Source organism: Arthrospira sp. PCC 8006 (assembly GCF_046480465.1).
In the GTDB taxonomy this organism is placed as follows: Bacteria; Cyanobacteriota; Cyanobacteriia; order Cyanobacteriales; family Microcoleaceae; genus Limnospira; species Limnospira platensis.
The window spans coordinates 1-57,671 of sequence record NZ_PKGG01000002.1; the positions used below are offsets into that span (position 1 = coordinate 1).

Annotated in this window: 40 protein-coding genes and 1 riboswitch (1 of these 41 running past the window's edge); of the genes, 22 read left to right on the forward strand and 18 right to left on the reverse strand. The window is 44.2% G+C overall.

Annotation, left to right across the window (positions count from 1 at the left end; genetic code table 11):
* The 3 genes from B9T16_RS00455 to B9T16_RS00465 form a co-directional block, all read left to right on the forward strand.
* A partial coding sequence (locus B9T16_RS00455; protein ID WP_410243860.1) for a DUF1822 family protein occupies positions 1-618 on the forward strand: 618 nt, incomplete at its 5' end.
* A 104-nt stretch (positions 619-722) separates the two neighbouring features.
* The gene (locus tag B9T16_RS00460) at positions 723-3,605 is read left to right on the forward strand and encodes a CHAT domain-containing protein (protein ID WP_410243861.1); all 2,883 of its coding nucleotides are present in this window, start codon (positions 723-725) and stop codon (positions 3,603-3,605) included.
* 14 nt (positions 3,606-3,619) lie between these two features.
* Positions 3,620-6,685, forward strand: a complete 3,066-nt coding sequence (locus B9T16_RS00465) for a CHASE2 domain-containing protein (protein ID WP_410243862.1) — start codon at positions 3,620-3,622, stop codon at positions 6,683-6,685.
* A gap of 21 nt (positions 6,686-6,706) precedes the next feature.
* On the opposite strand, the gene B9T16_RS00470 is transcribed toward B9T16_RS00465, so the two are convergent.
* Positions 6,707-8,032 carry a serine/threonine-protein kinase gene (locus B9T16_RS00470; protein ID WP_172973449.1) on the reverse strand — a complete coding sequence of 442 codons (1,326 nt, stop codon included), beginning with the start codon at positions 8,030-8,032 and terminating at the stop codon, positions 6,707-6,709.
* 97 nt (positions 8,033-8,129) lie between these two features.
* Positions 8,130-8,255, reverse strand: coding sequence for a hypothetical protein (locus B9T16_RS00475; protein WP_286131378.1), 126 nt, complete (start codon positions 8,253-8,255; stop codon positions 8,130-8,132).
* A gap of 273 nt (positions 8,256-8,528) precedes the next feature.
* Between B9T16_RS00475 and B9T16_RS00480 the strand changes: the two genes are divergently transcribed.
* On the forward strand, positions 8,529-8,747 hold the full coding sequence (locus B9T16_RS00480) for a DUF4327 family protein (RefSeq protein WP_006618883.1): 219 nt from the start codon (positions 8,529-8,531) through the stop codon (positions 8,745-8,747).
* 14 nt (positions 8,748-8,761) lie between these two features.
* Here B9T16_RS00480 and B9T16_RS00485 read toward each other — a convergent pair whose 3' ends face one another.
* The 3 genes from B9T16_RS00485 to B9T16_RS00495 form a co-directional block, all read right to left on the reverse strand.
* Positions 8,762-10,015: a protein kinase domain-containing protein gene (locus tag B9T16_RS00485; protein WP_006618884.1), complete on the reverse strand. Its 1,254-nt coding sequence runs from the start codon at positions 10,013-10,015 to the stop codon at positions 8,762-8,764.
* 9 nt (positions 10,016-10,024) lie between these two features.
* A complete protein-coding gene (locus B9T16_RS00490) occupies positions 10,025-12,244 on the reverse strand; it encodes a serine/threonine phosphatase (RefSeq protein ID WP_410243863.1) in 2,220 nt (739 codons plus the stop codon).
* A gap of 119 nt (positions 12,245-12,363) precedes the next feature.
* Positions 12,364-14,391 (reverse strand): amylo-alpha-1,6-glucosidase, encoded by a 2,028-nt coding sequence (locus B9T16_RS00495; protein WP_410243864.1) that lies wholly within the window; start codon positions 14,389-14,391, stop codon positions 12,364-12,366.
* A gap of 312 nt (positions 14,392-14,703) precedes the next feature.
* On the opposite strand from B9T16_RS00495, the gene B9T16_RS00500 reads away from it, so the two are divergent.
* The gene (locus tag B9T16_RS00500; protein ID WP_410243865.1) at positions 14,704-18,291 is read left to right on the forward strand and encodes an EAL domain-containing protein; all 3,588 of its coding nucleotides are present in this window, start codon (positions 14,704-14,706) and stop codon (positions 18,289-18,291) included.
* A gap of 5 nt (positions 18,292-18,296) precedes the next feature.
* Here B9T16_RS00500 and B9T16_RS00505 read toward each other — a convergent pair whose 3' ends face one another.
* From B9T16_RS00505 to B9T16_RS00525, 5 genes are all read right to left on the reverse strand, one after another.
* On the reverse strand, positions 18,297-19,148 hold the full coding sequence (locus B9T16_RS00505) for an energy-coupling factor ABC transporter ATP-binding protein (RefSeq protein WP_410243866.1): 852 nt from the start codon (positions 19,146-19,148) through the stop codon (positions 18,297-18,299).
* Positions 19,132-19,935, reverse strand: a complete 804-nt coding sequence (cbiQ, locus tag B9T16_RS00510; protein WP_410243867.1) for a cobalt ECF transporter T component CbiQ — start codon at positions 19,933-19,935, stop codon at positions 19,132-19,134. Before cbiQ ends, B9T16_RS00505 begins: the two co-directional genes overlap by 17 nt.
* Positions 19,936-20,244 (reverse strand): energy-coupling factor ABC transporter substrate-binding protein, encoded by a 309-nt coding sequence (locus B9T16_RS00515; protein ID WP_410243868.1) that lies wholly within the window; start codon positions 20,242-20,244, stop codon positions 19,936-19,938.
* Between the two features lie 11 nt (positions 20,245-20,255).
* Entirely contained in the window at positions 20,256-21,011 is a 756-nt protein-coding gene (locus B9T16_RS00520; RefSeq protein WP_410243869.1) for an energy-coupling factor ABC transporter permease, read from the reverse strand.
* A gap of 19 nt (positions 21,012-21,030) precedes the next feature.
* Positions 21,031-21,192: riboswitch (cobalamin riboswitch) on the reverse strand.
* A 43-nt stretch (positions 21,193-21,235) separates the two neighbouring features.
* Positions 21,236-22,162, reverse strand: coding sequence for a glycosyltransferase family 2 protein (locus tag B9T16_RS00525; RefSeq protein ID WP_410243870.1), 927 nt, complete (start codon positions 22,160-22,162; stop codon positions 21,236-21,238).
* Positions 22,163-22,283: 121 nt separating this feature from the next.
* Here B9T16_RS00525 and B9T16_RS00530 point away from each other — a divergent pair, with 121 nt between their 5' ends.
* Positions 22,284-23,486 (forward strand): argininosuccinate synthase, encoded by a 1,203-nt coding sequence (locus B9T16_RS00530; RefSeq protein ID WP_410243871.1) that lies wholly within the window; start codon positions 22,284-22,286, stop codon positions 23,484-23,486.
* 474 nt (positions 23,487-23,960) lie between these two features.
* Here B9T16_RS00530 and B9T16_RS00535 read toward each other — a convergent pair whose 3' ends face one another.
* Together B9T16_RS00535 and B9T16_RS00540 are read right to left on the reverse strand one after the other, a co-directional pair.
* On the reverse strand, positions 23,961-24,980 hold the full coding sequence (locus tag B9T16_RS00535) for a long-chain acyl-[acyl-carrier-protein] reductase (RefSeq protein WP_410243872.1): 1,020 nt from the start codon (positions 24,978-24,980) through the stop codon (positions 23,961-23,963).
* 759 nt (positions 24,981-25,739) lie between these two features.
* The gene (locus tag B9T16_RS00540) at positions 25,740-26,435 is read right to left on the reverse strand and encodes an aldehyde oxygenase (deformylating) (protein ID WP_006617166.1); all 696 of its coding nucleotides are present in this window, start codon (positions 26,433-26,435) and stop codon (positions 25,740-25,742) included.
* 475 nt (positions 26,436-26,910) lie between these two features.
* Here B9T16_RS00540 and B9T16_RS00545 point away from each other — a divergent pair, with 475 nt between their 5' ends.
* The 13 genes from B9T16_RS00545 (at position 26,911) to B9T16_RS00605 (ending at position 41,721) form a co-directional block, all read left to right on the forward strand.
* Complete coding sequence (locus B9T16_RS00545; protein WP_006617167.1) at positions 26,911-27,726, forward strand: carbohydrate ABC transporter permease; 816 nt, start codon at positions 26,911-26,913, stop codon at positions 27,724-27,726.
* A gap of 91 nt (positions 27,727-27,817) precedes the next feature.
* Positions 27,818-28,615 (forward strand): DUF3153 domain-containing protein, encoded by a 798-nt coding sequence (locus B9T16_RS00550; RefSeq protein WP_006617168.1) that lies wholly within the window; start codon positions 27,818-27,820, stop codon positions 28,613-28,615.
* Positions 28,616-28,718: 103 nt separating this feature from the next.
* The gene (locus tag B9T16_RS00555; protein WP_006617169.1) at positions 28,719-29,852 is read left to right on the forward strand and encodes a glycosyltransferase; all 1,134 of its coding nucleotides are present in this window, start codon (positions 28,719-28,721) and stop codon (positions 29,850-29,852) included.
* Positions 29,853-29,980: 128 nt separating this feature from the next.
* A complete protein-coding gene (locus B9T16_RS00560) occupies positions 29,981-32,587 on the forward strand; it encodes an adenylate/guanylate cyclase domain-containing protein (protein WP_006617170.1) in 2,607 nt (868 codons plus the stop codon).
* 665 nt (positions 32,588-33,252) lie between these two features.
* Entirely contained in the window at positions 33,253-35,919 is a 2,667-nt protein-coding gene (gene adhE, locus B9T16_RS00565; RefSeq protein WP_006619687.1) for a bifunctional acetaldehyde-CoA/alcohol dehydrogenase, read from the forward strand.
* A 193-nt stretch (positions 35,920-36,112) separates the two neighbouring features.
* The gene (locus B9T16_RS00570; protein WP_410243873.1) at positions 36,113-37,573 is read left to right on the forward strand and encodes a cation:proton antiporter; all 1,461 of its coding nucleotides are present in this window, start codon (positions 36,113-36,115) and stop codon (positions 37,571-37,573) included.
* A 134-nt stretch (positions 37,574-37,707) separates the two neighbouring features.
* A complete protein-coding gene (locus tag B9T16_RS00575) occupies positions 37,708-38,046 on the forward strand; it encodes an NADH-quinone oxidoreductase subunit K (RefSeq protein WP_317269229.1) in 339 nt (112 codons plus the stop codon).
* Positions 38,043-39,503, forward strand: a complete 1,461-nt coding sequence (locus tag B9T16_RS00580) for a cation:proton antiporter (RefSeq protein WP_410243874.1) — start codon at positions 38,043-38,045, stop codon at positions 39,501-39,503. Before B9T16_RS00575 ends, B9T16_RS00580 begins: the two co-directional genes overlap by 4 nt.
* Positions 39,500-39,898: a cation:proton antiporter gene (locus tag B9T16_RS00585; protein WP_410243875.1), complete on the forward strand. Its 399-nt coding sequence runs from the start codon at positions 39,500-39,502 to the stop codon at positions 39,896-39,898. The genes B9T16_RS00580 and B9T16_RS00585 overlap by 4 nt, the downstream gene beginning before the upstream one ends.
* A complete protein-coding gene (locus tag B9T16_RS00590; protein ID WP_410243876.1) occupies positions 39,895-40,155 on the forward strand; it encodes a hypothetical protein in 261 nt (86 codons plus the stop codon). The genes B9T16_RS00585 and B9T16_RS00590 overlap by 4 nt, the downstream gene beginning before the upstream one ends.
* A gap of 3 nt (positions 40,156-40,158) precedes the next feature.
* Positions 40,159-40,440, forward strand: a complete 282-nt coding sequence (locus B9T16_RS00595; protein ID WP_006619693.1) for a monovalent cation/H(+) antiporter subunit G — start codon at positions 40,159-40,161, stop codon at positions 40,438-40,440.
* Complete coding sequence (locus tag B9T16_RS00600) at positions 40,430-41,059, forward strand: DUF4040 domain-containing protein (protein WP_006619694.1); 630 nt, start codon at positions 40,430-40,432, stop codon at positions 41,057-41,059. The genes B9T16_RS00595 and B9T16_RS00600 overlap by 11 nt, the downstream gene beginning before the upstream one ends.
* Entirely contained in the window at positions 41,059-41,721 is a 663-nt protein-coding gene (locus tag B9T16_RS00605) for a Na(+)/H(+) antiporter subunit B (RefSeq protein WP_006619695.1), read from the forward strand. The genes B9T16_RS00600 and B9T16_RS00605 overlap by 1 nt, the downstream gene beginning before the upstream one ends.
* A 6-nt stretch (positions 41,722-41,727) precedes the next feature.
* Here the strand turns inward: B9T16_RS00605 and B9T16_RS00610 are convergent, their stop codons facing one another.
* The 4 genes from B9T16_RS00610 to gghA form a co-directional block, all read right to left on the reverse strand.
* The gene (locus B9T16_RS00610) at positions 41,728-43,374 is read right to left on the reverse strand and encodes an ABC1 kinase family protein (RefSeq protein ID WP_410243877.1); all 1,647 of its coding nucleotides are present in this window, start codon (positions 43,372-43,374) and stop codon (positions 41,728-41,730) included.
* Between the two features lie 24 nt (positions 43,375-43,398).
* The gene (locus tag B9T16_RS00615) at positions 43,399-45,216 is read right to left on the reverse strand and encodes an SLBB domain-containing protein (RefSeq protein ID WP_410243878.1); all 1,818 of its coding nucleotides are present in this window, start codon (positions 45,214-45,216) and stop codon (positions 43,399-43,401) included.
* 135 nt (positions 45,217-45,351) lie between these two features.
* On the reverse strand, positions 45,352-45,567 hold the full coding sequence (locus B9T16_RS00620) for a hypothetical protein (RefSeq protein WP_043468592.1): 216 nt from the start codon (positions 45,565-45,567) through the stop codon (positions 45,352-45,354).
* A gap of 206 nt (positions 45,568-45,773) precedes the next feature.
* Positions 45,774-48,281 (reverse strand): glucosylglycerol hydrolase, encoded by a 2,508-nt coding sequence (gene gghA, locus B9T16_RS00625; RefSeq protein WP_410243879.1) that lies wholly within the window; start codon positions 48,279-48,281, stop codon positions 45,774-45,776.
* A 521-nt stretch (positions 48,282-48,802) separates the two neighbouring features.
* Here gghA and ggpS point away from each other — a divergent pair.
* From ggpS to B9T16_RS00640, 3 genes are all read left to right on the forward strand, one after another.
* On the forward strand, positions 48,803-50,311 hold the full coding sequence (ggpS, locus tag B9T16_RS00630; RefSeq protein ID WP_410243880.1) for a glucosylglycerol-phosphate synthase: 1,509 nt from the start codon (positions 48,803-48,805) through the stop codon (positions 50,309-50,311).
* Positions 50,312-50,424: 113 nt separating this feature from the next.
* Positions 50,425-52,119 carry a glycerol-3-phosphate dehydrogenase gene (glpD, locus tag B9T16_RS00635; RefSeq protein ID WP_152088586.1) on the forward strand — a complete coding sequence of 565 codons (1,695 nt, stop codon included), beginning with the start codon at positions 50,425-50,427 and terminating at the stop codon, positions 52,117-52,119.
* Positions 52,120-52,188: 69 nt separating this feature from the next.
* Entirely contained in the window at positions 52,189-53,136 is a 948-nt protein-coding gene (locus tag B9T16_RS00640) for an NAD(P)H-dependent glycerol-3-phosphate dehydrogenase (RefSeq protein WP_315669738.1), read from the forward strand.
* A gap of 6 nt (positions 53,137-53,142) precedes the next feature.
* On the opposite strand, the gene B9T16_RS00645 is transcribed toward B9T16_RS00640, so the two are convergent.
* Positions 53,143-54,390, reverse strand: coding sequence for a sensor histidine kinase (locus B9T16_RS00645; protein ID WP_410243881.1), 1,248 nt, complete (start codon positions 54,388-54,390; stop codon positions 53,143-53,145).
* Between the two features lie 66 nt (positions 54,391-54,456).
* A protein-coding gene (locus B9T16_RS00650; RefSeq protein ID WP_410243882.1) for a PAS domain-containing protein crosses the window boundary here: on the reverse strand, positions 54,457-57,671 show its 3' portion. The gene runs 514 nt beyond the window's last position; 3,215 of the gene's 3,729 nt are visible here — the last part of the coding sequence; its start codon lies beyond the right edge, outside the window — the gene reads right to left on this strand; its stop codon occupies positions 54,457-54,459.

A 57,671-nucleotide genomic window follows, 5' to 3' on the forward strand; every position in this document is an offset into this window, starting at 1 on the left:
GCCCGACCGGAGTGGCAGGATTTTCGGGGATTAAGGAGACCCAGACAGWTGGAATATAGGGGAAAAAGGGTCGATTTACGAGGAGAAACTAATCGGGAAAGAGTCGCCTATTGGGTTGATGTAATTTTAGGTAAAAATAGTGAGGAATTATGGAAAACCTCGGCTCAGTCTTTAAGGTCTACTACCCCTGGCAATCCGAGGGTGATTGAAGCGTTGGTGAATTTATTAGCAAAAACTACTGAGGAAGAAACTCGCTGGGCGGCGGCGGAAACTCTGTGGTTATTAGACCCGGAAAATCCGGCGGCGGGTATCCGAAAAGTCAAAGATTTGGGAATGGAAATTACAGGAGAATTGCTGAGTTTGATGGTGGCAGTCTTGCCGAAAGGGGGAAATCGTTTTGCGGTATTTTTACGGTTGTATGCTATGGGTGAACGGGAGTTTTTATCCCCTGGGGTACAGTTGAGAGTGTGGGATGAGATGGGTACGCTGTTCGATTCTGCCACGGCTAGAGAGAGAGATAATTATATTCAGATTAAGTTAAGCGGAAATCTTGGCGAATGGTTAAATGTGGAGGTAAAATGGGGGGAAAATAGCATTATGGAAGGGTTTTTAATCTGAGTAACCATCACGCCCTTCGGCTTGCTTAGGTGATTCCCCTTGATTAGGGAATAGGGAAGGGGGAATGCGTAATGGTAAATCGGTGAAGTTGAGGAGACGGACTGATGAAATTTTGGCAACTTACTTTTCTCGCCCTGGTGTCATTTTTCCTGACTTTTTATTGTGACACATCGATTTTGGCGCGGGTCAACAGTCCAGCCTTTAACGACCAATTTCCCATTGATTTTGTATCCCCCGCCTTAGGGCCAACTACTGAGGACCAAAGGCAGGAAGCCGATCGCTTTTTTAATCGAGGAATACATCACTTGGATCTCAGTGAATTTTCGGAGGCGATTCAACCTTACCAAAAATCTTTACAACTCTACAAACAAATTGACGATCGCCCCGGTATGGCTAAATCTCTCCATCATCTCGGAATTGCTTATCGGAATTTGAAAGATTATGATCAGGCGATTAAATACTATCAGCAGTCTGGGCAGATTTTTGATCAAATAGGCGATCGCAATGGTCTCGCTAATTCTTTTATGGGTCTGGGACTTGTTTATCGGACACTAGAAGAGCATGAGAAGGCGATAGAATCCTATCAGCAATCTTTGCAGATTTTTGAGAAAATGGGCGATGATCAGGGTGTCCTAAATTCCCTCAATAATCTGGGAATTGTTTATCAGAATTTAGGAAAGTATCACCAAGCTATTCAACCCTATCAGCAGTCTTTGCAGATTTTTGAGAAAATGGGCGATCGCCAGAATATGGCTAAATCTCTCCATAGTCTGGGAATTATTTATGGGATTCTGGGAGAGTATTACAAAGCCATAGAATCCTATCAGCAGTCTTTGCAGATTTTTGAGAAAATGGGCGATCGCAATGGTGTTGCACATTCTCTCCTGGGTCTGGGAATTGTTTATGGGAATTTGGGAGATGGTCACAAAGCTATTGAATACTATCAGCAATCTTTGGAGATGTTTGATAAAATCAGCGATCGCAATGGTGTTGCCAATTCTCTTCTGGGTCTGGGAATTGTTTATGGGAATTTAGGAAAGTATGATCAAGCTATTGAATACTATCAGCAATCTTGGCAGATTTTTAAACAAATAAGCGATCGCAATGGTGTTGCCAAATCCCTCCTGGGTCTGGGAATTGTTTATGGGAAGTTAGAAAAGTATGATCAAGCTATTGAATCCTATCAGCAATCTTTGCAGCTTTTTAAACAAATAGGCGATCGCAATGGTATCGCTACATCCTTGGGTAATCTGGGAGTTGTTTATCGGAGTCTCGGAAAGTATCACAAAGCCATAGAATCCTATCAGCAATCTTTGCAGATATCTCAAGAAATAGGCGATCGCAATAGAGAACGTCAAATCCTCAGTAATATCGGTTTACTACTTTCCACACAAGACCAACCCCAATTAGCCATTGTCTTCTACAAACAATCAGTCAATGTTACCGAAGACATCCGCCAAGGTCTCAGGAGACTGCCGACGGAATTGCAACAATTGTATCTGGAAACCGTGGCTGATACCTATCGCCGTTTGGCGGATTTACTCCTGCAATTTGATCGGATTATCGAAGCCCAACAGGTGCTGGAGTTACTCAAAGTTCAAGAACTAGAAGACTACTTAATAAACGTCCGGGGAGACCCCCAAAATCTTCAAATGTTACCCGATGAACGGCAAGCATGGAGTCAATACCAAGCCTTACAGCAAGAGGCGATCGCCATCAGTCGGGAGTTAGCGGAACTCGAAAAAATCCCCGTTAATCAGCGCCTACCGGCACAACAGCAACGCCTCCAAGAAATCCGGGAACAACAAGGAGAAACTCGCGGCATTTTCGACCAATTTTTATCTAGTCCAGAAGTAGAAAACCTGATTAAAAATATCAGCCAAAACCAACATAACATCAATATCAGGAATTATCCAAATTTGCAGAAACTCCTAGCAAATCTGCCAGAAAAATCTGTAATTCTCTATCCTTTAGTGCTAGATAATCGCCTAGAATTACTATTGGTCACTACCCAAACTGCTGCCCCCATACGTCAGCCAGTCAATGTCACAGCCAAGCAGTTAAATCAAGCCATTATAGATTATCGAACCGGACTCAAAAACCAAGATTCCGAAAGTTTTAAACATACGGCAAAAGTTCTCTATGATTACCTGATTAAACCCTTTGAAAAAGATTTGGTTAACCTCCAGGTGAAAACCTTAATTTATGCCCCAGACCGGGCTTTACGTTATCTTCCTCTCGCGGGACTCTATGACGGTCAACAGTGGTTAGTGGAAAAATACCGAATCAACAATATTACTGTCGCTTCCCTAACCCAATTTATCGTTACTCCCTCCAAGCCTCCCTCGGTCTTAGCGGGTGCTTTTGCTGACGTTGACACCGGCTATCAATTCCAAGTCGCACAGAGGCAGTTCGATTTTTACGGGTTGAAATTTGCCTACGATGAAATCAACAATATTGCGGGGATAATTCCTAAGACAAACCGACTCCTAGACCGGGACTTTAACCGTCAGCAAACCGAAGGTTATCTTGGAGATTATAATATCATTCATCTGGCTACCCATGCGGCTTTTATTCCGGGTCAGCCTATGGATTCCTTTATTTTATTTGGAGATGGCGATCGCGCTTCTATTAATGATATTAGAAGGTGGGATTTAAAGAATGTTGATTTAGCCGTCTTGAGTGCCTGTCAAACCGGACTGGGAGATTTATCGGGAAATGGGGAAGAAATCCTGGGTTTGGGATATATAATGCAGGAAGCTGGGGCTCAAGCCACCGTTGCCACTCTCTGGTTGATTGAGGATGCCAGCACTCAACAATTGATGAATGTCTTTTATCAAAAACTCTCGGAAGGTAACAGTAGGGCAGAGGCGCTGCGACAGGCGCAATTAGCTTTGATTAATCAACAAGTCCCCCACCCACAAAATCAAGATATTTCTGCACCCTATCACTGGGCAGGATTTATTATTATTGGAAATGGATTTTAATATCAGGAAATATTATGACTAAAATTATTACCCTAAAACTACATTCTGGTTCTCTCAAAATGGGATTTCATATCAGTTTAGAAATTGCCGAAGAAGGTAAACCTGCATACCTGCAAAAATCAGGTGATTTACCGGCAAATAATCAATTATATGATGAGATCCGCCTCCTTGAGATGGCTTTAAATTCCGCACCGCACCGCACCCGCCTGGAAACCACAAAAAACCAGGTCAAAAATGTTTCCGAACCCGATAATTGCGCTAAAGCCACCCAAAGGGTGATTCAACTTTTCAACCAATGGCTAACTTCTGAAACCTTTAATTCTGTGCGCGATGAGCTTTTAATTGCTATTGCTAAAACCAGGAAATCTATTCGCCTTCTCATCGCCACTGATGATATTGTTACCCAACGTTTACCCTGGCATGACTGGAAAATCAGCACAGACAATTCCCACCTGGAAATAGGGTTTTGTGGTCACTCCTATAAGCAAATTCAGCCCGCAATTAAGTTTAACAAAAAAGTCAAAATCCTGGCAATTATTGGCGATGATAGCGGCATTAACCCCGCCGATGATTTAAAGGTTTTGGCAAAATATGGGGCGGCAATTACACCTTTAATTAACAGCACCAAGTCAGAAGTAATCGCCCATATTGGCAAACCAGAAGGATGGGATATTTTGTTTTTTGCGGGTCATAGCCATACTGAGGAAAGCCGGGGAGTTCTCAAGATAAATGATTCGGAATATTTGACCATTGACGATGTAAAAAATTCCTTAAAAAGTGCCATATTTAAAGGTTTACAACTGGCAATTTTTAACTCCTGTGATGGCATCGGACTCGCCCGCGATTTGGCGAATTTAAATATTCCCCAGTCAATTTTTATGCGACAACCGATTCCCGACCTGGTAGCGACAATATTTTTGGAATACTTTTTAACAGATTATACAGGGGGAAATTCCTTATATTTATCGGTGCGAAATGCCAGGGAAAAATTAGAGGAATTCCAAGCAGATTTTCCGGGGGTTACTTCCTTCCCCGTCATCTATCAAAACCCGGCTGTTATCCCCCCAACTTGGCAACAACTGCGCTGGGGAAGGGGGAAACTACATCAGGTGATGCTGGCTATCGGGGTAATATTGGGGATTTTGCTAATGCGTTATTTGGGATTATTCGCAGGTTTGGAATTGCGAGCCTATGACCATTTTATGCTGATTCGCCCGCCGGAAGGCCAGGACGATCGCCTATTAATTATCACTGTTGATGAACCGGATATACAGTATCAAAACCAACAGGAAATGACCCGAGAAGGCTCCTTATCTGATGCGGCTTTCTCCCAAATTATCGCCAAAATTTTACCCCATCAACCCCGTGTTATTGGCTCTGATATTTATCACGATTTTCCGGTCGATCGCCATTATCCTGAAGTGGCGAGTTTTTTTAAAAATCACCCCAATTTTTTTGCCATTTGTCAAGATAGCGATCGCGATAATAATCATCTCGGTATCGCCCCGCCGCCGGAGGTTGCCCACACCCGCCTAGGATTCAGCAATGTCTTAGTAGATACAGATGGGATAATTCGCCGCCATCTTTGGTATATGAATCCCTCCCATGATACTCCTTGTCCTACTAACAAATCCTTCGCCTTACAAGTGGCTTTATCTTATTTAGAGGCGGAGGGAATACAGCCGGAAGTGACACCCCAAGGGTATTTAAAATTAGGCGGGGTTTATTTAACTGCTTTGGAGCGGAATTTGGGAGGATACCACCAACTAGATACCCGTGGCTATCAAATGCTGTTAAATTATCGGTCTGGTGCAATTGCTGATACCATCAGTTTGACACAACTTTTAACCGAATCTATTGACCCCAATTTGGTGAGCGATCGCATTATTTTAATTGGCAATATCGCCCCCAGCTACAAAGACTTTCACCGGACTCCCATCACCCCCAGCTTTCAAATCCATCACCAAACAGCCGGGGTTTTCATTCAAGCCCAAATGGTCAGTCAAATTATCAGTGCCGTCCAGGATAACCGTCCCCTCATACAACCTATTCCTCGATCCCTTGAAATTATCTGGATCTTGGCTTGGTCATCCCTGGGTGGCGTGGTCGGGTGGCGCGTCCCTGGGGGGATGAGATTTTACTTTACAGTTGGAGGAATTATAGTTATTATATATAGTATCTGTTTTGTGAGCTTTCTGGCAGGGTATTGGATACCTCTGATTCCCTCTGGATTGGGTTTTGCCCTGACGGCAATCATCCTCACCAACCGGGACTCAGCCACCTGGAAGCATAACCACCATATTTTAACGGCGAGGGAATGGGCGTTTTTCGCTCTCCCCCCCCCGCCATTGACCGTTTTTATGATTTTTTTAAATAGGATTTTTGTGGGGATTTTCGCCCTGCCGTTGGCATTAAATACCTCCGACCTCCAGCTTTCCGATAGTCGGGAAACCCAGCCTTATAGAGCATTCCCTGACTCTGAGTATATCAGAGAACCTCTCAATTTTCGACTCCCAGATCGCGGTAGACCAGGCGATCGCACCAGTCAAGCTGGAGGTCGGGGAAACTGTACCAAAGACACCCAAATCACCGCTTTAGTTCCTTCCCAAAATTGGGGCTATACCCTATCCGATCGCCCCTCCTTTTGGTTTTACTTAACCGCGTCTAAAGATTCATCCTGGTCGGCGGAATTTGAACTACAAGACCATCAGAAAAACCGGCTGGTTGAATTGAGCTTAACTGTAAACCCCGGACTGATTGAAGTCACTCTCCCCGAAGATATCGCCTTGGAAGCAGCGGAAACTAACTACTCTTGGCGGTTTTCACTTATTTGTGAACCGAGCGATCGCACGGGGGATTTAGTCGTCAGGGGTCAGGTTTTAAAACGGGAACTTGACCAGGATTTGCAAGCACAAATCCGAGACAAATTCGGTCGAGATTTGGCTCTAGTTTATGCAGCCAATAGTATCTGGTTCGACCTGTTAACTCTGGTGATGAAGTTCCGAGAAGAACAACCCCAAAATCCCCTATACAAAGAAGATTGGCAAGAATTATTGGAGGCGATCGGTTTGTCCCAATAGTCCCATGGAAATCTTGAGCGGTTAAATCTTCGTCGCAAATCCACAATAGGAATTGGGGTTATATTCGTGATACTCTTTTAATGCCGCTTCGCAGTCGTCTTGAGTCTCAAACCACTTGCTATAGACTTGGTAGGAATTATGGCTAGATAGGTTGCGATAGTTGGCGGACCAGAAAAAATCAGCTTGGTTGTAGCCGTCCTCCACCAGGGACTGACGCTTATTTTCCGCGTGGTGGGGAGTATAAAAAGCCGAATCTCCAATAAAATAAAATGATAGGGGGAGTTGATAGGTTTCCGCGATCGCTTCCGAGTTGTTCGGTTCTGACGGAGAGTGCCAAAATATGGTTAATCCTAAACCTGCCAGAATCCCTAAGATCACACCTACTATAGCCGGGATTTGCCAATCGGGTTGGCGTTGGGGTGGCCTCGGTGGGGTGGATTTGGGAAAAATTACCGTCGAAGGGGGAACAGAAATTTCCGTCGATGCTATGGGATGGGATAATCCTTCTAAGGCGGTGAGCATTTCTTGAGCATCAGAAAAGCGATCGCCAGGGTGAAACCGAATGGCGCGATCTAAAATATCCGCAAATTCCGCATTCACCGTTGGGACTAAGTGCCGCCATTGAATTTGCGCCGTGTTTGAGTCAATCGGTAACTCCTGGGGCGTTTTCCCCGTTAACATATAAATAGCAGTTACTCCCAGACTGAACAAATCACTGGCAAAAAATGGGTGTCCCGCCGCCTGCTCAGAAGCCATAAATCCCGGTGTCCCAATGACCAGCGACGGCGTAGGATTACCGCGAGAGTTTAACACAGTCCCCATAATCTCTTTAACCGCCCCAAAGTCAATCAAAACTGGTTTTTGGTCGGGAGATTGCAGGATGATATTGTCTGGTTTGATGTCTCGGTGAATTAGACCATGGCTGTGGATGGTGTGGAGGACTGGTAGCAGGTTTAGCAAAAGATCCCGGACTTCGGTTTCCGACATCGACCCCTGTTGCTGTATGCGACTGGTGAGAATTTCTCCTTCTATCCACTCCTGGACTAAGTAAAACTGTCCGTCTTCTTCAAAATAAGCATACAGGCTAGGAATGTGATCGCTAATTTCTCCTAATTTTTCTAAGACTGTCGCTTCCCGCCGAAAACGTTCGGTGATAAAATGATGAACATTGGGGTCATCAGCTTTCGGTTTTAAGCGTTTGATGGCACAACGGCGGCGAGAGGGCATTTGGTTGTCCTCCGCCAAAAACGTTTCCCCAAAGCCACCGCTGGCGATCGCCACTAGGATCTGGTAACGATTATTCAGGATTACAGTCGAGTTAGGTGGGGAGTCTGATGGATTTAGCATAGTCAAGACCAGGTAAAGTTGAATCACGCAACGCACCCATTGCATTAAATTCACTTTATGGGTATAATGGCTTTAGCACAGATGCCAAGGTGCAACTTTACTCAGCATCACAGGGTTTTTCCTCAAACCAACTGGCTGGCTGCGATCGTGCTGATTCTCTCAACGTGACGGCTTGTAATTCGTCATATTCCCGGGTCTGCTGATCATATCTTGTCTTAACCAAGACATTCTGCTACTATAGGTAGCTAAATTAGGTTTTTCCCCTTCAACCCACTATTTGGGGTGGGTGATGTCCTCCGACTTGCTTGTTAGAATCTTCGAGTAGCTCTCAACCACTGTGGAAAAAAAAGTTAGACATTTTTTGGAAAGTATGCTATCGTATAAAATCAGGAGGTGTCTTCCCCGAAAAAATGCAGCTCAATTAGGCATCGGTGCGACATAGCGTTAGGGGAAAACCCAAAAAGTTCTTTAAGATTTCAAAAATTGAAGAGGTATTATGAGCCAAAAGGTTATACACCCGATGGATAAGTTTCAGCGTCAGGTGCATTCCCTAGTGAAGTCTGACATTGTTAAACCTGAAGATAGCCTATGGAAAATAGCACTGCTATTTGGCGATAAATGGAAGTATTGGAAAGCGGAACTGATTGAATTCGGTTTTTCCATGCAAGATCCAATTAGTGAACTGTTGGCTGTTGATGTTTGGGATGAAGAATAAAACCCTGTGAAGCGTTAACATTTTGGTAAGCATTCTGCTAGTGCTGTAGCTAAGGCTGTAGCAGTCTGATAGCGATCGCGAGGGGTAAATCTAGTTACCCGTTTAATTACCTCGCGTAAGTCCGGGGTAATAGTAGGAATGCGATCGAGATCAAATCCGTATTCTTGGTCTTGTTTTCCGATATAATTTAGGGGACTCTCACCAGTCAATAAAAATATCAAAGTCGCACCGATCGCATATAAATCCGACTGAGTGAGTGGCTGTCCCCTATCTTGTTCTGGTGCGCTATAACCTTCCGCACCAATACGGGTTCCTGGGGGAGTACCAATTTCCTTAACCGCGCCAAAATCGAGAACAATAATCCGGCGATCGCGATGGCGCACCATCAGGTTAGCCGGTTTAATATCCCGGTGGATAATCGGGGGTTCTTGGTTATGGAGATAATCCAAAACTTCACAGGCTTGGATCATGTATTTAATGGCTATTTCCGGCCTGAGGGGTCCGCTTTGATAAACTTGTTTTTCCAGATCCTGACCGTGAATCATCTCCATAACTAAATACTTTTTACCCCCATGCACAAAAAAGTCATAAAACTTAGGGACTCCCTGATGATTAAGGGATTTAAGAGTTTTAGCCTCCCGCTCAAACAATTCTTGCGCCTTAGCGATCTTAGCCATATCTGCATTCATCTCCTTGACCACCACCAAAATTGGCATCGGCTTTCCGCCAAGAGTCTGAGGCGCATTAGCCTTGCTATTATTGCTATCCCAGGCTAAAGACGTGGTTCCCATACCTCCCTGACCAAGGGTTCGCAAAATCTGATAAGTTCGGATAGTCCGTTCTATCTTAATTGGCCAGCCGCAGTGAATACAGAATAGACTACCAGGGAGATTACCCTCATGATTACAATTAGGAGTATTAATAACCGGAGGGGGAGGCGGTGGCGGTTGTTCAATGGCGACCCGGAGTAAAGGTCCTCCCTTAGCCAATTCTAATAAAGCGCCATCAGCCAAGGGTCCCTGGCTGGCTAAAACACCATTAACAAAAGTCCCATTAGTTCCCCGGCTATTGAATATCCATCGAGAATTGTGGGTAGTAGCAGACCTTTGTAAATCGAGATGGTATCGAGAAACCAGGGGATCGATAACCACAACGTGATTATCAGGGGCGCGACCAATTTTAACTAAAGACTCCGTTTCAAACCGCCATTTTTGAATGGGGTTGGTTCGAGTGCCATCAAGTAGGGTCAATGTCAAGATATCGGACATAATTAGAGTTTAGTCTCTGTGATGCACTAGGGCTCGCAGTGCGATCGCCGTAATATTGTCATGGCCGTTGTATTGGTTAGCTAAATCAATCAAGTCATCAACTCCCCGATCCAAATTAGTCTGGGAATCAATCAAAGGCTTCAGATGAGTTTGACAATAGGTTTCCACCAAATCATTATCTGTCAACCCATCAGAAGCCAGCAGTAGCAAAGTATCCTCAGTGATATCAAAAAATTCGATATCTGGTTTTAAATACTTGCCATCCCTAGGCCCCAAGGCTTGGGTAAGTTGATAAGCATCAGGACGGTTATAGGCAGTTTCCGGGTCTACACCTATAGCAATTTCCCGCTGTCCGACTTCGTGATCAACAGTGATTTGTTCCAAACCTTGACTGCAGGTAAAACGGTAAAGGCGACTATCTCCCACATGAGCGATCGCCACCTGAGTATTAGCTACAATCACTAATACCAAAGTAGTACCCATGCGACCACTACCAGAACGAGTCCCCTGCATATTAACCCTATAGATAGCCTCATTAGCCTCAGCGATCGCATGGTAGATTAATTGTTCTGAGGGTAAACTATCACTATCAGCCCAGTGAGTCTGAAAATATTCTTTCAGGCTCTGTACAGCCATACGACTAGCCACCTCTCCCCCCGCGTGTCCACCCATACCATCACATAGGATATATAAACCACGAGCATAGAGAGTCTGACTACCCGGCATTTCCTGACGATCTAACAAAGTTTGCAGACCAAAGGAGTCCTGATTTTGCGATCGCTCTTTTCCCACATCTGTACGACCAGAAGCCTGTAAATCCAACAACTGAGGCAACCTAGGAACCGTTGGTGCATCTCCAATTTGTCCCGAAGAAGATCCCGTAGTCGGAACATCTGTCTGTAGACGAGTTACAGACGAGCGCTGAGGTGCTGTTGTCGGTTGCTGTGGTGGTGTCAGTTCTGCCATAATTTCATCTAACTTTAAGCGTAATTCTTCAACCCGCTGAAATTTGTCCTCCCGTAGATCCCGCAACATTTGCGTAATCGAACCCATCAAAGTGCGTCCAGATAATTTAAATAGACTTTGCCAAAGTTGTCCTAAATCCGCCACAGTCGGCATCTTTTCCGGGTCATCAGCGTACAACTGTTTAATAAATAAACTGCCAGGAGCAGTGCCAGAAATTGCCAAATTATCCAACCGCAATAAACTTTGGCGATAGTCAACAGGTTCCAGAACGTACCAGAGTTGCGTCATCTGTTGTAACCAAGCCACAATTTGTTGAAGTGGAGTCTGGATATCGTGCCACTTTTGTTCAAAATCCGGCAAATCCGAATAATCTTCCAACAACACGATCGCCTGATACTCGTCTTCCCAGGCATCATGTACCTTGGGAAAATGTTGTGGGTAGCTATAGTATAAATCCCAATACACTTGCGCCGCCGCCATTACCAAAGCCGACCTATTTTGGCGATCATCCACAGTCAACTGCAAAGCCGCCAGCGGAGACATCTGCAAAGGTTGACAATCCAAAACCGGGACCCTTGCCATTTCCCCCACCGGCAAAGGTGGCAGGGGTTCTAGCAGTTTATATCGCCCTTGGGAATCCAAATAAACAGGTTTATCCACCACAGTAGCTTCTTCAGACGTATCAACTTCAGCTATATCAGCCAGAGAAGTCGAGGGGGGAAATAATTCCGTATCCGTCGAGAGCAAATCCCGATCGCCCACCTGTTCAACATTAGACATCTGGAATAATCCCACATCCTCCTCCTCCTCCTCCTCCTCCTCATCCTCATCAGAGAGTGACACAGCCAGAGAATCATCCCCTAGGGTGTCTAAAACGGAATGGGTATCATAGTCCTCAGCTAACATCAGATTAGAGTCTGTTGCTGTCACCTCAGCACCCGGTAAAGTAGTGATCACATCCCAATTCGAGGAAATCTGATCCTCAACCCCATCAACTCCACCCATGAGGTGATCAAAGTTATCTGTTGCCGCCAAGTTTGGGGGTATCTGTTGGGGGGCAGATTCCTGATATGGCTTATGGCAAAATATAACCGCCTGCCACACCTTTCCAGTTTTAGCCCCACAGTTCCAACAATCGAGCTGATCAAGCGAAACTTGGCAGCTACACTGAGGACAAGACCTATAGGTTAAAGATGTGCCACAGCTTTGGCAAAATTTATGATGGTCTGGGTTTTCAAACTGACATTGGGGACAAACAAGCATTTTTGGGGTTCCCCGTAGCGCGATTATTTCCATTTTGACATATTCCCGACCCTAACCAGAAAGTTAGCGCCGGATTTTTGATACCCGCCGCCTGATAGTTGGCAAGCAGCAACAGGCAATCAGGCCCCTTGATCAGATTCTAACTCAAACCAGGCTCTGAGAACTTCTGCAACCGTCCAGGCTTGAGCAAAACATCCCCGCGCAGATATGGGGGGATCACCGTCAAAAATTTCGCTGAGGGTGCCAAGTCCATGATTATTGAGATGATCAGCCATCGGTTCTAAAAATGACTGTGCTTGAGAGCGATCGCCGTAGACATGAAAATGAGCCAATGCAAACGGACCTTGTAGCCATCCCCAAACAGTGCCCTGATGATAGGCTCCATCCCGTTGCAGCTGATCACCACCATAGACACCCTGATATTTCGCATCTTCTGGAGATAGACTGCGAAGACCATAAGATGTTAGCAGTTTCTGGCTACAGATATCTACTACCTGACGTTGCTGTGACGGCGTGAGTAGGCAACTATAGCCCATTTTCCCTAATTGAGGCAGAGAGATCGCGAAAATTTGATTAGGTCGCAGTGAGGGATCATCTCCCTCGGGAGTGTCCAGAACATCATAACAGTAGCCTGTCTGTGGATTCCAGAATCGCGAGAAGCCTTCGGCGGTTTTTTTTGCCCAGGTTTCATAGTCCTGACTGGGTTTATCCAATATTTTGGCAATACGGATCATGATCTGTAGGGCATGATACCACAGGGCATTAACTTCAATCGGTTTGCCAACTCTTGGGGTCACTACCCAATCGCCCACTTTGGCATCCATCCAGGTTAGTTGTGAACCCGGTTCTCCTGCATACAGTAGTCCGTCTTCTGGATCAACTTTGATATTATAGCGGGTTCCTTGATGATGCCAATGGATGATCGAATCTAAGACCGGGAAAAGTTCTGCTAATAAGTTAATATCTAGCGTATGGTCGAAATAGGCGCGGATGCTATCCCAATACCAGAGAGTCGCATCGACTGTGTTATAGTCGGGCGTGTCCCCTACTTCTGGGAATCGGTTGGGCAACATTCCGCGATCGACATAATGGGAAAAGGTTTGTAAAATCGTGCGAGCAATATCTGCGCGTCCGGTAGATAGGGTCAAACCGGGTAGGGATATCATCGTGTCTCGTCCCCAATCTCCAAACCAGGGATAACCTGCAATTATCGTTTTTCCTGGGGTTCCGTCTTTCAGGGTGCGATCGACTATAAACTGATCTGCAGCTAGTATCAGTTGACTTATCCAATCTGGTCGCTGTGCTGGGGGTGACTTATACTCCAATAATACCCGGTCTTTTTGGCGCTTCGCCTCCAACTCCGTCATAATATCCAGATTAGGATCCGCTTTCGTGCTGGCAATCACAGTTAGCGCGCTTCCCGGTGTCAGAGTTGTATGTAAAGTGCAAGCGTGGAGGTGGTCTTCCGTCCAGTCCATTCCTCGGTAACGTTCTATTGCCAAATCATATCCATAGTACCAAGGATTACCCGGCGTAGAAATCATTACCTCTTCTTCCCCACTTCCCTGGGTGAACAGATACAGAGGGTTAGTATCAGGGAATAATCGAATCTCTACCCCTTGTGATCTCGATTTAATATCAATCTGACAGTTATTGGCATTATTGGCATTAGTATTGTAGTGGTGATCCCGATGATTGACCATCGCTTTGATCGACAAACTTATGGCTCTTGTAGCCCGGAGTAAGGTATATTTGACATAGGTTGTATTTTCACCTGTTCTCATCCATATTCGTTTTTCTAGCAAAGCATCTCCACAAGCAAAGTCCCACACAGGAATAGTCCCCTCTAGTCGAAAGTGTTGAATATGCTTGAAACCTTCGGGATCTACTTTGCCGTCAGCCCACCTATTTGTATAAATTGGAAAAAATTGCTCATCATAGCTGACTGTTTCATCTAACTTGGTTAATAACAGGGTTCGATTGAGAGGAGGATTTAAAGCCGCTATCATTAATCCATGATAACGGCGGGTCAACATTCCGATCACCGTCCCCGCACCATAACCCCCAATACCATTAGTGATTAACCACTCTCGACATTCACTGGAGTTCAGATAATTGCAAATTTCTCGACCAAATGCTAAAACCATGTTCTATCTTGAATTTCTGTGGTGTAGATTACTTAAATGTATTATAATCTATCTTTAAATAAAAATCAAATTAATTCAGATCCCCATGTCATGATCAATAATATAACTTACCTAAGCCAGATCTGGTTTAGTTGTTAGTATCCCCATCATGATCGGGATTGTTGATATTCCTACGGATGTAGGCAATGTATTATGTATAACCTCTGCTGTTTGTGCATTTAACCGTATCCTGAAAACTTAGGATTGTGCCTTGTTATACCTCTCAATATTTCATTGTTTAAGATTGTTGAATCATTAATTTCTTGGGAATATATGCCGGAGAATTCAGGTCTAAAAACACAAGAGATAAAATCATCAATTATCAATGGTTCTCCCCTTGGTTTACTGTTGATTAGTACAGTTATTGCCATCCTAAGTTTAGTCCCTCTATATAACCGCCTTAAAAATAATCAGGAAAAACAACTAATTTTTGAAGCTCAAAATAGTGCATCAATCATTAATAGCTTTATTGATAAATATGTGGATAAAGCCTTAAAAATTAGTCAACAACCCATCTGGATAACCAGTAATACTGAACTATTAACCGATAATCTTTCTAATATTTCTCCCCAAGCCCTAGAAAATACTCGCCAGATCTGGCAAGATTCCTTGAGTGATTCTCTGACCGGAATTGCCTATATAAATGCTCAAAAATCAGTTGTCTTAGAAGTAGGTGAATCCATACCCAGAGAAGTTTTAAATAAACCGAAAATGGTCACTTATCTAACCGGAGGAATTTCGGAGCTATTCACTATTGACAATATTCCTCATATTATGATTGAGAAGTATGGGGAATTGAACGGAAGTCATATATTCTTAGTTAATTTATCATATATACAAAACAAACTCCCAACTAACGCGCATTTTTACAAATCAGATTCCCTAGAATTAGCAATTTTACCAAGTCATCAATTTGCCAGTATTTTTATACTGAATTATCAACCTAGCCAGGTGATGGAGCAACTAGGTCAAGAAGCGGATATTTTGGAAATTATCCAAAGAAATTACCAACGAGGAACTAGAACCGGAGGTCTCTGGTGTATTTCCTGTGATGCTTTCATCGCCTATAGTCCGATTGGCAATCTGGAAGCATCATTAATTATGGGTGAAAAAAAACGGAACCTCTACAGCCCAGTTTATCGCCAGATTTTACTATTATCAGGAACCATGATGCTATTTATCATGGTAGGAACCACCTGTTTAGTGCTAACCATACGTCCCCTCACGAATCAAATTAGCCAAGAAATCTTAGAACGCCATAAAGCGGAGGCGGAATTAATTAAAGAAAAAAACTTTACCCAAACCTTGCTAGAAGCTAATCCGGCTTTTTTTATAGTCCTAGATGTGGAAGGAAAAGTCAAATTTATGAACCCTTCGATGCTCCATACTCTAGGTTATAAGCAAGAGGAAGTGGAAGGGATGAACTACAGCGCTACATTTGTTCCCAAGGAAGAGGGAAAATCAGCGCCCTGGGTGTTTGAATTAATGATTAATCGCCGCCTACCTATCCGCACGGAAGAAACTATGATCACGAAGGACGATCGCGAGATTATTGTGGAATGGTATGGTCGTGCGGTTTTTAATAAAGAAACAGATGAATATGAATATTTTGTGGGCGCTGGTTTGGATATTACCGATCGCAAACGCGCCGATGAGGAAATCCAGTTACTTCAACAAATTACCCACGCCGTCACGATCGCGGTAGATTTTGACTCAGCTTTAGCAGTGGCTTTAGATCTTCTTTGTCAAACCACCAACTGGGAATTTGGGGAAGCATGGATTCCTCACCCTGAACAAACCCATCTGGAATATAGTTTAGTTAGCTATCAAGAAAAGCCGGATTTCGCGGGTTTTTATGAAGAGAGTAAACAATTTTTACTGGGTGTAAATGATGGTTTAGCCGGTCGGGTATGGGCTAGTCAAGAACCGGAATGGGATCGAGATATTTCTGAGGAATCCCAGGCGAATTTCTCCCGCTATTCTCTGATTAAAAAATATGGGTTTAAAGCGGGGTTGGGTGTGCCTATTTTAGCAGATGATCGGGTGTTGGCGGTGTTAGTGTTTTTGATGTCAACCCCGAGGGAACAAGATAATCGCTTAGTTAAACTGGTGTCTTCGGTKGCTATGCAATTGGGTTCGGTATTTCAACGGAAGCAAGCGGAGGAGAAATATCGAGATAGTTTTGAAAATGCCTTAGAGGGAATTTTTCAAATTGACCTACAAGGAAAGTATATTAGTGCTAACCCGGCTTTGGCTAAAATCTTTGGCTATGAGTCTCAACAACAACTGTTGGTTAGGGGGAAGCAAATTAAAAGTGTTTATGCTGATCCGGAAACCTATAATAGGTTTATTAATCTTCTGCAAACTAAGGGTTCAGTTTCTAATTTTGAAGCCCAAGTTTATCGGCGAGATGGTCAATCAATTTGGATCTGGCAAAATGCGCGGGCTCTTTATAGCGATCGCCATGACCGTGTGCTTTACTATGAAGGGTCAATTATGGAAATTACCCACCTGAAAGAAACGGAAGCTAAACTGCGTCATAGCGCCTCCCACGACTCTCTGACGGATTTATGGAATCGGGCATTTTTCCTAGATAAATTAAATGATTCTCTTAGGAAATGTAAGACCCTAGATAATTATCAATTTGCTATTCTGTTCTTAGACCTAGATGGCTTCCAATTTATTAATGATAGTCTCGGACACGCCATCGGCGACCAACTGCTAATCGAGATTAGTAAACGGCTTACAGATTGTGTGGATTCACATATCCTAGCACGATTGGGAGGGGATGAGTTCACTATTTTATTAGAAAATATTACGGATATTCAAGAGGCGATCGATGTGGCGGAGAGGATTCAGGAAGCCTTAAAATTGCCGATATTCCTAGGAGAAAATCAGATTTTTACGGGTGCGAGTATTGGTATTGTTGAGGGTAACAACTCTAACTATGAAAGTTCTCCAGAGGTATTGAGAGATGCAGATACGGCTATGTATCGCGCTAAAAGGCAAGGAAAAGGCTGTTATGTGGTTTTTGACTCAACGATGCGAACGAACGCCCTACGGCGCTTATACCTGCAAACCCAGCTACGTTTAGCGTTACAAGAACAACAGTTTGAACTGAACTATCAACCAATTATTGAACTATCAACGGGGACTATTGCAGGATTTGAGGCTTTATTGCGTTGGGACCACCCCCAAGAGGGTTTGATATCTCCGGCTGAGTTTATCCCGATAGCTGAGGAGGCGGGTTTAATTGTTGATATTGGGGAATGGGTATTGCGACAGGCTTGTTTTCAGTTAAGCGAATGGAAAGATAAGTTTGCGGTTTATTCTAATCTGATGATGAGTGTTAACCTGTCTTCTCAGCAATTTACGAATGATTTGGGGCGGCGTATTAGCAATATTTTAGTTGAGACGGGGGTGGCGGGTTCGGAGTTAAAATTAGAGATTACAGAAACGGCAATTATGAATGACCCGGAATTAGCGATCGCCACTTTACAACAACTCAAACAACAACAAATCAAAATTTGTATTGATGATTTTGGTACAGGTTACTGTTCGTTGGGTTATCTGCATAAATTCCCAGTAGATATCCTCAAAATTGACCGCTCATTTGTCAGTCAAATTCCCGAAGGCGAGGATAAGCGGGAAATTGTCCGGGTCATTGTGGCTTTAGCTGAAAGTCTGAAGATGGATGCGATCGCCGAAGGTATTGAAACCGCCGAACAACTCCACCATTTACAGAAGTTTAATTGCAAATATGGACAGGGTTATTTTTTCTTCCGTCCCCTCAACCGTCAAGCAGTAGAAGCATTATTAAACCATGCTCAAATCGGATTACCACTACCCAGCCAATTTTAACCAAATTAAGAATTTGAGCGCCAATAGCGATCGCGTATCTGTTGCTGAATCTGATTTAACTGTGTTTCCGATAAAGCCATATTCTCAGCTTGTAACCAATTGATTAAATCCACCACTAAAGGAACCCCCAAACCTAAATCTTGGAGTTTTTGACCTTGACTAAAAACGGTTTTTGGTGTACCTTGACAAGCCAGTTTTCCCCTATCAAGTACCAAAACCCAATCCGCCCATGCTTCCACAAAATCCAAATTATGAGTAGCGATAACTAGAGTAGTTCCTTGCTGTTGAATCTGATTTAATAAGCAGTGAAAGTTAGTAACTTGATAAGAGTCAAGATAAGCCGTAGGTTCATCCAAAAATAATAATTGTGGCTGCAACACCATTATATCAGCAATTGACACCCTTTTTTTCTGCCCCAAACTCAGATAATTAATCGGGAAATCCGCCAAACTGACTAAATCAAATTCAGCCAAAATTTGGCGCACCCTTTGAGCAATTTCTGAGGTAGATAAACCCAAGTTATACAAGCCATAGGAAATATCCTCTGACACGGTAGTTGCTACTAACTGCTGTTCAGGATTTTGGAATACTAAACCCACATTTTGGCGCAATTGATTCAACGATCGCCGTTTATATTGTAGCGGCTGACCTCGCCAACTAATCACCCCTGACTGGGGACGATATAACCCATTAGCTAATCGAAATAAGGTAGTTTTTCCGCAGCCATTACGTCCAATGACAGCATAACGCTGATATCTACCAAATTGACAAGTGATATTTTCCAGGGTTGGCTGCTGACTACCGGGGTAAGTATACTGAACATTCTCAAATTCTAGTAACTCAAATTCCGAGGACATAAAACCATCCAATACTCACCAACAATAGTAGACAACCACAACATCCTTCCCAGGTATATCGAGGGTTAGGTTGGTGGCGAGAAACCGACCAAACCCGCAACTCTCCGTTAAACCCCCGCGAGGTTAATCCTAAACAAATTTGTCGATAATTTTCTAGGGTTTGTTGGAGTAGTTGACTGGTGACAATTCCTAAACTGCGAATGGTAGTTTTCCAGTCACCATAACCGATGCGAACCTGTTGAGCGATTAATAATTGACTAGCGGTTTCAGTTAACATAAAAATAAACCGATACATTAACATTAATAATTCTGTGATTAAACTCGGACAGCCAATCTTACGGAAAATTCTAATGATTTCCACTAGGGGGGTAGTGAGTAAAATAAAATACATACAGGAGGTTAACACTAGGGAGCGAGTTAGCAAAAACCCAGCTTGTTGCATTCCTTGATTACTGAAATATATCAAGATATCCCCTAGGTTAAATCCCCAGATAATATCAGTTTTAATTAATTCGAGATTAGCTGAATTAACCACCCCCAATAGTAAGGCGGGAATGCTAGTTAACCAAAAACTAAAGGGGATGGCTTGCAATTTCAGATAAATTCCTAGGGGGATTTTAGCGTAAATCACAACCCAAATTGTCACCCAAATGGTGATCAATATTTGCAGGAGGGGGGGAGCCGCCAAACTGAGACAAAACAGGGTGGCGGCAAAGGTTAACTTATGTTCAGAGGGTAAATACCTTAACCGATTGGTATAGGCGATCGCATCAATTTGATGGTGCATTTAGGATGAGCGATTTTTGCCTTGTTGACGACCTTTATATAAGCCAATCACATAGCCCACGATACCCGCACCAATGGCGGCTTGAGAAACAAATAACAGGCTCTCAATTTCGCCACTGGGAACTTCTAAGATAGGTTCAAACCAGGGTTGATAATTGGGTTGAATTTCGCCGATGAGATTTTCGGCTTGTCCATCGGCTCCCTCATAATCTCCTCGGATAAAAATTAGTGGCGTTATGGATAAAATAACGACGGCTAAAATCATCCATAAATTGCGATTTTTGACGGGTTGATCAGAAGTTGGTGTCATGATTATTTTACTTAGCTATTAGCTTTCCCAATTTTCAAGGTTTGCAGTTCTTCTGAGGCGTAGGACTCTAGCCAATTCCAAACTACCAGCGTTAATAGTCCCTCACTAATTGATAGGGGAATTTGAGTGACTGCAAAAATCCCCGCAAATTTGATAAAGGAAGCGATAACCCCCCCAGAAGCAGCCGGAAAAGCTACGGCTAACTGTATGGAGGTAATTAAATAAGTGGCTAAACTTCCCAAGGCTGCTGCTAAGAAAATACCTAGTTTTTGTTGGTTAAATTGGCAGAATAGTTGGTAAATGCCATAGGCGACCCAAGGGCCGACAATTGCCATGGAAAATACATTGGCTCCCAGGGTAGTTAAACCGCCGTGAGCGAGTAATACGGCTTGGAAAAGTAGGACTAAACTGCCTAAAACTGTCATCACTGACGGTCCGAATAAAACAACTCCTAATCCGGTTCCGGTGGGGTGAGAACAACTCCCTGTCACTGAGGGTATTTTCAGGGCTGACAGGACAAAAGTAAAGGCTCCGGCTAGGGCAATTAATAGCTTTAATTCGGGGTTTTTTTTGGTGATTTTGGTGAGTTTTTGTAAACCAATTACCCAGAAAGGGATGATTAACACCCACCAAAAAACCGCCCAGGTAATAGGTAAAAAACCTTCCATAATGTGCATTGCTTGAGCTGGAGTGGCTGCACCTATTACCAAATAAAATGTTAACCCAATCATGGCGATTAGGTGTATCATTCGATGATTTTTGCTCATCTGTACCTCGCAGATTTGTGAGTGAGAAATAACTATAGGCGGGCATCCTGACTCACAGATTGGGTGGAAAAATTTGCCTTAAATCTGATTACAGTTGCGGGACAGTGCCGGATTTACACCGAACTTTCCCCATTACTCCTAGTGGCTGTTCCCCACTAGAACCTATAGTTTTGGTTATTATACCATGTGTAGGTCAATAGTGAACCAAGCTGGCAAATATTTAATTAAGTATGCTCTCGGCTGGCCCAATATTGTTGTACGGCTTGCACATTATACCAATTCAAAAAAATCCGAGAAATTTCTAAGGCTAATTGAGACTGACCACGATTAATTAACCACTGTAAAAAATGCGCCATTGTCCTTTCATTAAGTTGACCTCTGAGGGATAAAATCCCCCAGAGTATCCGATGCAAAATTGTCATTTGAATCATCATTTTTACTGACCATGTAGGATGTTTTTGGTAGAAAACTACCCCCATTCTGCCCCTTTGTTTTTCCTTTTCAATTAGGGCGGGTATTTGTTCTAAGCTAAAGGGTGGATGCCAATGATATCCGACGGCGGCGGGGCATTTGATTAATTTTAAGCCTAATTTTTTGAGCCTAACTCCTAGTTYGAGGTCTTCCCAACCATAAAGCTGAAATTGAGGGTCAAATAATCCGGCTTCGATTAACCAATGGCGGGCGATCGCCACATTTCCAGTAGCAAAATAAGCGGCGGAAAAATCGGTAATTTTATAGGGTTCTGTGGTGGGATGTTCAAAATTGCAGGTATTGACAACTCGACCATAGGTAAAGATGCGATCGCTTTTTTGAGAGTTGGCAATTAATGCCCTAGCGTGAGCCTCCAGAAAGCTATCAGTTACCACCAAATCACTATCGATAAAAACAATAATCTCTCCCCTAGCCTGTTCAACTCCCAAATTTCGCGCCGCCGCCGGTCCCTGGTGGTCTTGCTGGTAAATGCGAAGATGGGGAAATGCGCCCTGATGAGTGGCCAACCATTCCACAGTCCCATCAGTGGAACCGTCATCGACTAACACCACCTCTAAACCCGTCACGGCGGCGCTATAGGCTTGATTTTCTAATGCTCTCAGACACTTCTGTAAAATCGGTAAACGGTTATAGGTGGGGATAACAACGCTAAAAAACATAGATTTTGGGGGACAGTTGGCGATGCTCTGAAACTATAACCTAATTGTTACCCGTTCACTGTTAAATCGTGGCGATTGGGGTGATAATGAAATGTTTGTTGTCTAGGAGCTTTGGTAGATTATGGGTCGCGCTGAAAAAGCTGTACTTGCCTACTCTGGTGGTGTAGATACCTCCGTCTGTATTCCTTACCTCAAAAACGAGTTTGGGGTAGCTGAAGTAATTACTGTGGCGGTTGACTTGGGACAAGGTGATGAACTAGGACCAGTGAAACAAAAGGCCCTCGACTCTGGCGCGAGTGAGTCTTTAGTGATTGATGTACAACAGCGATTTGTCCAGGAGTTTGCTTTTCCGGCTATTCAAGCCAATGCTTTGTATGAGAATCGCTATCCCCTGGCTACGGCTTTAGCACGTCCTTTGATTGCTCAGATTTTGGTGGAAGTTGCCGAAAAATACGGAGCAGATGCGATCGCTCACGGTTGCACGGGAAAAGGCAATGATCAGGTCCGCTTTGATGTGTCTATCGGCGCTCTCAACCCTAATATTAAGATTTTGGCTCCGGCTAGGGAATGGGGTATGAGTCGGGAAGAGACGATCGCCTATGGGGAAAAATGTGGCATTTCCTTCCCGGTTAAAAAGTCTTCCCCCTACAGTCTCGATCGCAACTTGCTTGGTATGGCGATCGAAGCTGGACCACTCGAAGATCCCTGGGTTGAACCCCCAGAGGATATTTATGGGATGACTAAAGCGATCGCTGATACTCCTGACGAGCCCGAATATGTAGAAATTGGCTTCCAAGCTGGCATTCCTGTTAGCCTCAATGGGGAAGCACTCAACGGGGTTGACCTGATCTCTCGCTTAAATGCGATCGCCGGAAACCACGGTATCGGACGCATTGATATGATCGAGAATCGTTTGGTAGGCATTAAATCTCGGGAAGTTTACGAATCCCCTGCCATGGTTGTACTCATTCAGGCTCACCGAGATCTTGAAAGTCTGGTTCTCACTTCTGATGTCACCCGCTATAAACGCGCCATTGAGGAAACCTATAGCCAAATTGTCTATAATGGCCTCTGGTTTAGTCCCCTCAAAGGTGCGATCGATGCCTTTATCAAACAAACTCAAGAACGGGTCAGCGGCACTGTACGGGTCAAACTGTTTAAAGGCAATTGCAACATTGTCGGCCGCAAGTCTGACAAATCCCTCTACAGCCTTGACCTGGCTACTTACGGCTCTGAAGATGTATTTGACCACAAAGCCGCCGAAGGATTTATCTATGTTTGGGGTCTTCCCACTCGCGTTTGGTCTGAAAAAATGAGAGATTAACCCTTTAATTCTCAACTATCGGGGCGGGTTCTACCGTTAATGAACTGCCCCACCCCCTGCCCCTACTTGTCGAATTTTATATAAGTTTTGCTAATTCATACAACCAAATATATTTTTTTTTCCAAAGATTGTTAAGAATTAATACAATTTTATTGCCAATTTCTCGCAAAAAGTTGACGAGATTATAGGGGTTGTGGTAAGCTGGGAGAAATTGCACCCAAGGGCTTACTGTGCCTATATGCAAAAATACAGCCGGAAACCCTGATTATCTCGCGGTTAAAGTTATTCTGCCAGCAAAAAATAAAATTCACGATGCACGAGTTTTTGACGAAAATGCCCCCACTATTTTTATCACCCTTGACAAAAACCATATTTTGTGCATTCCCCCCAAAAGCCACAAGTAATAATCAGATCCTCACCCGAAATTGCCAGGTCAACAGAGTTTGAGAAGAGCGGGTGAGGAGGGGGAAAGAATTATAACATCAGTGGCTTAAAACCATGTTTAATAGACATCCGACCAATCATATCCATTTTATCCAAAGTGATTTGATTTCGGCCCCAAGAAAAATTGGTATATATAGCCTCAAACTCCAATAACATAGATTCCGCAAAACAGGCGAATAGCTGGCGACCGGGAACATTCATATTGACAATTTTCATGATTTTCCAGTCAATATCTAAAGCGTGTTCCACAATGCCCCCAGACAGGACATGAACACCAGGGCTTTGCACCTTCGTGGCTAAATTTTTAGGATAGCCGCCATCAATCAACAAACAGGGTTTTTTCAAAACCTCCGGGTCAATTTCCACCCCCTGGGGCATACTAGCGACCCAAACCACAATATCAGCCTTGGGTAATGCTTCATCTAAGGCCATAATTTTACCCCGTCCCAATTCAGCTTGGAGGTTTTGGAGTCTTTGGCGATCGCGAGCAATCAATAGTATTTCAGCCACATCAAGTCTGCCATTTAGCCACCGACAAACCGCACTCCCAATATCTCCGGTAGCACCACAAACCGCCACAGTAGCCTTAGATAAATCTATTCCCAATTTCGGTGCGGCTTGTTCGACTTGACGGCAAATAATATAAGCCGTGTGTGTGTTTCCGGTAGTGAAGCGCTCAAACTCCAACTTAATGTTGCGAATTCTACCCAGTTGATCCAAATTAAATCTCTCCAAAATAATCGAAGAAAACCCCCCCAAAGCCGTAATATTAATGCCATTTTTTTGAGCATGAGCCATAGCATTAATAATTTTGCGAGTAGCAGCTTTCATGCGGTTAGTAGCCAACATTTCGGGTAAGAAGCAAGACTCTACATACCTACCCTCAATTACCTGACCCGTAATACTTGTTACCTTAAGATCCTCAACAATTACGGGTGGTGCGCTGCACCAAAAATCCAGACCTTGATCAGCATATTCTGCATAACCCAAATCCCGAGCCACAACCTGGGCGTGTTCCAAACTGGTAAGATGACCGATGAGACCAAACATGATTCGATTGAGTTATTTAGTTATTTTTAGTTAACATCCTCTTGGGGGAGGCTATTCTATTTACCGATCTCCCGGCAAAAATATGGGAGTCGATGCCGGATATAGAAATTAATTTTACCTGCAAAGGAGCAGGTTGGCTTGTGACTTTATCCTTAATCTCATCACCAACCTGCCCATAGTGCCAGCAATTCAGAATGAAGCCCTCCCCACCTGCGAGGGCGCGAGGTGGGAGTGTCTTATGGTAATCCCGGACTCGCCTGAGTCCAAATATCACACAAACAAGCCCAGCTTCTAGGCGAACCTCCAGAACATTTGCGCGAGCCCTCCTCACCGTCATTTCTGCGAGTGAGCTTCAGCATTCCTCTCGGCAATATCTTGACTTCCATTCAGGTCGCAGTTATAGCGCTTCCCATGGGAAAATACAGCCAGAGCATAGTTTTTTGAGTCTCGTTTCACCATCCTAGACCCATCGTAAGCCAGTTTTGATGCTGACCTGCCCAATGGCGCTGATGGCCGCTCTGCGGTAGTAGCTAGGGAACTTGTAGAATATCCTATCGATGGACGGGTATTTCACGACAGGACGTTTAGCTGTTGCGTGGATTAAACGCTCTAGGGCTGGGATTTGTTGCTCAGAGGATCAGGCTATGACGATTAAGACCGTGGCGATCGCAGACCGCCACCTGTTCAGCGGTTCGGCTGCGCTCACCGACAGCACCGACAGCACCGACCGTTTTTGTTCAAAATCTCAACCTGACTGAGTTAAACTCCTGCCAAGCCATAAGCAGACATCCGCATAATATCGCGGGTAGTGAAACCAATATTGCTCAGAGCTTCCCCATAGGCAATCATGAAGTCCTCAATTAAGGCTTCTTTCTCCATTCCCAGGATACTGGCATCTTTTTCCACCTGGTTAAGCATTTTCCAGACCAGGGGTAAGTTTTGGCGGTTAGCTTCTTCTAATTCAGCTTTGGACTCTTCAAAGTGAGCTTTCAGCCACTCCTCGCCAAAGTTCAGATGCTCGTACTCATCTTTAACCACGCCTTCGGTAATTTTGCGAGCAAAGGGATCAGCCACCGGGATATAGATGTTGTAAGCAGCGATCGCAAAACTTTCAATAATTAAAGATTGGATCAGCAAACAAGTGACCAACTTACCTTCAGCCGCCGCCTTTTGGAAGTTACCATGCAGTTGAGCAAAGAACTCACGGCCAAAGTCCATGTCGGGGCTAACTTCCAGGTTGCGACCACAAGCCTGAAACCCTTTCATGTGACGCTTTTCCATTTTCGACAGACGAATCAACTCTTCCCGTTCTTCCGGCAGCATTTCACCCAGTTTGATGTAATTATCAGATGCTTCTTGCTCACCTTCAATTACGATCGCATTAATCCGGCTATAGGCATCTTTATAGGTTTCGTTCTGAAAGTCTAGTTCAGCAATTGTTTCAAGCTGTGGCATAAATTAAATTTCTCCTGGTAACAAACAAATGAGCTGTTTTTGACGCTCCCACCCTTATTAGCAGTGGAATTCTTGGTTCAGTGATATCACTTACACATCCAACTCGAAAGCCAGATATCCAGAGGTAGATATCTCCCCAAGCGTTTTGCTCTCATGTCCGAGAACCTGTTTCGATCTGCCTGACCGTACAGTGGGGGTCAAAATTCTGCTATTTTTATGGCTTGCTTCCCCCATCAATGGCCATTACACTGAGAATCCAGATACAGAATTATGGCATCTGACTCACTCAATGGCCTTTAGCATCAGCAAGCATTAGGATCTTTATAGTTTACTTTATCTATTTATTCCAGGAATTGACCAACTTTGTCGTATTTTCTAAGATTAGTTCCTGACACACCCAGTTAAACTTAATAATCATGGCATTTTTGATAAGTTTATCTTAATCCAATTTTCGATCGCTCTTTAACTCAACTTTATGAAAAAATCTGTAAACTGGAATACTTTTTTTCAGGTGCTAACCCTGTTGTTGTTACTGGTGGGGGCGGGAATTGTCCTGCTGCCCCTAGTGATCGTAGTGTTCACCTCCCTATCAGAACCTAGCGCCGCCGATAGTTCTCAGCTTACCCTGGCAAACTACCAACAGGCATGGCAGCGGGGTAGCTTTCTGTTAGCCTTCGCTAATTCCACCTTTGTCGCCTTATCTGTAACCGCCTTTCAGGTGATCACCTCAGCCCTAGCGGGTTATGCCCTAGCGCGACTCAAATTTCGCGGCCGACAGGCGATCGTCTTAGTAGTCTTGGCGACCTTGGTAATTCCCTTTCAATTGTTAGTAGTTCCCATTTTTCTCGTCCTCAAATGGGGTCATTTACTCAACTCCTACTGGGCCTTAATCCTACCCACAGCCGTCAATGGCTTCGGGATTTTTCTGTTACGCCAATATTTCATCACCATTCCCTTAGCCTTAGAGGAAGCGGCCACCATTGACGGGGCCAACCGCTGGCAAATTCTCACCCAGATCATGCTACCCCTAGCCCGTCCCGCCCTGGTAACCCTGTTTCTATTTACCTTCATTGGCGAATGGAATGATTTATTCAAGCCCTTAGTATTTACCACCCGACCCGAGTTAAGAACCGTACAACTAGCTTTAGCCGAATTTCAGGAACAGTTTACCAGCAGTTGGCAACTACTAATGGCCGCCGTAGTTATTGCCACTGTCCCCGTGGTGATCTTATTCCTGTTGGGTCAGCGACAGTTCATCCGAGGCATTGCTACCACAGGAATTAAAAATTAACCCCTCAGCAATTGACAATGGTTTGGCGATCGGGTTTGATGAGAAGAGGAGAAACAGATGAGCAGCCGATGTTCTGGTGAGGCAAATACGGATGTTGAAACGATTGCGAGTTCTGATCATCATGGGTTTAGTTTCCCTGATGCTGGGGGGATGTGTTCACTCCGATATAGGGATTGAATTTTCTGATCAGACCCACGGCAAAATTGTCCAGCATATCCGGTTAGCCGAAGAAGTGACTAACTTAGGGTCAGACGCTTTAGATGAGTGGCTTCCGAGTCTACGTCGTCGCGCCAAACTTCTCAACGGTAAAGCTAAACAATTGTCCAATCAGGAGATTGAAGTTACTATCCCCTTTTACAATGGGGCAGATTTACAGAAAAAATTTAGCGCCTTTTTTAACCCCATCACTCCCCCCTCTAGCCGATCGCTTCCGGCTACAGAAGGGCAACTACCACAATTTGCCTCAGATTTGCGCTTAAAGCAAAATAACTTAATATTTGCTCTGCGTAATCGGATTAACCTAGAATTAGACCTAACATCCCTAGCCCTAGTAGCCAGCGAGGATAACGTTATTGTTGGGGCCGAAAACCTGATCGACCTAGAATTTAGGCTGATTACCCCTTGGGGAGCGCGGGTGATAGCTGACGGCAACCCCGACTCTGACTCCAACCCGACCACAGAAGAAAACGGCAAGTTGGTAGTATGGACTCTCCAACCTGGGGAGATTAACCGACTAGAAGCCATTTTCTGGGTTCCTAGTCCTGTCGGCATTGGCACAGCCATCATTGTCCTGTTCGCATATTTTGGCTTCCTGCTGAAGTATCGACTGTTATCACCCACTACCACACCAGCCGCCAACAATAATCAACCCGTTACCTCAGATAACTAAAAATGGGTTAATTATACACTGGTGATTACTTGAGTCGAAAAGACTGGTTTTTTTATGGTCTCTAAACCCTTCCAAAATATTTGACAAGCCGCGCTAACTTTTTATGAGAATCGCCCTTTTTACTGAAACATTTTTACCGAAAATAGATGGGATTGTCACCCGTTTATGTCATACCGCCGAACAACTAAATCGCCTAGGTGATGAGGTGCTAATAGTTTCTCCAGAAGGTGGATTAACCGAATATAAAGGCTGTCAAATCTACGGTGTAGAGGGATTTCCTCTCCCCATGTATCCTGAACTCAAAATCGGTCTTCCTCATCCGGGAATTGGGGCAAAATTAGCGGAATTTAAACCAGATATTATCCATGTAGCCAACCCAGCCGTATTGGGATTAAGTGGCCTGTATTATGGTAAAAAACTCAACGTCGGGTTAGTAGCCTCCTACCATACCCATCTACCCCAATACCTGCACCACTACGGCTTAGGAATGCTAGAGGAATTCCTGTGGGGGTTATTGCGTACAGCCCATAATCAGGCTATGTTAAACCTGTGTACCTCCACAGCAATGGTTGAGGAGTTACGCAATCATGGCATTGAACGGGTAGACCTATGGCAGAGGGGGGTGGATACAGAAATGTTCCAACCCCATAAAGCCACTAAAGAAATGCGCGATCGCCTCAGTATGGGAAACCCAGACGATACCCTACTGTTGTATGTAGGCAGACTAGGAGCCGAAAAAGAAATCGATCGCATTAAACCTATTCTAGCAGCAATACCCAACGCCCGTCTCGCCCTAGTCGGAGATGGTCCGAACCGGGAAAACCTAGAACAGCATTTTGCCGGAACTCCCACCAACTTCGTCGGTTATCTGCGGGGAGAGCAATTAGCGGCCGCTTACGCCTGCGCTGATGCCTTTATTTTCCCTTCCCGGACAGAAACCCTAGGTTTAGTCCTCCTCGAAGCTATGGCGGCAGGAACCCCCGTAGTTGCCGCGCGGTCTGGGGGAATTCCTGATATTGTCACTGACGGAGTAAATGGCTATCTGTTTGACCCCCAGGATGAACAAGGAGCCATCAAAGCCACCAGTAGACTATTATCCCATAGTGATGAGCGGGAACTGTTGCGACAAAATGCCCGATTAGAAGCCGAACGCTGGGGGTGGGCTGCTGCTACTAGCCAACTGAGGCGCTATTATCAAAATATTTTGGCTCGTGAATCACTGCCCTCTGTTGCTTAGTTGAAAGGAAACCCGTAGACTTGAGACAAGGAATAGATTATCGCTGTTCCTTGCTTCTTCCTTTTGAGGCTACTGAATCGGGGGATCAACCGTTCAGATGGAGTCCTTTGTCAATTTAACCCCGACCCATGACAGTTTCCCACGCAGGTAGCATTCTGGCTACATTGACTCAAGTTAATCGCATGGGCTTGTTGGCAGATCGTGTGAAAAATCTGCCAATGGGAGAGTTTATTTGTATTCTCGATTTCATTACCGCAGAATTTCAACAATTTCTCCGAGCTATCGAACTGATTAACAATGAAGCGATCGAAACCCTCCTCGAACAGCTTCTCGATGCCTTTACTCTCAAAATCGGACAAATCCTAGAAGCCGATCGCACTACCATTTTTTTGATTAATCGCAACAAGGGTCAGCTTTGGTACAAAACCTCTCCCGAAACCAACTCTACTGACGGCGAGGGTAACTCCGACGCTAAACATACCGAGGAAATTCGCCTACCCATGGATGTGGGTATTCTCGGCCATGTCGCCTGTACCGGAGAAGCCCTCAATATCACTGATGCTCAAACCCATGAACTATTCGACCCCGCTATTGACCAACCTCATGGGTACGAAGCGCGTAGCATTCTCTGTATGCCTATTTTTAGCACCCAAAATCCTCAAGAAGCGGTGGCGGTGGTGCGACTCCTCAATAAAGCAGGCGATCGCCCTTTTACCGAGGAAGACGAACAGCAATTTCGCTCCTTTGCTGATTCTATTGGTATTATCCTCGAAAGCTGCCAATCGTTTTTTGTCGCCGCCCGTAACCAGCGAGGTGTAGCAGCCCTCCTCAAAGCTACCACTACCCTCGGTCAGAGTTTAGATCTCGAAACTACTTTATTATCCGTAATGGAACAAGCCAGAGACCTAATGCAAGCCGATCGCAGTACCATTTTCCTACTCAAAAAAGAAACCGAGGAACTCTGGACTAAAGTGGCTAAGGCTGATGGTAAAACCATGATGGAAATTCGCATTCCGGCTAATAAGGGAATTGCGGGTTATGTGGCTTCCACAGGTCAAGTGCTAAATATTACCAATGCTTATGCAGACCCTCGCTTTGACCCGACCACCGATCGCAAAACTGGCTATCGCACTCGTAATATTCTCTGTATGCCAGTTTACAACGCTAAAGGTGAGCTGATCGGTGTCACTCAGTTAATCAATAAACATAAAGGCAGTTTCACTGATTCCGATGAGGAATTTCTGCGGGCTTTTAATGCTCAGGCGGGTATTGCTTTACAAAATGCCCAACTTTTTGAGAATGTCATGGTGGAGAAACAGTATCAAAAAGATATTCTCCAAAGTCTCTCAGATGTGGTTATTTCTACGGATTTACAAGGTCGCATTGTTACCATTAATGATGCTGCTTTGGAATTGCTCGGCTGTCCCCGTCACCGTCCCCGCCATCGACAAATTCGCGAATATTGGGAAGAGCAACTTAGCGGACAATATATCTGGGATGTTCTTCCTATTGAAAATTTGCAATTGCGTCTTGAGGATAGTCTCAAATTTGCCGCCCGCCATTTTGTCCCGGAACAAAGTTTAACTGTGGGATTAGTGGAAATGATAGTTAGGGAATTTGGAGATACAACACCCATTCCTATTTTGGTGGTTCCTGATGCGAAAAAACCAGATATTTATCATGTTTGGGGTCAAGAATATAGGCTTTTAGACGGCAATGCTTTGGCTGATAATGAGGCGATCGCTTCCGAAATTCGACAGCTAGAACGTAGCATTAATTTAACTGTTAATCCTTTGACTAACCCAGAAGGTGGTGTCCGGGGTGGTTTGGTGGTTTTGGAAGATATTAGCCGCGAAAAACGTATGAAAACTACCATGTATCGCTATATGACTCCTGGGGTGGCTGAACGGGTTATGGCTTTGGGAGAAGATGCTTTGATGATTGGGGAAAGGAAAGAAGTAACTATTCTATTTTCTGATATTCGTGGCTATACCACCTTAACTGAAAATTTGGAAGCCTCTGATGTCGTGGCGTTGCTAAATCAATATTTTGAAACTATGGTGGAAGCCGTTTTTTCCCATGAAGGAACTTTGGATAAGTTTATCGGAGATGCACTTATGGCGGTGTTTGGTGCGCCTCTTCCTCTCAGAGATAATCATGCTTGGATGGCGGTTAAGTCCGCTTTGGATATGCGAAAACGGTTGAAAGATTTTAATGAGTCTCGACCTAATGAACCTCAAATTAAAATTGGTATTGGTATGAGTTCGGGAGAAGTCGTATCGGGAAATATTGGCTCTCAAAAACGGATGGATTATACTGTGATTGGCGATGGGGTTAATTTGAGTTCCCGCTTGGAACAGCTTACTAAATTGTATGGCTGTGATATTATTTTAAGTGAAATGACTTATAATTTGTGTGGCGATCGCATTTGGGTTAGGGAGTTGGATAAAGTCCGGGTTAAAGGTAAAAATAATGCCGTTAATATTTATGAGTTGATTGGCTCAAAAAATCAGGCTTTAGATGATGAATGGGTCGAGTTTTTGGGATATTATAATCTGGGACGACAGGCTTATTTAGCCAGGGATTTTGCCTTAGCTATTCAGCATTTTGAAGTAGCTCAAAAAATGCGATCGGATGATAGAGCCGTCGAAATTCATATCGGTCGCGCCCACAATTATCTACAAAATACCCCACCCTCCGACTGGGATGGTATCCATACTATGACAACTAAATAATTGATAATTGATAATTGATTACTTGGTGGCTTGGGGCGGGTTTAGTAATCTTATTTGTCGTCAATTTGATTGACCGTGGAACCCGCCCCTACCGGATAATCGATAATTGATKACTAGGTGGCTTGGGGCGGGTTTAGTAATCTTATTTGTTGTCAATTTCATTGACCGTGGAACCCGCCCCTACCGGATAATCGATAATTGATGACTAGGTGGCTTGGGGCGGGTTTAGTAATCTTATTTGTTGTCAATTTGATTGACCGTGGAACCCGCCCCTACCGGATAATCGATAATTGATGACTAGGTGGCTTGGGGCGGGTTTAGTAATCTTATTTGTTGTCAATTTGATTGACCGTGGAACCCGCCCCTACCGGATAATCGATAATTGATGACTAGGTGGCTTGGGGAATGTCGCAATTTGGATAGTTAATGGGAGGTTAAAATTTAGTTAATTCTTTAGGAAAGATGTATCATCGGATACACCATTTTACTATAATCAAGGGTAGAGGAGTCTCGCAAATTTGATGTTTTAGTAAGTCCTACCTACACAAATCAGGAACAAGCGCTATACTGTCTGGTAGTCAAAATCTTTGAGCAACTACTGTACTGCATGGGTCAGCCTAAGACCCTGTACATAGTTGGGCAATAGTCCTATCTGAGGTATTTTCATGGTTAACCGAGTGACCAATATCGAAGAATTAGAGAACTTGATTGCGCGGGTAAAAGCAGCCCAGCAAGAATTCTCTGGCTTCACTCAAGAACAGGTAGACTACATTTTTAAGAAAGCTGCCCTAGCGGCTAATGCGGCGCGTATACCTCTAGCTAAAATAGCAGTCGAAGAAACAGGTATGGGGGTGGTTGAGGATAAAGTGATTAAAAATCACTTCGCCTCAGAAATCATCTACAACAAGTATAAAAACACCAAAACCTGTGGTGTTATTGAATCCGATAAATCCTTCGGATTCCAAAAAATCGCCGAACCTGTGGGCATCTTAGCAGGTATTGTCCCCACTACTAATCCCACCTCTACAGCTATTTTTAAGGCCTTAATTGCCCTAAAAACTCGCAATGGGATTATATTTTCACCCCACCCCCGCGCCCAAAAATGTACTAATGAGGCGGCGCGTATTATTCTGGAAGCAGCCGTTGAAGCCGGTGCGCCGGAAGATATTATTGGTTGGATTGATGAACCAACAGTTCCCCTATCTCAGGCCTTGATGCAACATCAGGATATTAAACTGATACTCGCTACAGGGGGTCCGGGAATGGTGCGTGCTGCTTACTCTTCCGGGCGACCCTCTTTAGGTGTTGGGGCGGGGAATACTCCGGCTTTAATTGATGATTCTGCTCATATTAAAATGGCGGTATCTTCGATTATCCTGAGTAAGACTTTTGACAATGGCATGATTTGTGCTAGTGAACAGTCTGTAATTGTCGTTGATTCTATTTATGACCAGGTGCGGGAGGAATTTCTCAGCCGTGGTGCTTATTTCCTCACCCCAGAAGAAACCGATCGCATGGCTAACGTCATTTTTGTAGACGGTCATCTTAACCCCGAAATTGTCGGTCAAACTGTTAATAAATTGGGAGGAATGGCTGGGCTAAATCTTCCTGATAATACCCGTGTGATTATCGGGGAACGACCGGAAATTGATGATGATGACCCCTTCGCCCATGAAAAACTATCGCCGGTTTTGGTTATGTATCGGGCGAAAGATTTTGAGGATGCGGTTCTGAAGGCTGAACGTTTGGTACAGTTGGGAGGTCGTGGTCACACCGCTGCCTTGTATACTTCCCCTAATAATACTGCTCATATTAACGCCTTTGAGGGTAAGGTACAAACGGCGCGGGTGTTAATTAATACCCCTTCATCTCAAGGGGCGATCGGAGATTTGTATAATTTCCGTCTTGACCCTTCTTTAACTCTGGGTTGTGGAACTTGGGGCGGTAATTCCATTAGTGAAAACGTCGAACCTACTCACCTGTTGAATATTAAAACCGTCGCCGAACGACGGGAAAATATGCTGTGGTTCCGAGTCCCTCCCAAAATCTATTTCAAGTATGGTTCCCTACCCGTCGCTTTGCGAGAGTTGGCAGGTAAAAAACGGGCTTTTATTGTCACTGATAAGCCTTTGTTTAACTTGGGAATTACCGCATCTCTTGAGGAAGTCCTCGAAGAAATCGGGGTTAAATATGACGTTTTTTATGATGTTGAACCTGACCCGTCTTTGGATACCGTACAACGGGGTTTAACTCTCATGAATACCTTTGAACCGGATGTCATTATTGCCATTGGTGGTGGGTCGCCTATGGATGCTGCTAAGATTATGTGGCTCATGTATGAACATCCAGATATTGAGTTTGAAGGTTTGGCGATGCGATTTATGGATATCCGTAAACGGGTCTATGATTTGCCGCCGCTGGGAGAAAAAGCACTAATGGTGGCAATTCCTACCACTTCGGGAACTGGTTCGGAAGTGACACCCTTTGCTGTGGTTACCGATCGCCGCAATAATATTAAGTATCCTTTGGCAGATTATGCCTTGACTCCTAATATTGCGATCGTTGACCCCGAATTGGTGTTAAATATGCCCAAAAGTTTAACATCTTTTGGCGGTATTGATGCCTTAACTCACGCCTTAGAAGCCTTTGTTTCCGTCTTGGCTTCCGAATACACTAATGGCATGGCTTTAGAAGCCATTCGGCTGATTTTCAAGTATCTGCCTAGTTCCTATAAAAATGGCGCGAATGACCCGAAAGCACGGGAAAAAATGCACTATGCCTCTACCATGGCTGGGATGGCTTTTGCTAATGGTTTCTTAGGCATTTGCCATTCCATTGCCCACCAATTAGGCGGGACTTTCCACATTCCCCACGGTTTAGCGAATGCCTTGATGATTAGCCATGTAATTCGCTACAATGCCACTGATGCACCCTTCAAACAAGCCACTTTCTCCCAATACAAATATCCTAACACTAAATGGCGTTATGCTCGGGTGGCCGATTATTTGCATTTGGGAGGGAATACTGATGATGAAAAAATCGATCGCCTAATTTTGGCTATTGAAGAACTCAAGCATCAGGTAGGCATTCCTAAAGCCATGAAAGAAGTCGTTAAAGAAAGCGAAGCCGAGTTTTTAGCTAAGGTTGATGAAGTCGCCGATCAAGCCTTTGATGATCAGTGTACAGGGGCCAATCCTCGCTATCCCTTAATTGAGGATCTCAAGCAACTGATTATTGATGCCTATTATGGTCATCCCGTGGTGGCGACTGAAAATAACGGCAAAACTGTATTTCCGACTTTTGGCCCGGAACCAGTTATGATGGGTGAATAGGTTGTGAGTTACCTATAAATTCAAGCCCATTTGAGAGGCGAGTTTCTGACTAGATCAGATCGCCTCTTTTTTTTGATCACATGGGAGGCAGCATACCCATAAATATTTTGGTGTCTGACTCATGTATAATCCAAATATTAGATTCTCACTAAGAACCTGATGTGAGTAATTATCTGGATGACCATAACAACCCATGACCTATATCACCATCGTCTTGATATTACTGCCAATTTTGGTAGGATTTTGCATTTATCTATTCCCCAAAATAGATCGCTATTCGGCTATGGCCGTTGTCCTGATGTCTTTTGCTTACGGGTTATGGGTTATTTTGGAACCCCCCAACCTGAATATACAACTACTGAATAACTTTGGTGTTCAACTATTCATTGACCAAACCAGTGGCTACTTAATCTTGACCAACGCCCTAGTCACCATGGCGGTGATTTTATACTGTTGGTCGTCCCGGCTGTCCGGGTTATTTTTTACTCAGATATTAATTGTTCATAGCAGCCTTAACTCCATTTTTCTCTCCCAGGACTTTATCAGTCTATATGTGGCTTTAGAAGTCTTAGGAATAGGCGTTTTTTTATTAATTGCTTATCCTCGCAGCGATCGCTCTATTTGGGTAGGCTTACGCTATCTATTTGTCAGCAATACCGCCATGCTATTCTACCTGGTAGGAGTCGCCCTCGTCTACCAAGCCCATCATTCCTTTGCCTTTGCTGGCTTACGGGGTTCCTCCCCAGAGGCTATATCCCTTATCTTCATGGGTTTATTAGCCAAGGGTGGTATCTTCGTCTCAGGGTTATGGCTACCCATGACCTATGCTGAATCAGAAACCCCTGTTTCCGCCCTTCTCTCAGGAATTGTCACCAAAGCCGGAGTTTTTCCCTTAGTACGTTTAGCCTTAATTCTACCCGAATTTAGCCCAATTCTCAGCATCTTTGGGGTAGCTGCCGCCTTGTTAGGTGCAATTTATGCCATTTTTGAACCAGACACCAAACGCACCCTCGCTTTTAGCAGTATTTCCCAATTAGGTTTTATCATTGTCGCCCCCGTCGCCGGAAGTTTTTATGCCCTCAGTCACGGCTTAGTTAAATCCGCTTTATTCCTCATAGAAGGAAGCCTGCCCAGCCGCAACTTTAAACAACTGCATCAACAGCCCATTAATACTTTTCTCTGGCTAATTCTACTCCTGGCTAGTTTGTCTATATCTGGTTTCCCGCTGTTATCTATTTTTTCAGCCAAAGCTCTAGTTTTTAAAGACTTGTCAACTTGGGAAGATATCGCCCTCAATATTGCCTCAGTCGGAACCGTGATATATTTTGCCAAATTTATCTTTATTCCCCACCAACAATCCGCCGATTCCGAAAAATTTGACTCTCAAAAATTGGCATTACTTCCCGCTATAGGTATTCTGTTTATTGCCTTAATTTGTGCCAATAGTCTCTATTACGAGTCCACCTATTCCGTCGAGAAGATTACTAAGGCTTTAGCTACTATTGGGGTGGGTTGGTTAGCCTATTTTATGATTTTCAAAAATTCCCTAATTAACCTGCCCAAAACTTGGGAAAAATTAGACCACCTGATGGGGGTCATGACCCTGAGTTTAACCGCTATATTTTGGCTAGTTGTGTGGTTGAAAATCTCCTAAATTTTGGACACAATAAAACAGGAGATTTGGACTAACTAAATTTTGCCAAAATCCCTAAAAAGATGTTTTGTTTTTTGCCGAAATCGTGTATGCTTTACATATAATTCATCAACTCCTTTAGCTGACAGATAATTGTGTTAGAGTCGTTAGTATTCGCCTCCGTGATGTTCGGATTTTTCGGCATCATTCTCAAAAAGAACCTGATGATGAAAATTATCTCCATGGATGTGATGAGTACAGGGGTAATCGCCTATTATGTACTCATCGCCTCACGGGATGGCTTTTTTACACCGATTATCGGTAATGCCGCAGATAATGGCACTTATGCCGACCCGGTGCCACAGGCGGTGATTTTGACGGCGATCGTAATTGGCTTTTCCGTCCAAGCATTAATGCTGGTTGGTGTCATGAAGTTAGCCCGCGATAACCCCACCTTAGAAACCGACGAGATCGAAAAGAACAATACCCCATGACCAATATTACGATCGCATTGATAGCATTACCAATGTTTGTCGGGTTCAGTATCTATTTACTTCCCAAATTCGATCGCTATCTAGCTGTTTTGGCAGCCCTTTGTTCCCTAGCTTATGGGTTGCAGGTTCTGTTAAATGATACAGATTTGCAAATCAAACTACTAGATAACTTTGGTGTTCAACTATTAGTTGATCAACAAAGTGGCTACTTTATATTGACCAACGCCCTAGTCACCATGGCAGTGGTTTTTTACTGTTGGAACCGGGGTAAATCCGCCTTTTTTTATGCCCAGGCTATCATTTTACATGGCACTGTTAATGCCACATTTGTTTGTCAAGATTTTATTAGCATATATGTAGCCCTAGAGGTGTTAGGAATCGCAGTTTTCCTGTTAATTTCCTATCCTCGTAGCGATCGCTCCATTTGGATAGCCTTACGCTATCTATTTGTGAGCAACACCGCCATGCTATTCTATCTGATTGGGGTCGGTCTTGTCTACCAAGCCGCTCATTCCTTTGCCTTTAGTGGCTTACGGGTTTCCCCTCCAGAAGCCATAGCCCTTATCCTAATGGCACTATTAGTCAAAGGTGGCGTGTTTGTCTCTGGGTTATGGCTACCGCTAACCCACTCCGAATCAGAAACCCCCGTTTCCGCCCTCCTCTCAGGAGTCGTAGTCAAAGCCGGAGTATTTCCCCTAATTCGTTGCGCTCTCATTGTACCAGAGATTGACCCAGTGCTAAGAATCTTTGGTATTAGCACCGCCATTTTCGGCGTAGTTTATGCCGTTTTTCAAAAAGACACCAAGCTAACCCTAGCTTTTAGCACCATTTCCCAATTAGGATTTGTCCTCGCCGCCCCCGTAGTTGCTGGGTTTTATGCCCTCACCCACGGCTTGGTTAAATCAGCTTTATTCTTAATAGCTGGAAGCCTACCCAGTCGCAGCTTTAAGCAACTACAGTCCCAGCCCATTAATACCTCCGTTTGGATACCATTATTGATAGCTAGTTTATCCGTGTCTGGTTTCCCCTTACTGGCAGGTTTTGGGGCGAAAATGGTCACCTTTAAAAATCTGTTATCTTGGCAAGACATCATCCTAAATATAGCCGCCATAGGAACCACAATATACTTTGCCAAATTCATCTTTATTCCCCATACTCAACTACCAGAAACCCCAGAAACTGAGGCAAAGCAGCGGGGACTCTTGCCAGCTATGGTAATTCTCCTGGGGGGGCTAATTTTGGCTAACTTTTTCTATTATCAATCAGCTTATACCATTGATAATATTGTCAAATCCCTGGTAACTATAGGTAGCGGATGGTTGGCTTATTTTCTGCTGTTTAAAAACTGGGAAGTTAACCTATCCAGAAACTGGGAAAAGCTGGAACATATTATTGGTGGAATGACCATCATGTTAACAGTGCTGTTTTGGTTTGTTTTTGCGGTGAGTATAGCATGATTAAATATCTATCTCTCAACTTAATTCTGCGATTAGCTATTTGGTTTCTGATTACTGCTGACCTGAGTTTAGCTAATATCATTATCGGGGTGAGTGTGTGTTTACTATTACCTGGTCGTCGCCCCTCTAAGGCGGCTTTAAACGACTGGTTAAGGGCTTTTGGGGAAGTCATTAAGTCAGTGCCTCAAGCCTACCTAGAGGCTTTTGAGATGATCTTAAAACCCCATAATTACGAAGATATCACCATGGAAAGAGTTAAACCCCAAAGGACACCTGGTTTAATTTTTTTAGATATCTTTATCATTACCTTTACCCCCAAAACCATTGTTTTAAAATATCACCAAGAGGGCTGGTATGAAGTCCATTGGGTACGTCGCAGGAGGCCTGACTCATGAACACCATCTTAATGATGATGCTGGTAGCTTTAATGATTCCTATTTACGAAGCCTGCCAAGATGATAATATTTGGCAAAAGGTGTTAGCATTTTCTAGTATTGCTAGTAAAACATCGATCATGATTATAGTTGTCTCGGTCTTAAGAGATGATTGGATGATTGGCGTAGTTGGGGTAATTATTCTCAGTGTTGGGAATGCGTCTTTAATGCTATTGGCTCAAATTCTTAGACGCATGAGTGATGTATTAACTAAGTGAATCATGATTAACTTATTCAGTGACCTTTTGATGTTACTTGGGGTGGTCTTTTGGTTTTGGGGAACCTTTCCCCTCGTGGGCGATCGCTCAGTATTATTCAAACTACATGGTTTATCAGTCTCTGATACCTTGGGTTCCATGACCATAGTTGTCGGACTATTACTGAGAATTCCCAGCGAATGGCCCCTGCTCATTCTCGCCATTATCTCTTTGGCAATTTGGAATACTGTTTTAGGATATGTATTAGCTTACTGTTCCAGTAGTGAAGGTGACGATGAACGATAATACTATCTATCTCATTACGGCATTAATGCCTCTAGCCACCGCCATGGTAGTTTTACAAGTTAACCCCTATCATGCCTTAGTAATTCGTGGTATATTGGGTGCTGTGGCTGCTTTGGTTTATGCCATCTTAGGGGCTGCAGATGTAGCCTTAACTGAAGCATTAGTGGGGACGATGCTGGCAATTACTCTGTATGGCGTGGCGGTGCGTTCTTCTTTGGTCATGCGTTTGGGTGTCTTAAAAGAGGAATTACAACTGCCGGAAAGCGATCGCCCTTTTGGTAAAATTGTCGATGAATTGCGCTTAATTTTTCGCCAACATTATATGCGGGTTGAATTAGTACCTTATAAGGACTTAGAAGAGTTACATCATGCCTTAGTCACCAAGGAAATTCATGCCACTTGTATTCAGCCTTTACATTCCCTATTTGCCAGTCCATACCCCACCCAATCTAATCAACCAAAACCTGGAGAAACTACAGAACCATCAGAACCGGAACCTTTACCCTATTACACCACAACTAGAATCAAACGGCTCCATGAGATTATGGAAGCCGAACTGACATCATCCATAACCATTTTAAACTATTTTAACTTAACAGAATCTGGGGAGAAACATTAATGAAATGGGTTTATATCGCTGTGGGTGTCATACTTTATATCAAGATGTTGTTGATATCCAACCCAATTGATGAATGGTTGGGTCCTTCCATTGTGGAAGTAGTAGTGCAAGATAGTGGTGTACCTAATGCGGTTTCTGGCATCATTTTCAGAAATCGCCTATATGATACCATCTTCGAGGTAGTGGTTTTTACTATCTCAATTATGGGCTGTAATTTTTTACTCGCCAACGAGAAACCCCTGAGTAAAGTATATCGATTTACTGATCAACCCTCCATTGTTTTAGCGCGACTAGGGGCAACTATTGCGGCTTTGGTGAGTATTGAATTAGCCATTAGGGGTCATCTTAGCCCTGGGGGTGGTTTTGCGGCCGGAGTAGCCGGAGGGACGGCGATCGGTCTAATTGCGATCACTTCTCCACCGGAGTTAATGCAGGGAATTTATCAGCGTTGGCAGGCATCTATTTGGGAGAAAATTTCCGTCCTCATCTTTATTTTATTGTCGGTAATTACTCTGTTTGGTATAGAATTCCCCCACGGTGAATTAGGGAGTTTAGTCAGTGGTGGCATTATGCCATTACTGAATATTTTAGTCGCCTTAAAGGTGGCTTTGGGGTCTTGGGCAGCGGTGTTAATTTTTATTCGCTATCGGGGCTTATTATAGGTAAATTTACCGTAAATTTCCCGATCGCAATACACTCACCAGCAGCCATAACCCCACCAGGGAAGCCGCCGCAAAGAGGATATTACTAATCAGAGACAACTGGGGAGTTTTTGCCCCAGTTGAAATCATCGCCGCCCCCATAATTAACGAACCGAGTACAATACTAAAAGACAGGCGGTTAGCTGCATCATTTAGGCTATTTTTCAGGCTAGTTAATTCGGGGATTCTAATATTCCATTTGAGTGTTTCCGAAGTAACGCGGTCTAAAAACATTTCAATTTGACTAGGCGATCGCAATGATAAACTTTTGAGATCTAAAGCCGTCCTCAACAGAGTCTCTAGGGGGTTATTTCCTAACAACTGATTGCGAAATAACTCCGTCATCAATGGTTTAATTTCATTGAGTAAATTAACTTCCGGGTTGAAACTGCGGGTGACTCCCTCCAAATTCGCCAAAGTTTTAGCATATAATCCCATATTACTAGGGAGGCGAATTTTATTATTCCGAGAAATCTGCAAAATCTCATAGAATACCTGACTAAAATTAATTTCTGCCAGACTCAGATTATAATATCGTCTCAGCATACTATCATAATCATTAGTCAGGCGACCCAGTTGCACAGATTCCGATGATTCTGCTAATTCTAAGGTAAGTTGGGCGCAGCGTCTAGCATCTATATCCACCACTGCTAGTAACATTTCCGTTAAAATTTGCTGAGTCCGAGGGTCTAGCCGTCCCACCATTCCACAGTCTAAAATAGCTACCCGTCCATCATTAAGATAAAATAGATTTCCTGGGTGGGGGTCTGCATGAAAAAACCCATCTAAATAGATTTGCTGAAAAAAGGCACGAAATAATAAACTGGTAATTTCTCCCCGGCGTGGATCATCCTCATTTGTCTGTTTCTTAGAAGGTTCTGACAGCAATAAAGGCACACCATTTAACCATTCTAAAACCAGTAAATTAGGAGTTGTAAATTCCCAGTAAACCTTGGGAATGATTAACTTGGCGGGGTCAAACCAGCGAGTTTTGGAGAGATTTTGACGCAATTTGTCTGTATATTCAGCTTCTGAGGTAAAGTCTAATTCGGCTTTTAATGCGCTAGTAAATTCCTCAGCGATCGCCACAATATCATAATCTTCTCCCCAGTCAGTAATCGCCACTAAATCCGCCAAGGACTTAATTAACTTAATATCCTGTTCAACAATAATAGAAATTCCTGGGCGCTGTACTTTCAAGGCAACTTCTTCGCCATTTTTCAACGTAGCGCGATGAATTTGTCCAATAGATGCCGCCGCCACCGCCTCAGTTTCAATCCGACTAAAAATCTGGTCTAAAGGTTGAGAAAACTGTTGTCTAAGTTGAGTTTCAATATCCCCCCAAGCCACAGCGGGAACATTAGCTTGTAAATCGGTTAAAGCATCAACATATCTTCCAGGTAGCAAATCAGGACGAGTCGATAAAAGTTGTCCTAACTTCACATAAACCGGACCCAATTCAATTAAAATATTCCGTAGGACATCAGGAGATGGTAGCCGAGGTTCTTCTGGTTTATCCCCCACTAACAAACCCCGCATATAGTCCCAGCCGTTGCTGAAAACAATTTCCAAAATTTCGCGTTGTCGGGAGCTTTTTTTAGTAATGGAGAACATAAATTTATCGGCGATAAAACGGACTTAGTAATTCCTGAAAATATCAATAAACGCACTGGGGACTACAAAAAGCGATCGCACCCTATTTAAGGGAGTAATGATAGTATCTACTGTATCCGAAATACTTGCGAGTGTCGATCGCCCCACAATCACCACATCATTATTTTGCAGAGGAGGATTATTAGGGGAATTACCTCCCTGAGTAAAATCTATTGGTAGGCGGCGCTGTTCCACAGTACCATCAGGGCGAAAGCGAATCAACTCCACCGAGGACTGATGGGCGCGAGAGGTAAACCCCCCGGCCGTCAGTATTGCCTCGTTTAAGGGAGTATTAGGCGGAATTTGAACAACTCCAGACCTTTGCACTTCCCCCACTACATTAACACGGATATTGTTTGGGGAGAAACTAGCGTTAGCAATTGCCCCCATTTCCACCGGGTTAATCTCCGTAGCTGTAGGCACAAAAACCGTATCCCCTTCCTGTAATATTGTATCCTGGGTAGCATCACCATTTTGCAGTAATTCCCAAAGATTAATAGTAATCACTTGGCGACTCCCACGACTATCAGAGCGCCTAATTTCCACCTGTCGAATATCAGCCTCTGGTTTAACCCCTCCCGCCACCTGAATAGCGCGGGTAACTGTCGGGATGCTACCACCACCCGCCGCCCCAGGGACTCCAGCATCTCCCGTGCGAGCAGTGCCAGTAACAGTATAAGGTCCCGGTCGAAATACTTGCCCAATCACAGCAATATTTAAAGGTTCGCTTTGGTCTGCTGCAAAACTCGCCGCGCGGCGGTTAGATAATTGTTCCAGATTGGCAGTTTCTACCCCAGGGATGAAGATACTATCGCCATTTTGTAGAACTATATCCTGTTGCAGATTATCTCCGTCTAGGATGGGTTCTAGGTTGACTTCTAGTATTTGTTCTTGTCCCTGGCCCGTCAGGCGGCGAATTTGCACCCGACTGATATCAGCCATTAGCCGAATTCCTCCGGCTTGCTTAATGGCTTGGGTAATGGTAGCGACTCCCCCTGGTCCTCCCTGACTGGGGATGGTGTAGGGACCGGGGCGGCGCACTTCTCCAGATACAGCAATATCAATTAGGGTGGCTTCGTTGTTAGCAAAACTAGCCCTAGCAATTTGTCGCCCCATTTCTGGGTTAATTTCGGTGGCGGTGGGAATATAGATAACATCCCCATCCCTAAGCCGGATATCCGTGCTGAGATTACCTGTTTGCAGGAGTTCCATCAGATTTAGATTGATGATTTGGTCTGAGGTTCCCCGCTGGGGTCGTCGCAGTTGCACCTGTCGCAGGTCTGCGGCTTGGGTGATACCTCCGGCTAGTTGTAGGGCGCGGGTAATGGTGGGAAATTGGGAACCTTCCCTAATCATGGTATAGGAACCGGGGCGGTTGATTTCTCCAGAAATGCCTATTCTGAGGGGACGGGGAGTAATGAGGCTGATGGTTACTCTGGGGTTTCGTAAAATTCTGGCGCTTTCATAGCGATCGCCTATAGCCCTAGCCGCCTGTTCTAAGGTCATGCCACTTACGGAAATACTACCAGCTTGGGGAAGGTTAACCGTACCGTCAACTAATACTTCTTGTTGACTGCTATATTGTTCGACGGGAAAAATAAATACTTGGATTACATCACCCGCCCCCAAGGTATATGCGGCTTCCTGAGTTGGCGGCGCTGAAAGCTGATTAAGTTCGGGAGGGTGGTTATTGGTGGGGTTTTGAGCCCAACTGGGGGCAGGTAAAGCGATCGCACCTAGGGCGAGTAGACCCAGACTGGTTAGGGAAATATATTGTTTGGGGGCATAATGGCATTTAATCATAGATATCACTAAGTAACATAGGGAGGGAGGTTCCCTAGTTAGATATAGATTATATCCCCTAGTTTAATCCTCTCTCCCTACCAAAAAAGGGCGATCGCGGTTATCTGTCTGTAGGTCAACTCATCAATTGGCCTACTATGTGAGTTGTTTATGGGTTTTTTTGAGTCTCTTCCACTGTTGTTTGATTTTTTTATAAGACTCATAGGTGGACATTTTCCCGTTGGTTTGCAAAGCGGCAATATAACTAACCTGTTGAGCAAATTCTTGCAGGTTGGCGTTAAATAGCATATTTTCGGGTTGGTCGGATCCTCGATAAGGATAACGGGGGTTCAAAAAGTCGTTTAGTTCCATGATAGCCACCAGTCCAATCAAAATGTGTGATCAAGTTTTGAAATCGTGAGGGACAGCAACAGATATGCAGCCTGAAAACAGAAGATACATTCTCAGGGATGAACTTGTCAAAATCAACCCTGTTGTTTACTGTCCCCTGCTTCAACCTAACATTAATTTCTGGGAATGCCTGTAGCATGAGTAGCAATTCAGCTATGATCTACAGGTTATTTCTGGGGCTGTTGGGGTACTAACAGGACACCTTGGCTATCTTTGAGTTCAAATTTCTTCAAGGAAGCTAGGTTATCATTTAATTCGACTCCCGGAGAGGCGATCGCCACTTTCCAATGCGATAAGTCTAATTCTAGCCAATCTCCCACCGTTACCGTCATTGGTTCCCCTCCCGTATGGGCCACCATCACCACTTGGTCTTCTTCCCGGTAAGGGTTTCCTCGGACTCCATAAAAAACGGTCTGAGTCTGATCACCAATTTTGTTAAACTGATCTGTACCCATCAAATTCTGACGCAACCAAATGCGATCGTGTCGGAAGCGACGCAACTGCAAATTAAAATTAGTTTGCACAGCATTTAGATCCTCACCATAGTGAGAGACATTACAGATTTCGTAGCAGTCCTCCATAAACTTGAGGGCAAATTCTTTGAGTTTCGGAATATTGAGATCCTTGAGAAACTCCACCATCTCCGGGTGATTCATCTTTTGCCAATATTCAACTTTACACTCTTGTGCTGAATCGCCCAAACAAGCCTGACAAGCCTCTACCACAGCGGGGAGACTATAATCATTATCAATCATCGCCTGTTGTAAAGCATTGCCAAACTGCTTGATTTCTTCTAAGTCCTCAAAGCCCAAACTTTTTAAACCAGAAAACACAAAATCTCGCTGATACAATTCCGGGGTAATTTGCCAATCTAAAAAGCCCATTTCTTCCGCGACAACTTTCACGCCATAGCGTTCATCAGTATTGCGGAAAAACATCCAGGGGGCTCTGGTAGTAGCATTAATAAAATCCATCGGTAAACCCGGACTAAAGCCATACACCCACAACGTCACCGCCGGATTATCATAACCATTGTGCAAAACCTCCGACAAAGTTTTACCCAAATTCCAATTAATTTCTTGGTCTAACTCAACCTGATTTCCCCGTCGGACAGTATCATGGTTAGCACAACCCGTAATCCAATTTTCTCCCTGATACATAACCTCACAAACTCGTTTCCATTTCCTCTCCCAAAAACCCTTTAAAGTGGGGGTATTATGAGCAAAAATTAACGGCCCCCATTGGAAGGAGTCCGGGCGCAGTTCAATCAGATCTCGATAGGTAGAAATTTCCTCCCATCCTTCCTCCGGCCATGGTCTGCCATCTTCAAAAATAGTAAACAGTAACCGTTGATAGCCGCCAATATCTTGAACAACATCACTCATGGCTAACAAATAAGCATCATCCTGTTCGACCAAGCCAGTTAAGGGATTAAAGAACCGGAAATCTTGACCGCCATCAATGCGAATCCCATCAACTCCGGTATTCATTTTACGGCGCTGCATTTCTAGCAAGATAGCCCGCACCGTTGGCAGTTGGTGGTTTAAATCCTGACCATACATATTCTGCCCTTTTAGGAACTGACGATTCAGGAGTAATTCCGATTGGTTATCAGCATGACCATAAACAATGTCATAAATAACCTGAATGGGTCCGGTGGAGAAATTATGCAATGTGGCGATAAAATCCACTACCTCATCAGGGCGACGACTGCCCATAATTGCCGGATTTGTGGTAGAAGACCCTAAAATTGGCACATCATAGCCCCAATCCTGGGTATCGGGTTTGCTCAGATTAATCTCGAGAATGTCTTCATCTTCTGACATGAAGGCGAAAAACTCACTTTCGGGACTATATTCATCCCTAAACTCGATGGGGGGTTCTGTGGGTAGCAGTTGCACAGCACCATAGCCGATATAGTTTTCCTCCATGGGGGTCAGGGGGATATTTTTGGCTAATTTATCGGAAATACGACTATAAAGGCTGGTTAATCCCTCAAAGGTACCAGCAGCGGTGGCGGTTCCTACATGGAGTTGCAGAATGTTTTTGGGAGCCCGAACCCTGGGAATTAATTTGGGGTTGGGTAGGGGGGAGAGATCATCATCATGTAGGTCAATGGTGGGGTGACGGGAGGTTCCCCGACGGCTAAAATATTCTAGGTCGGGGCGTTGGGCTTGTAGGGTTTCGATGTCGTAGAGTTCGGCGGGTCCGAATACTCCATAGGGAAGGGAGTAAGCCAGGGGATCACGGATCGCTTGCAGTTTTTCGGCTTGGTCAATGTAGCGCAGCCAATAGAATGATCCGACTTGCTCTCGGCTTCCGGGTTCCATTCCGGCGACAACTCCCCAGTGATATTCTCCCTGTTGTTTGAGGTTTATTCGGGTACGGTGGAAACGGACTACTTGCTGATCTGCCCGCAGGTCTATTTCATCTATGGGGATGAGTACCTCTAGGAAAATCTCTAGCCTCCTCATGACTTGGGAGGTTAATTTGGGGGTCCAAAACCCGATTTGTGTCAGTCCGTCTCCTAGCCAGTGGGCTCCTAATTTTTGGGCGAGAATTTGTGCTTTTTCAAAATAGGAGGCTTTGGAATGTTCGACGGTGGCTGCCCAATTTAGCAGATTTTCGGTTTCTTCGTCTACCAGTTTGATGGTGGGTTCTGTTGTGGTTACCAAAACTAAGTTTCTACTTGACTCGACAATTTAACTCTAGTCTAACCCAGGGGTTTCCGACTCTAGCGTTACTGTTAAATTTGCGATCGCTTGCCCCATTTGTGAATCAACCCTAGGATAGATGTTAACTATAGTTAAGTTTTGTTAACCTGTGAAGGCTAGGCTCCAGTAATCGAGTTAAAGTGTAGTAGGTCAATGGGTCAATTGACCCAAGCGTGCAGTCTCAATCAAATGTGGTTGATGTTTGATAGCGATCGCATAATTATAAGCCTACCTACTGTATGGCATTGATGGGAAGTTAACACTAACATACTTAACCCTAGATTTGTTGTTGTCAATATAGTTTTCATGAATAAATCTATATATCCCTGTTCATCAAGTAAGTCAACTCGTAAATTGACCCACAGGCGCGCTGTATTTTAGCGTTGAGTTGACCGGAAATGAACATGGCGCGAGACTCCTGAAAATTCAGGCGATCGCATAACTGTAAACTTCAAAATTGTTTCACGGAAAACACAAAAATTATGAAATCTTCACTGGTAATTCTGTACCATCGCGAACCCTACGATGAGGTCATCGAAAATGGTAAAATTCACTACCGAGCCAAAAAAAGCCCTAATGGTATTGTACCGACCCTAAAAAGTTTCTTTGCTAACGTTAATCAAGGCACTTGGGTAGCTTGGAAACAAGTAACAGCCAAGCAAAAAGCCGACTTTCAAGAAAGGGTAGAAGTGGAAGATGAAGGTAACTATACTGTGCGCCGCATAGCCCTAAACGCCGACCAGGTTAAACATTTCTACCACATCACCTCTAAAGAGGCATTCTGGCCAGTTCTACACTCGTTCCCGTATCATTTCACCTCGGAAACGGCGGACTGGGAAAACTTTACCACGATTAATCGTTTATTTGCAGAAGCAGCCTGCGAAGAGGCGGCAGATGATGCTTTAATTTGGATTCATGACTATAACCTATGGTTGGCGGCGCGCTACATTCGGGAACTGAAACCGGATGCACGGATTGCGTTCTTTCATCATACGCCATTTCCGTCGGTGGATGTGTTTAATATCCTACCTTGGCGACAGGAAATTGTGGAGAGTCTTTTATGCTGCGATTTAGTGGGTTTCCATATTCCTCGCTACTCGGAGAATTTTGTCAATGTCGCTCGGAGTTTGTGCGAGATAAAAGTGGTTAAACGGGAACCTGTAGCCCCTCATCTTACCAAAGTAGGAACGGCTTTAGCAGAACCAGAAATGGTGAGCCAACTTGAGTATAAAGGTCAAATAGTGAATATTGACGCTTTCCCGGTGGGTACAAATCCGGGTTTCATAGAATCGGTTTTAGAGAAGCCAGAGGGTCAGTCACGTTTGACGGCAATTAATGAAGAATTAGGCGATCGCAAATTAATTTTGGCGGCGGGTCGGGTCGATTATGTGAAGGGAAATCGGCAGATGTTAGAAGCCTATGAGCGACTGTTAGAACGTCGCCGAGATCTCCATGGAAAAATTCAGTTTTTGATGACTTGTGTATCGGCGGCTGATGGGATGCGGGTTTATAAAACTGCTCAACATCAAATCGAGCAATTAGTAGGGAAAATTAACGGCCGATTTGCGCGATTAGATTGGATGCCGACTTTGTTATTTACCCAGCCGATACCCCTACCGGATTTGTTTTCCTATTACCGATTAGCTGATGTCTGCTGGACTACTCCCTTGCGGGATGGTTTGAACCTGGTAGCTAAAGAATATGTGGTCGCCAGAGAAGATCGCGGCGGTGTCTTGGTGCTGTCGGAATTTGTGGGGGCGGCGGTGGAACTTCCCCAGGCGGTTTTGACTAATCCCTATTCGACTCAGCGCATGGATGAGGCGATCGAATTTGCTTTAGCCATGGACTCCGAAGAACAAAAACGGCGGATGGCTGAAATGCGTAAAACTGTAGTTAAATATGATGTCAAGTATTGGGCGGATCATGTGTTTGAACGTTTCGAGTCTATGACGCATCAAAAAGCTGCTGTGAAAACTACTGTGGCTGTGTAAACAAGTAACTTGAAATTCGGTTAATTGGTGAACTATAAAGGCTGAGAGTAGCCCACATCAATTAGCCGAGTTTGCGATTTTAAAGTAGCTAAGAAAACTCAACTATAATCATCATGGGAGACTATCCAAAAATTCAGGCGGAAACCTACGATTTAATTGTGATTGGCGGTGGTATAAATGGAGCCGGAGTAGCTCGTGATGCGGCGCTCAGGGGCTTAAAAACTATTTTAATTGAAAAGGGGGATTTTGCAGGGGCGACCTCAAGCTGGTCTACGAGGCTGGTTCATGGAGGGTTACGTTATCTGGAATATTTCGAGTTTCCCCTAGTGCGTGAGTCCCTGCGAGAGCGAGAAATTCTACTGCGGACAGCGCCCCATTTAGTTAAACCACTGTTATTAACTGTACCAGTTTATGGGGGGCGATCGCGTCCTTATTGGAAAATTTGGGCGGGAATGCTGCTTTATGATGTGTTCAGCTATGACAAGAGTTTACCGACTCACAGAATGCTACCTAACACCCAATTTCAGCAATTATTCCGGTCTTTAGATAAGGAAAATCTGAAAGGCGGCGCTCAGTATTATGATGCTCAAGTAGAATATGCTGAGAGGTTATGTCTGGAAAATATTATCGCGGCTAAACAAGCGGGCGCGACAATTCTTAACTATGTGGAAGTGACCGGACTTGACCGGGAAGGAAAACGCATTAATCAACTGAATTGTCGGGATGTTTTCAGCGGCGAAACTTTTACGGTTAAGGGTAGCCCGAAGGCGGTAGTTATCAATACTTCTGGCCCTTGGGTCGATCGCGTTTGTCAACTGGGGCGAGAGAAAGACCAACCCGCCGCCATTGGCACAACTCGCAAAATCGGCGGCACTAAAGGCAGCCATATTATTGTAGATCCCTTCCCTGGTGCGCCGGAAACTTCCCTATATGTCGAGGCAAAATCGGACGGACGGCCGTTTTTTATTGTGCCTTGGTTGGGAATGTATCTCATTGGCACTACGGATATTTATTTTAATGAGAATCTGGAAGCCATTAAAGCAGATAATGATGAAATTGATTATCTGTTGCGGGAAACTAATGGCATTATTCCCACCGCTGAACTTTCGCGTCAGGACGTGAAGTTTACCTATTCTGGAGTCCGCCCCCTTCCCTATGTGGAACCTAGCCAAAAAACGGCTGCTATCACCCGGAAACACATTGTTTATGACCATGATAAGGATGGGGTGGAAAATCTGCTATCTTTGATTGGTGGCAAACTAACCACCTATCGCCAGGTGGCGGAAGAGTTGGTTGAGGCGAGTTATCAGAAAATGGGGCTACCTGCGCCACGGTGTGAGACGGACACGCCACTACCTGGGGCAATTTTCCCTAATGATACTCGCATCGGACAGGCCCTTTATGATTATCGCCCCCAACTACCTCTGAAAACTATTCATCATCTGTTCTCAATCTATGGGGCGCGGGCGCTGGAGGTATTGCAGCTAACTGATGAACATGAGGAGTTGAGGGAAAAAATTACCCCGGCTTTACCTGATATTAAAGCTCAACTGGTCTACGGAGTGCGATCGGAAATGGCGCAAACTTTGGTAGATATTACCCGGCGACGAACTACTCTAGCCATGCACGCTCGCTATGGGTTAGATTTATTACCGACTATTACTGAGACTCTCCAAAAATATGCGGGTTGGACTCAAGAAAAGTGCGATCGCGAAGTAATAGCCTACCATGATTATATGCGGTTAAACTGCATTCCCGATTATGAATTGGAGGCTTGGGAAAAGGCTTTATCACCCCAAATGGTTTAACCATTGGTGATGCTGAGAGCGAGTCTTTGTGACAATGTATCCTTGTTAAGATAGAATAACGAAGATTTTATGGAATTTCCAGATAAGGAACAGGCAACCCTGACAGTTTTGGGCGCGGGGGCTTGGGGTAGTGCGCTGGCTGAGTTGGCGGGTCATAATGGCCATAAAATTAATCTCTGGTCTCGCCGTTTAGGTAATACTTTGGAGGAAGCGGTAGAAGGGGCTGATTTAATCGTTTCTGCTATTTCTATGAAAGGGGTGGCGGCGACGGCGGGAAAACTCCAGGAAATTGGTATCCCCGATCATGTTCCTATTGTCACTGCTACTAAAGGCTTAGACGCGGAAAGCACCCGGACTCCTTCTCAAATTTGGGAGCAGGATTTCCCAGATCATCCCATTGTGGTACTATCAGGGCCTAATCTGTCGGCCGAAATTGAACGACATCTTCCGGCGGCGACGGTGGTAGCAAGTTCTGACCTAGGGGCGGCGGAGTTCGCCCAGAGGCTATTTGCTTCGAGTTTGCTGCGGGTTTATACCAGTAATGACCCTATGGGGACGGAGTTGGGAGGAACTTTAAAAAATGTAATTGCGATCGCCTCTGGGGTCTGTGATGGCTTACAATTGGGCATTAATGCCAAATCTGCCCTCCTGACCCGGGCGTTAACAGAAATGATCCGCATTGGCACCCATTTGGGGGGACAGACAGAGACCTTTTTTGGTCTGTCAGGTTTGGGGGATATGTTAGCCACCTGTAATAGTGCTTTAAGCCGTAATTATCGGGTGGGCTATGGTTTGGCTGAGGGTAAAACCTTAGAGGTGATTTTGCAGGAGTTGGGTAGTACAGCCGAAGGGGTCAATACCACTAATGTACTTATCGCTATTGCTGACCGCGAAAAAATTCTCGTCCCCATTTCTCGACAGGTCTATCGCTTATTGAACAATGAAATTAACCCCCAAGAAGCCGTTGAAGCCTTGATGGAAAGGGATTTAAAACCGGAGTTTCACGAAGAGTCTTAATCATCTTTAATCAGTCCCGGTTTGCTTTTGGGGAATTTTGATGATAAATTCGGTTCCAGTTTCGGGGTCGGATTTAACTTCAATGGTTCCCCTATGACCTTCGGTGATAATTTGATGGCTGAGACTTAATCCCATACCTGTACCTATGTGGGGAGGTTTGGTGGTGAATAGGGGCTGAAAAATGCGATCGCTTAATGATTCGGGAATGCCATTACCATTATCATAAATCCTGATTGTTACCCAACCCTCCCCTGGTGGTTCTGAAGTTTCCACCGTCGTGGTAATCTTAATTTCGGGCTGAAACTCATTGTCTTGTTCTCGGTTAGTATCTAAACTGTCTATCGCATTATTTAGCAGGTTCATAAATACCTGATTAAGTTGCCCTGGGTAGCATTGTACCTGGGGTAATTCTCCGTAGTTTTTAACCATTTGAATGGCGCGACCTTTTTTACCTTTAATACGTCCCTGTAAAATCAGGATAATATCTGCCAGACCTTCATGAATATCAACAGTTTTTAATTCCCCATCATCCTGTTTATAAAAATTCCGTAGAGACTCCACCAAATGACGGATACGGTCAGTTCCCACTTTAATTGATTCTAGGAGTTGTGGGAAATCTTCTAGCAGAAATTCTAAATCAATATCCTCGATTCTTTCCTCAATTTCTTCCACAGGTTCGGGATAATGTTCACCATACAACTCTACCAATTCCATTAAATCTTGAGCATAACCCGTCGCATGGTTAATATTACCAGTCACAAAGGAAACCGGGTTATTAATTTCGTGGGCAATGCCGGAAACCATTTGCCCCAAATTTAGCATTTTCTCACTGTATAACAGTTGTTGATAAGCCTGTTTTAACTGTTTATTTTGAGCCGCAATTTTTAAGCCACATCGTACCCTAGCTAATAGCCCATCAATTTCAATGGGTTTGCTCATCAATTCATCAATCCGATATTCCGAAGTAAACTCATCAAGGGAACTACACTCATCTATTTGTTCCTGGGCGGTCAAGAGGATGAAAAATGTGGTAGCTAATGTTGGATGATAACGCAGTTTCTGACAGACCTCTAAGCCGTTTAACTCAGGTAACATCCAATCACAAATCATTAATTCTGGGGAGAGACTCTCCGCTAAATCTAGGGCGGTTTTACCATCTTCAGCGATCGCCACTTGATACCCTTGTTCTTCCAGGGTATTCTGTAGAATCATTTGGGTGGCGATGTCATCATCAACAATTAGAATAGTTGCCATGGTTTGATATTGATTAATTGAGTAGTTACTGTGATGTTAGTGAGTCTATTTTGCCATGTTTTGTGATCAGCTATAAAATTTTTGTTGAATCAAACTATCCACCCGGTTAAGATTTTCGGCGAGGGAGTCAATTAGACTCATAGATCCAGCCAGGCTTTGGCTGCGGGCTTTTTCTTCAATATCGGCGGCGATCGCTGTTAAAACCGGCACCCCCACATTACCACTAGAACCTTTGATGCGGTGAGCAACCATAGCCATAGCTTGAAAGTCTGATGCGGTGATAGCTTGGCGCAGTTTAACTATATCTTGGCGTGCATTTTCCATAAACACAGCCAATAACTTTTTCTGAAATTCAACCTTACCCCTAGAAATTGTCTGGAGGCGGTCTAAATCAAGCAGGAGCCTAGGTTTATCCTGTTTTGTATGAGTTGATATGGTTTTGGGGGTCGGGCTGGTTTCAGGGGCATTTGGGCTGGGTATTTGTTGCCGACGGGCGGCCCAAGTTTGCAGTTTAAATGCTAACTCCTCCTGGGTGATGGGTTTGCTGATATAATCATCCATACCGGCTGATAAGCATTTTTGGCGATCGCTAGGCATAGCGTGGGCGGTCAGGGCGATTACAGTGGTATGGCGATCGGTGCCTTCCCGTTTCCGTAGTTCCTCGGTTGTGGCATAACCATCTAATTTAGGCATCTGACAATCCATAAACACTAGGTCATAATGGCGATCGCTTAATAATTCCAGCACCTGTTGTCCATTTTCCGCCAAATCAGCTTCAATCCCTAATAAACTCAACTGATTTAACAATACCTGTTGATTAATAGGATGATCCTCAGCTAGTAAAACTTTTAAATCCAAACCAGCAGGGGATAGGGTAGTAGAATTATCCCCAAAACCATCACTACGGGAGCGAAACTCGGCTAAATTCCCCGTAATTTCATTAGCCATAGCTGTCAGCAAAGCATCAAATAATCGAGAAGCCCGCACAGGTTTAATTAAATAACTGTTAGCCCAACCATCATCTAATAAATCTTCCACCGAACTGAGTCGGCGCATAGAAGTCATTAACACCAACTTAGTATCACTGAGCATCGGTTCATTTTGGATAACTGCGGCTAAATTTTTATCTCCATCAATCAACAGATTTTGGTCAAAAATTGCCAACTTAAAGGGTTGGTTATTATTGGCGGCATCACGCAACTTTGACAAAGCCATTTCTGGGCTAGAGGCTTCCTCAAGTTCCATCCCCCAAGATTGAATCAGATACCGGACAGACTGGCGCACACTTGCATTAGCATCAACCACCAAAATTTTTAATTTGGTTAACGTTTCTGGTAAATTGGGAAATGATGCAGTTTTGGAGATAGAAAAAGGCAGAGTAAACCAAAAATTGCTACCTTGATCAACCACACTTTCTAAACCGATTTCTCCCCCCATAACATCTACCAACTGCTTACAAATTACTAAGCCCAACCCAGTACCTCCAAATTTGCGAGTCGTGGAAGCATCCACCTGAGAAAAAGCCTCAAATAACCTTCCATGAGACTCAGGCGGAATACCAATGCCAGTATCCTGCACTTCATAACGTAATATCAAAGGAGCATTAATATCATAGTTGGGAGGGCGGCTAACTCGCAGGGTGACTTCTCCAGCCGGGGTAAATTTAATGCCATTACTCATCAGGTTTAACAGTACCTGTCGCAGTCTACCGGGGTCGCCCCGCAGATAACGGGGAACATTGCGATCGACAATAGCCGCTAATTCAATGCCCTTATTTTCTGCCTGTGCTGCCAATAAATCAATGATATTTTCTAGGCATTCTTCCAGGTCAAAATCCAAGTCTTCTAGTTCAATTTCTTGGGCTTCTAACTTAGAAAAATCGAGGATATCATTAATTATAGATAAGAGGTGATTAGCACTGGTACGAATCGCCTGGACAAAATCTTTTTGTTTAGTATCTAGTTCGGTTTTCAGCAATAACCCAGTCATCCCTAAAACCCCATTCATGGGAGTTCTAATTTCATGGCTCATATTAGCCAAGAATTGGGATTTTAGCCGAGAGTTTTCTAAGGCGGCTTCTCGTGCTTTCACTAATTCATCAATGGGATAAGTGGCAATAACCACGCCGCCTATTTCCTGGTTTAAGGTATACCAAGGATGAATCGCCCAGCGAAAATATCCGTGGGAACCATCAGGATAAATCATGTTATCTTCCGAGCAGGAAATCACCTCGCCAGCAATAGCTCGGCGGTAGACTTCTGTACAGGTTTCTGAGATATGGGGGAAAATTTCATAGTGGCTACGACCCACTAAAGATTCTGGGGGAAGATGATACTCTTGGAGCCAGCGATCGCTATAAGCTATATAGCGCATAGAACAATCTAAAATAGCTACAGCCACCGGAGCATTAGTAATAATTTGCTGGAGTTGTTCTCGCTCCCTTTGGAGGGTGCTAGTTTTCAGTTTTCGGGATGTTATATCACGTTGTACAAAGACAAAATGGCTGACTTTTCCCGTGTCATCAGTGACCGGAGAAATACTAAGATCCGCCCAATATTTCGAGCGATTCTGACGGTAGTTAATCAATTCCACTTGTATAGACTGACCCTGGCTGAGGGCGACTTCAACTCGCTTTAATTGTTGCTCGTCTGTGTCGGTTCCTTGCAGAATATTGGGATTTTTACCAATGATATCTTCCGGTTGATAACCAGTAAGATTAGTAAAGGCTTTATTAATATAAACTATCTGAGAATCCGTGGTTTTTTCTGGGTTACATTGAGCGATCGCGATCGCATCAGTGGTATGGCTAACGGCTGATTCGAGTAACCTGAGCCTCTGTTCTTGGCGTTTGCCTTCCGTGATATCACTACCAATATTACACACGGCTAAAATATGTCTATTTTGATTAAAAATCGGAAAATTTACGGATATAAATTGGCGAATTTTACCATGATAATTGACTATATTTTGGTGAGTTTGCTGCACTCTACCACTGTCGAAAACTTTTTGATCCGATTCTTGTAGTTTTTGGGCGATAGTTGTTGGAAATAAATCATAGTTGGTTTTACCAAGAATCTCCTGGGCTGGTCGATTTAAGAAAATTTCGCACTGACGATTAACCATAATATAACGGTTTTGACTATCTTTGGCACAGATCAGCGCCGGACAGTTATCAAGAATAGCTTGCAGCAAATGTTTCTCTTGTGTAGCATTCGTGGCTATCACTTGCTGCTGTTGAATTTGTAGTTTTAATTGTTTAATGGTTTCCTGAAGTTCAGCGG

Excerpts from the sequence above, each read along its gene's own strand:
- B9T16_RS00585 (WP_410243875.1), top strand. The coding sequence starts at position 39,500 with ATGATTAAATATCTATCTCTCAACTTAATTCTGCGATTAGCTATTTGG.
- B9T16_RS00580 (WP_410243874.1), top strand. The coding sequence starts at position 38,043 with ATGACCAATATTACGATCGCATTGATAGCATTACCAATGTTTGTCGGG.
- B9T16_RS00520 (WP_410243869.1), bottom strand. The coding sequence starts at position 21,011 with ATGAGCAAAAATCATCGAATGATACACCTAATCGCCATGATTGGGTTA.
- B9T16_RS00465 (WP_410243862.1), top strand. The coding sequence starts at position 3,620 with ATGACTAAAATTATTACCCTAAAACTACATTCTGGTTCTCTCAAAATG.
- B9T16_RS00530 (WP_410243871.1), top strand. The coding sequence starts at position 22,284 with ATGGGTCGCGCTGAAAAAGCTGTACTTGCCTACTCTGGTGGTGTAGAT.
- B9T16_RS00640 (WP_315669738.1), top strand. The coding sequence starts at position 52,189 with ATGGAATTTCCAGATAAGGAACAGGCAACCCTGACAGTTTTGGGCGCG.
- B9T16_RS00480 (WP_006618883.1), top strand. The coding sequence starts at position 8,529 with ATGAGCCAAAAGGTTATACACCCGATGGATAAGTTTCAGCGTCAGGTG.
- B9T16_RS00610 (WP_410243877.1), bottom strand. The coding sequence starts at position 43,374 with ATGTTCTCCATTACTAAAAAAAGCTCCCGACAACGCGAAATTTTGGAA.
- adhE (WP_006619687.1), top strand. The coding sequence starts at position 33,253 with ATGGTTAACCGAGTGACCAATATCGAAGAATTAGAGAACTTGATTGCG.
- B9T16_RS00535 (WP_410243872.1), bottom strand. The coding sequence starts at position 24,980 with ATGTTTGGTCTCATCGGTCATCTTACCAGTTTGGAACACGCCCAGGTT.
- B9T16_RS00605 (WP_006619695.1), top strand. The coding sequence starts at position 41,059 with ATGAAATGGGTTTATATCGCTGTGGGTGTCATACTTTATATCAAGATG.
- cbiQ (WP_410243867.1), bottom strand. The coding sequence starts at position 19,935 with ATGCACCATCAAATTGATGCGATCGCCTATACCAATCGGTTAAGGTAT.
- B9T16_RS00490 (WP_410243863.1), bottom strand. The coding sequence starts at position 12,244 with ATGCTTGTTTGTCCCCAATGTCAGTTTGAAAACCCAGACCATCATAAA.
- B9T16_RS00460 (WP_410243861.1), top strand. The coding sequence starts at position 723 with ATGAAATTTTGGCAACTTACTTTTCTCGCCCTGGTGTCATTTTTCCTG.
- B9T16_RS00515 (WP_410243868.1), bottom strand. The coding sequence starts at position 20,244 with ATGACACCAACTTCTGATCAACCCGTCAAAAATCGCAATTTATGGATG.
- B9T16_RS00505 (WP_410243866.1), bottom strand. The coding sequence starts at position 19,148 with ATGTCCTCGGAATTTGAGTTACTAGAATTTGAGAATGTTCAGTATACT.
- B9T16_RS00470 (WP_172973449.1), bottom strand. The coding sequence starts at position 8,032 with ATGCTAAATCCATCAGACTCCCCACCTAACTCGACTGTAATCCTGAAT.
- B9T16_RS00595 (WP_006619693.1), top strand. The coding sequence starts at position 40,159 with ATGATTAACTTATTCAGTGACCTTTTGATGTTACTTGGGGTGGTCTTT.
- B9T16_RS00600 (WP_006619694.1), top strand. The coding sequence starts at position 40,430 with ATGAACGATAATACTATCTATCTCATTACGGCATTAATGCCTCTAGCC.
- B9T16_RS00620 (WP_043468592.1), bottom strand. The coding sequence starts at position 45,567 with ATGGAACTAAACGACTTTTTGAACCCCCGTTATCCTTATCGAGGATCC.
- B9T16_RS00555 (WP_006617169.1), top strand. The coding sequence starts at position 28,719 with ATGAGAATCGCCCTTTTTACTGAAACATTTTTACCGAAAATAGATGGG.
- B9T16_RS00550 (WP_006617168.1), top strand. The coding sequence starts at position 27,818 with ATGTTGAAACGATTGCGAGTTCTGATCATCATGGGTTTAGTTTCCCTG.
- B9T16_RS00540 (WP_006617166.1), bottom strand. The coding sequence starts at position 26,435 with ATGCCACAGCTTGAAACAATTGCTGAACTAGACTTTCAGAACGAAACC.
- B9T16_RS00495 (WP_410243864.1), bottom strand. The coding sequence starts at position 14,391 with ATGGTTTTAGCATTTGGTCGAGAAATTTGCAATTATCTGAACTCCAGT.
- B9T16_RS00485 (WP_006618884.1), bottom strand. The coding sequence starts at position 10,015 with ATGTCCGATATCTTGACATTGACCCTACTTGATGGCACTCGAACCAAC.
- B9T16_RS00645 (WP_410243881.1), bottom strand. The coding sequence starts at position 54,390 with ATGGCAACTATTCTAATTGTTGATGATGACATCGCCACCCAAATGATT.
- B9T16_RS00545 (WP_006617167.1), top strand. The coding sequence starts at position 26,911 with ATGAAAAAATCTGTAAACTGGAATACTTTTTTTCAGGTGCTAACCCTG.
- B9T16_RS00590 (WP_410243876.1), top strand. The coding sequence starts at position 39,895 with ATGAACACCATCTTAATGATGATGCTGGTAGCTTTAATGATTCCTATT.
- ggpS (WP_410243880.1), top strand. The coding sequence starts at position 48,803 with ATGAAATCTTCACTGGTAATTCTGTACCATCGCGAACCCTACGATGAG.
- B9T16_RS00570 (WP_410243873.1), top strand. The coding sequence starts at position 36,113 with ATGACCTATATCACCATCGTCTTGATATTACTGCCAATTTTGGTAGGA.
- glpD (WP_152088586.1), top strand. The coding sequence starts at position 50,425 with ATGGGAGACTATCCAAAAATTCAGGCGGAAACCTACGATTTAATTGTG.
- B9T16_RS00560 (WP_006617170.1), top strand. The coding sequence starts at position 29,981 with ATGACAGTTTCCCACGCAGGTAGCATTCTGGCTACATTGACTCAAGTT.
- B9T16_RS00615 (WP_410243878.1), bottom strand. The coding sequence starts at position 45,216 with ATGATTAAATGCCATTATGCCCCCAAACAATATATTTCCCTAACCAGT.